Source organism: Microbacterium sp. F1-18 (genome assembly GCF_052921305.1).
Window position 1 is genome coordinate 56,088 of sequence record NZ_JBREVD010000003.1, and the last position, 55,302, is coordinate 111,389.

The window sequence follows — 55,302 nt, forward strand, 5'->3', positions numbered from 1 at the left end:
CACCCCCGCGTCGAACGTCGCCCCGAAGTCGACGCCGACGCGTGCCTGAAGCGTGAAGTCCCCCGCGGGCGGCACCGCGGTCAGGCTCACGGCGTTCATCATCGACTCGGCCGCCGTGCTACCGGCTCCGCTGGGGTCGACGAACAGGTCGCTGTGCGGCTTCGCGGTGACGGCGACACCGTCCTCGCGCACCTCCCACGGCCAGGCCTCGGACGGAACGAGAGGAACGGGGAACGTGGAAACGACGACGTCGGCGGTGCTCATGCTCCCCAGTATCCCGGGAACAGAGCACCGCCGACGTCGGTGACAGCGCCGTGGCCGTCACCGATCGGTTCGGGCCTCCTCCGCGGCCTCTTCGGCCTCGGCGCCCTCTTCGGGAGACTCCGAACCGGCGGATGCCGCGTCGTCGCTCTCGTGCTGGTGCTCGTCGTCTCGTCCGTGATGGTCCGCGCTCATGTCACTTCTCCGATCGGCTCGTGTGACTCCCCGCGCCTGCGGGACACCTCCACTGTGCACGCGAAGCGGATGCCGCGAACCGGGCTTGCCCCGAGAGCGGATGCGTGCGAGACGCGCTCAGCTCCCGGGGCGACGCCGCGATGTCAGTCGGCGGTCTCCGAGCGGTGGCGGGGCTTGCGCGCGGGACGGTCGTCGCGGTCGCGGTCACGCGGGCGGTCATCGCGATCGAATCGGCCGCGCGGGCTGCGGCTCGGGCCGCCCGTGTCGACGCGGATCTCGATCGCCTTGCCCGAGATGCGGGTGTCGGCGAGCCGATCGAGCGTCGACTGCGGCATGTCGGACGGCAGCTCGACGAGCGAGAAGTCGGGGCGGATCTGAATGGCGCCGAAGTCGCCGCGGCTGAGGCCGCCCTCGTTCGCGAGCGCGCCGACGATCTGGCGGGGCTCGACACGGTGCCGCTTCCCCACCGCGATGCGATAGGTGGTCATGTTGGGGTTGCTCGCGCGCGGACGGCGCTCGGGGCGACCGTCACGATCGTCGCGGTCGAACGAGCGCGGGGCGCGGTCCTCTCGCGGAGCTCGGGCACGCGGCTCGGGGTCGGGCTCGAGCAGCAACGGGGTCTCGCCCTGAGCGACGAGGGCGAGCGCGGCGGCGACGTCGACCTCGGGGACGTCATGGTGACGGACGTAGTGGGCGACGATGTCGCGGAAGCGCTCGAGCCGTTCCGTCTCCTCCAGCGCCGCGGTGATGCGGTCGTCGAAGCGCGACAGGCGGGTGACGTTGACCTCGTCGACGCTCGGCAGCTGCATCTGCGTCAGCGGCTGGCGGGTCGCACGCTCGATCGCGCCCACGAGCCCGCGCTCGCGCGGGGTCACGAAGCTGATCGCGTCTCCGGTGCGGCCCGCACGCCCGGTGCGGCCGATGCGGTGGACGTACGACTCGGTGTCGGTCGAGATGTCGAAGTTCACCACGTGCGAGATGCGCTCGACGTCGAGGCCTCGGGCAGCGACATCCGTGGCGACCAGGATGTCGAGCTTGCCCGACTTCAGCTGGTTGACGGTGCGCTCGCGCTGCACCTGGGCGACGTCGCCGTTGATGGCGGCTGCCGAGTAGCCGCGGGCGCGTAGCTTCTCGGCGACCTCCTCGGTCGCGCTCTTGGTGCGGGCGAAGACGATCATCGCCTCGAAGTTCTCGACCTCGAGGATGCGGGTGAGCGCGTCGATCTTCTGCTGGTACGACACGATCAGGTAGCGCTGGCTGATCGTCGAGGAGGTCGTCGTCTTCGAGGCGACGGTGATCTCTTCGGGATCGTTGAGGTACTGCTTCGACATCCGGCGGATCGCTGCCGGCATCGTCGCCGAGAACAGCGCGACCTGCTTGGTGTCGGGGGTGTCGGCGAGGATCGTCTCGACATCCTCGGCGAAGCCCATCTTCAGCATCTCGTCGGCCTCGTCGAGCACGAGGTACTTCAGCTCCGAGAGGTCGAGCGTGCCTTTGTCGAGGTGGTCCATGATGCGGCCGGGGGTTCCGACGATCACGTGGACTCCGCGGCGCAGCGCCGAAAGCTGCACGCCGTAGCCCTGACCGCCGTAGACGGGCAGCACGTGAACGCCCTTCGTGCGCGACGCGTACTTCTCGAACGCCTCGCAGACCTGCAGCGCGAGCTCGCGCGTGGGTGCCAGCACCAGGGCTTGCGGGGTCTTCTGCGTCAGGTCGAGCCGGTCGAGGATCGGCAGCGCGAAGGCCGCGGTCTTGCCGGTTCCGGTCTGAGCGAGCCCCACGACGTCGCGTCCCTCGAGGAGCGTCGGGATGGTCGCGGCCTGGATCGCCGACGGTGTCTCGTAGCCCACATCAGAGAGCGCCTTGAGCACCTGCTCCCCCAGCCCGAGGTCGCGGAAGGTGATGACGGGCGGCTCGTCGACGGACTCGGATACAGACTGTTCAGCAGAAGTGGACACGCTTCAGGGTAGTCCGCCTCCGCCGAGATCGCATGATCGGCCCGGCGTGGCAGAGCCCGGTGCCCTAGCCTCGAAGCAGGTCGACGGACTCGAGGGGGTACCGATGCCGGAGTGGCTGCTCTTCACCATCGCGGCGGTGGTCTTCTCCGTCGCCGCGACGTGGTTGGCCAAGCGAGCGCTCGAGGCCCGCGTCGGCTGGGTGCGCGGACCGCTCGTCTCGCTCGTGGTCTTCATCGTCTTCGGGCCGCTCGGCATCTGGGTGCTGCGCGGCGCCGGCGTGCTGCAGGAGAACGGCCTGCTCACCGACGCGCCCGTCGCCATCGGCTTCGTGTTCCTCGTGCTGGCCTGGCTGTTCGCGATCGTCCTCATCGCCCTCATCACGCTCGAGCTCATGTGGCCGGCGCGCCCTCCGGTCGGCCCCATCACCTACGTGCGCGAGGCACTGCACCGGCGCCGACGCGCGGTGCGGTACGCCCGCATCGTCGCGATCGCCTCGCGCCACGGTCTCGGTGGGATGCGCAGCGAATCCGCGCGGGCCGAGTTGCCCCGGGCACTCGCGGCCACCCTCGACGACGCGGGCGTCACCTTCGTCAAGCTCGGCCAGATCCTCTCCACGCGCAACGACCTGCTCCCCGCCGAGATCACCAGCGCGCTCGCCTCCCTGCAGATGGACACGACCCCCATCCCCTGGCACGAGGCGAAGGCGGCGATCGAGAAGCAGCTGGGCCGGCCGATCGAGCTCGTCTTCGCCGACATCGACGAGACGCCGCTGGCGGCGGCATCCGTCGGCCAGGTCCACAGCGCTCATCTGAAGGACGGCCGCCCCGTCGTGGTGAAGATCCAGCGCCCGAAGGCACGCGCGCAGGTCGCCACCGACCTCGACATCATCGAGCGGGCGGCCGCCGACCTCGAGCGGCGCACGACGTGGGCGAAGGATGTCGGGGCCTCGGCCCTCGCCGCGCAGTTCGCGGTCGCCCTGCGTGAAGAGCTCGACTACCGCGTCGAGGTGGGCAACATGCAGATGCTGCGCGACTCGATGACGGCCGCCGATGCCCGCGCGGTGCGGATACCCGACGTCTATCCCGACCTGTGCACGGAACAGCTCATCGTCATGGAGCACGTCCAGGGCATCCCGTTCAGCCGACTGCCCGAGCCGGGAAGCGACGCACCGGGGGCCGTGGATCCCGAGCAGGCCACGCGCATCGCCGACGCCGTGCTCGACGTCATCGTCGGGCAGATCGCCCTGCGGGGCGTCTTCCATGCCGACCTGCACCCGGGCAATCTCATCCTCCAGCCCGACGGCATCGTCGCCCTCATCGACTTCGGCTCGGTCGGCATCATCGAACGCAGCATGCGGCGGCTACTGCTGCCGATGCTCGTCGCGCTCCACAACGAGGACGACTCCGGCGCGACGGATGCCGTGCTGATGCTCGTGAAGCCCCGCGCCGACGCCGAGCTCGACGTCGGGGCGCTGCAGCACGACATCGGCGTCATCCTCACACGACTGCACAACTCCAACTCCGACCAGCACCTCTTCACCGCGCTGATCGAGGTGCTCCGGCGCCACCGACTCGCACTCCCGCCCGGTCTGCTGCTCGGGTTCCGCACGCTCGGCGCCATCGAGGGAACGCTGCGGCGACTCGATCCCGACTACGACATGATCAAGCGCGCCCTCTCGCGCGCGCCGCAGTACGCCCTGCACATGGGCGACCCGCGGTCGGCGGCGATGACCGCTCAGGTGCAGGTGCAGCTCGGGATCGAGCGTGCGCGAGAGCTGCCCCGCCGGGTCGACGGGATCCTGAACGATCTCGAGTCGGGCCGGCTCACGGTGCGATTGCGCGCGCTGGAATCGCCCGACGACCGGTCGTGGGTCGAGTCGCTGACGGGGCGCTTCACCACGACGCTCGTGGGGGCCACCCTCGTGATCGTCGGCGTCATGCTCGGTGTCGTCCAGCACGGCCCGCTGCTGACCGACTCGGTGTCGGTGTTCCCGTTCCTGGGTAGTGTGGTCGGGCTCGGCGGCCTGTTGCTGCTGCTGCGTTCGCTACGCTCGGCGCTCATCCGCCGCGATGGAAGGTGACCCTGTGAAGATCCGCGACCTCGTCCATTTCGTCGCCGTCGCCGATACCCTGCACTTCCCGCGGGCCGCCGAGCACCTGGGCGTCTCGCTCGCCGTGCTCTACTCGTCGATCGACCGGCTCGAAGAAGAGGTCGGGCAGCCGCTGTTCGTCAAGGACGGCGGTAAGCCGCGACTCACGCCCGCTGGCACCCTGCTGCTCGCCGACGCGCGAGCCGAGGTCGCGGCTGCACCCGCGCCGGCGGTCGCGCCCCGGCAGAAGGCAGCGGGCGGCGGCAAGGCGAAGGCCTCGAAGGGATCGGGTCGCGCACCCATCGTGAAGGGCCAGCCCAAGCCCTACAAGAAGCGCCAGGGGCGCTGACCCCTCAGGCGCGGGAGCCCTCGACCGTCACCGCACCCGGGGGTCGACGAGGAACTTCATCGTGTCGGGGTCGGAGTTGCGCGCGAAGAAGCCCGCGAGGTCGTCGAGCCCACCACGCGCCGTGACGAGGTCGTCGACCCGCACCGCACCCGAGGCGACCAGCTCGATGGCGAGCGGCCACGTGTCGACGTATCGGAAGAGCCCCTCGACCACGAGCTCACGGCTCTGCAGCAGGAACAGGTCGAGGTCGACGGTCGCGGACCCCATGCCGACGAGCACGGCACGCCCGGCGCCGCGGAGCGACCGGAGGCCCGCGGCGATCGCCGCTCGTGCACCCGAAGCGTCGACGAACGCGTCCATACGGCCGTCGAGCTCGGCCACCTCGGCGGGATCGACCGCGCGTGTGGCTCCGTGCGCGAGCGCGACATCCCGTCGAGCCGCCACCGGGTCGGCCACGACGACCTCCGCGGCACCGAAGGCTCGCGCCGCGGCACCGGTCAGGATGCCGATGGGTCCGGCCCCGGCGACCAGCACCCTCGAGCCCGGCACCACCCCGGCCTTGCGCACCGCCGCGATACCGACCGACAAGGGCTCGAGCAGCGCTCCCTCGTCGTCGCTCATCGTCTCGGGCAACGGGTGCGCCGCATCCGCGGGCACCGCCAGGTATCGCGCGAACGCGCCGTTCTCGGGCGGCGCCGAAGGGAACCGCATCCGCTCGCAGAGGTTCGAGCGCCCGGCCCGGCATGCCGGACACCACCGGCAGGGGCGCTGCGGATCGATCGCGACGCGCTCGCCGATCCGGTGCTCGTCGGCTGCCGAGGCGACCGCAGCGATGACTCCCGCGGCCTCGTGACCGAGGATGAGCGGGCTCTCCACCACGAGGTCACCCACCCGGCCGTGCTCGAAGAAGTGCACGTCCGAACCGCACAGCCCGACGGCGGTGAGCTCGACGAGCACGTCGCCCGGTTCCATCACCGGCAGGGCGACGTCGCGGACCTCGAGCCGGCCCGGCGAGACCAGCACGCTGGCCATCATGCGGTCGGGGATGCCGATCATGCGTTCACCGGCCGCTTCGCCGATCCGGTCGCCGGGCCGGCTGCGCGAGCCGCGGCGTGTTCCTCGTCGTAGCGAGCGAGGGCCGCCGCGAGCTCGTCCGCACGGCGCCGCGCCGCCTCGGCCGGATCGAGCGAGAAGAGCAGCGTCTCGGGCAGTGACGTCGCGAAGTAGTCGACGCGCGCGGGAGCCGAGCGCAGCTCGCTCACCCGTGCCGCGACGCGTGACCGCAGGTCAGCGGCAGCTTCCTCGTCTCCCCGGGCGCAGGCGGCCCGCGCGCCGTCGAGCGATTCCGCGTCGATCTCGGCGGTCGCCGCTTCCGTCGCCGCCGTGCGCCAGGCGTCGTCGGCCGCGGCCGCGTCACCCAGGCTCGCCCGGCAATGCCCGAGCCGCAGCCAGAGGGCCGCACGACTGTCGAGCAGATGCCATGCCTCGCCGAGCGAGCGCGGCGTGTCGAGCGCTCGTTCGAGCAGCGCCGCTGCGCGCGCGGCGTCGTGTCCGAGTTCGCCGGCGCGCGCGATCGATGCCCGGGCGAACGCGCGGATCGCGACGCCCTCGCCGCCTTCCCAGGGCTGGAGCGGCCTGCTCAGGAGCAGGTCGAGGGCCTCGGCGGCACGCCCGGTCGTCGTCAGCAGGTCGGCCACCGTGACGAGCAGGTCATCGCGCACGATGAGCCGGTCTCGATACGGCTCGAGTCTCGCCAACCGGGCCGCTGCCGAGATGCCGCGCCGCTGCGCGAGCTGGTCGAGCTCGAACCACAGGCGCGGGTCGTCGCTCACCTCGACGGCCCGGTCGTACAGGGCGGCGGCGGCGTCGAGATCGCCCTCGACCTCCGCCGTGGCCAGCGCGGCGTTGCGCAGCAGCACGCCATCGCGCGTCGCGTCGTCGAGGGCCGCACGCCACTGCACCAACGCATCCGTCCGGCGGCCGCGGTCGTAGAGCCACATGCCGAGCAGCGCCCGCGCCCGCGCGTCAGCCGGATCGGCTGCAACGGCAGCTTCAAGGGCGTCGTGGGCGTCGAGCCCCGCGGGAAACACCCAGTCAGCGGGTGCGCGCTGCGCGCGATGGCGAGCGTCGGCGGCGGCATCCGTCTCGCCTGCCTCGTCGAGCAGCCGCGCCCGCTCGTACTCGGCGACCGGAGCGATGCCGCCGGTGCCGGTGGCCGAGGCCCCGGCCGCCGCGGCGAGGACGGCGAGCGCGTCGTCTCGCTGCCCCGCGCGGGCGAGATCGCCCGCGAGATCGAGCAGCATGAGCCCGTCGTCCGGCAGGGCGCGGCGAGCGAGGTAGGCGGTGAACACGTCGAGCCGATCGCTCTGCTCAAGCGTCGCGAGTTCAGCGTCGGCTTCGGACTCGCGCCCGAGACGGCGCAGCACGATCACCCGGACGTTGCGCGCGAGCGGGTCATCCGACCCGTGACGCAGCGCGTCGTCGAGGCGGCCGAGTGCGGCGAGGTCGCGCCCCGCCCGCGCGTCGAGCAACCCCATCTGCACGCTGGCGGGGTGCGCCCACCGCACATCCCAGGCGGCCTTCGCGAACGCGTCGTAGGCACCAGCGTCGTGGCCCCGGCGCGTCTCGACGAGTCCGAGGCGGTAGTGCGCCTCGCCGTCCGCGGGGTTCGGGTTGCGGAACGTGAGGCGCTCGACGGCTGCGCGTAGGTATACGGCAGCCACGTCGTACTCGCCGCGAGCGTAGGCCGAGGCGCCGAGCGCGGTGTTCGAGCGTGCGTCGCCCGGGTCACGGCGAAGCGCCTCTTCCCAGTAGGGCTCGGGATGCCGTGTGGGATGGCGGTACTGCGCCAGGTGAACCCCCGTGAGGTAGAGCTCGTCGGCTGAGGCGATGTCTGCGGGCAGCGGCGGCTCGGTCGCGACGGCGGGCTCGGGCGCGCCGTCGTCATCCGAGCGCGGCCGCCACCGGATGAGTTCGCGATCGCCGTCGTGGACGATGACCTCGATCCGGGTGGCGTCGACCCCGTGGGGGCAGGGCATCGAGTCGATCCAGGGGCGGCCCGGCCCGAGGTCGACGACGCGCTCTTCCGTGTCGGCCCCGAGCGTCACGCGCACGCGGGCGCCAGGCGCATCCGAGGTGACGGCAACGCCGATGTGCACGTGACCCTCCTCGAGACGCACCGAGACGGCGGCATCCCTCGTGGCCTGATGCGCGGCGCCGATGCCGGTGATCGGGAACCAGAACTGCGAGAACGTCTTGACCTCGCCGGGCGCGAGGTACGAGAAGTCGGGCTGGTTGTCGGTGTACACACCGGCCATCAGCTCGACATAGGGGCCGTCGCCGTCGGTCAGCTGGTCGTCCCAGGCGTGGCCGAAGGGGGCGTTGCCCCACGTCCACTGCTTCTTGCCCGGCGCGATGCGGCGATCGGCCCAGTGCACGAAGCCCGCTCCGGCCGCGTGGTCGTAGCCGCCGAAGAAGTCGTCCCGCGTCTCGACCACCATGTACGACGTCGGCACGGGGATGTTGCCGTAGTAGTCGATGCGGTCGGCATCGGGGTGGGCCGCATCGACCCGAGCCGGGTAGTCGACGCCGTAGTAGGGGCGGTCGGCTCGTGGGAAGGCTGTGATGGCGCGACGCGCGTGATCGGCGACGTACCGGACGTCGGTCGGGAAGAACGACTGGTAATCCTCGTGCGCTCGCGCGGCGACGTTCGCCCACCAGAGGAACGTCTGCGGCACCTCGGTGCGGTTGTGCAGCCGGGCGCGCAGCTCGATCAGCGAGCTGTCGGGACGCAGGCGGATGCCGTGGGTGCCGCGCATGCGCGCGAAGGGATCGTGATCCGACATCCAGACCGTGACCGCCCCGTCGGGTTCGCGTTCGATCCAGCTCTCCATGGGCAGGAAGGTGGCGGGTCGGTGATGCTGCGGCCAGTTGAACTCGACGCCTCCCGACACCCACGGACCGGCGAGCCCGACGAGGGCGGGCTTGATCACGTTGTTGCGGTAGAAGAAGTCGTACTCGGCGGTCTTGTCGTAGCCGATGTGGATGCGGCCGCCGAGCTCGGGGAGGAGCACCAGCCGGATCCAGCGGTTCTCGAGGTGCACGGCACGCCAGTCGCGGTCGCGCGGCTCGGCGGCGATCCGCTCGGTGAAGGGCAGCGGGTACACCCGTCCGCTCGACCCCTGGTAGACCCGGCGGTCGAAGAACATCGGAAGCTTCTCCGGTGGCGCCGGCTCGTACGTGGGAATCGTGAGCGGCTGCTCCCAGACGGCCACGCCGCCGTCGTCGAGCGTCACCTGCTCGTCCGCGGGCGGCTCGGGAAGACGCAGCGAGGATGTCGAGGTCGAATGCATGCCTCCAGCGTCGCCGAGCGAACCCGGCCGCGACATGGCGGAAGCGGCCGTGCACCTGGACGATCCGCCGATGTGTCAGGATGACGATCATGGCCATCTCAGACGGTTTCGCGGGCGAACGCCTGTGCGTCGTGCCAGCACCGGCGATCACCGCCGCGCTGCAGCGCCCCGTGACCCGCCGCCTGGTCGTCACCGACGCCGGCTGGTTCCCGCATGCCGCCGATCATGGTCGCACCCGCGACCGCGGCATCCGCACGACGATCGTCATCGTCTGTACGGCGGGCTCCGGGTGGGTCGAGATCGGCGGCACGCGCCACCGCGTGCAGGCGGGCACCGCGGTGGTGATCCCGGCCCGCACGCCGCACGCCTACGGCGCGGATGCCGACGATCCCTGGACGATCTGGTGGTGCCATGTCGTCGGCTCCGACGTCGACGACCTCACCGCGGCGATCGGCACCACGGCCGCACGACCGCTCGTGCGCCTCCACAGCGTCGAGCGCGCGGTGTCGCTGCTCGACGAGATCGTGCGGGGGCTCGAACGCGACCAGTCGCCCGTGCGTCTGGTCGCCGTCACGGGTGCCGCGTTCAAGCTCATGACCCAGCTCGCGTCCGACCAGGCACTACCCGAGCGCGGCGACCCGCTCGAGCGCGCGATGACGTTCCTGTCCGAGCGGCTCGACAGCGCAGTGCCGGTCAGCGAGCTGGCGGCACTGGTCGGGGTGTCGGCATCCCATCTCACGTCGCTCTTCCGGCGCGCGACGGGCGGCGGCGTCCTGGCGTACCACACGGCGCTCCGGATGACGGCGGCGCGCACCCTCCTGGAGCGCACCGATCGCACCGTCGGCCAGATCGCGACAGACGTCGGCTACAGCGACCCGTTCTACTTCTCGCGGCACTTCCGACGCGTGCACGGGATGAGCCCGAGCCGCTACCGCGAGGAGCGTCGCGGATGACGCCGCTCAATCCCGGTCGTCGGCGGCCGTCGTCGGGGCAGCGAGGATCTCGGCGTTGAGGCGCCGCTGCCACGCGACATCCGACCACTGCGGATGATGGGGCGCCGCGTTCGAGCTGAGCACCATGCCCCACACGCCGTGCTCGAGCGCCGTGCGCACGCCGTGCTCGGCGAGCTCGGTGCCGACGGGGCCGTCTTCGAAGTCGGCCCGGAGCGGGGTGTAACCCACCCAGCCCTCCCCCACGACGGCGGGGATGCCGCGGCGCCGCGACCACGCGGCGAGCGCCGTCACTCGTGACCGGATCTCGCGCAGCATCTCTTCGCGGTAGAGCCCGTAGTGGTTGTAGAGCCACCGGTCCCACAGGTCGGGGTCGACCCAGTCGTAGCCGTAGATCTGCTGGTCGGTGATGACGGTGGCCTCGAACTTCCAGTCGGCGGCCCGGCCGTACTCGGCGAACGAGGGCGCGTCGTCGACCAGCAGCGCCCGCATGGCCTCACCCGGGAAGCCGTCGGTGCCTTCGGAACGGATGTCGATGCGTCGCTGCAGCGCATCGAGCACGCCGTACGCGTAGACGTGCAGCTGCGCCACCTGGAATCGGTCGGACAGCCCGACGAGATCGAGGAAGGGGGCCTTGCCGTAGCTCGCGGTGACGAGGTGGCCGGGATGCGCGGCACGCACTCGATCGAGGGCGGCGTCTCCGCCGTCGGCGAAGGCGGGGACGATCGAGAAGTCGACCTCGTTGTGGAGCTCGGTGAACGCGATCGTGTCGGCCAGCCCCGCGGACTCGATCTCGTCGAGCATCCGGATCGTCGCCGTCGCCAGGACGTCGTAGCGCTCGGCGAGCGGCACCGCATCGATCGCGCGGAACCAGCGCTCGTCAGCCGCGAACGCCGGCGACTGCTGGTACTCCCAACTTGCGAGGATGACGACGATGCCTCGTTCACGGGCACCGCGCAGCAGATCGAAGAAGCGCGAGCGCAGGTCGAGCCGGTAGCCGCCGGGCACGTCGTACCACCGCGTTCCGTTGCCGAACACCTCGCCGTGCGGCGAGCGCCCGAGCCCCTCGATCTCGAGGTCGCTCGCGAGGTCGTCGAGCCCGAGGCCGCCGAACAGCAGTAGCGGTGCCGCGCAGATGCGGACGGCGTTGTAGCCGCGATCGACGGCCTCATCGAGCGCGGCGCCGAGGTCGGCGTAGGGCTCGCCGTCGCCGGCACGCGTGTACCAGGAGAAGTCCCAGAGCGTGATCGTCAGGCGCGGCGGAAGGTGCGCGGGCACGACCCCCGTCAGCGCGCGGGTGTCGGGGGCTGGGTCGTGTCCGGAGCCGAGATAGCGGGTCATCGGGTCATCCCTTCGTCGCGCCGGCGGTGAGACCGGCTCGCCAGAATCGTTGCAGAGCGGCCATGACCACGATGAGCAGGACGGCCGAGACCGCGGCTCCCGTGACGACGAGCTCGTAGTACAGCGGCGCTCGCTGCGTCTGACCGTTCCAGAGCATGAGCCCGAGGGTGACCGGGAACGTGCGGGCGTCGTTGAGCATGACGAGCGGCAGCAGGTAGTTGTTCCAGATTCCCACGAACTGGAACAGGAACACCGTCACGAGGGCGGGCGCCATCATGCGGGTGGCCATCGTCGCGAAGATGCGCACGTCGCCGGCACCGTCGAGGCGCGCAGCCTCGATCACCTCGTCGGGCACGCCCGCGGTGGCATAGATGCGGCAGAGGTACACACCGAACGGACTGACGATGCTCGGCAGCAGGAACGACCAGTACGTCCCGGTCAGGCCCACCGCATTGAACATGAAGTAGGTCGGCAGCGCGATGACGGTCGCGGGCACGAGGACGCCGCCGAGGATCATCGCGAACACCGCTTCACGCCCGGCGAAGGCGTACTTGGCGAACGCGTACCCCGCGGCCCCGCTGAGGACGGTGGCGATGAGCGCGCCGAGCCCCGAGTAGAACAGGCTGTTGAGCAGCCACTGGGTGTAGATGCCGCGGTCGGTCGCGAAGAGGTTCTGAAGGTTGGTCAGCGGCTGCGGGGCGTCGCTGAACCAGAGCCCGAACGAGCCGAACAGGTCGGCGTTGCTCTTGGTCGCCGCGAACAGCACCCACACCACCGGCAGCGCGAAGTACACCAGGGCGGCGACGAGGACGGCAAGGGTCGGCAGCGACCCCCAGAAGCCGGCACCCGGTCCCCCGGCGCCGCCGCGGCGGGCAGCGCGGCGATCGGATGCCGCGCCGGTGGTGACCGAGCGGGTGGATTCGGTGACGGGTGCGATCACCATGCGCGGTTCCCCTTCCGATTGACCAGCCGCAGGAAGACGAACGAGAACACGAAGGCGATGACGGCGACGATGACGGCCATCGCGGCGGCGAGATTCGGGTTGCTCTGCGTGAACGCCTGGTTGTAGGCGGCGAGGTTCGGTGTGTAGTCGGTGTTGATGGCGGTCGTCAGCGGGCGGAGCACGAGAGGTTCGACGAACAGTTGCAGCGTGCCGATGATCGTGAACACCGTCGTCAGTACGAGCGAAGGCCTCAGCAGCGGCAGCTTGATCTCCCACACGATGCGCCATTCGCCCGCCCCGTCGATGCGCGCGGCCTCGTACAGGTCGGCGGGCACGGCCTGGAGCGCCGCGATGAGGACCAGCATGTTGTAGCCGGCGAACGTCCAGATGCCGATGTTCGCGATGGCGAACATGACGGTGCCCGATTCGAGCGGGGCGGCCGAGATGCCGAGGGCGGAGAGCCCCTGGAGGATCGGACTCGTGCTCGGCACGTAGAGGAAGCTCCACAGCAGCGAGGCGATGACGCCCGGCACGCCGTAGGGCATGAAGAACGCCACGCGGAAGAACTGCGGCCAGCGGGCCCGGGTCGACTCGAGCAGCAGGGCGAGCACCGCCGAGAGCACGACCATCAACGGCACCTGGATGAGTGCGAAGACGGCGATGCGTCCGAGGCTCGAGACGAACGCGGGGTTCGCGAGCGCCCGGACATAGTTGTCGAGGCCGACGAAGAGCGTTTCCGGCGCACCGAGCCCGAGCCCGCTCGCGCGGACCGAGAAGAGGCTCTGCACGATCGCCCAGACGATGGGGGCGACGTAGAAGACGGCGAAGGCGAGGAGGAACGGGCCGAGCAGCAGCAACAGCGGCAGTCGGCTTCGGGTGGTGTGCATGCGATTCCCTTCGGGGCGCGACCGGGAGGGGCGGGTGGCGTCGCTGCCACCCGCCCCGTTCGGATCAGTCGGCGACCGAGATCCCCTTCGCCGTCATCTCGGCCACCATCTGCTCCTGCACCTTGGCGTAGGCCTCGGTGAGGGGCGTGCCCGACTCGACAGCGGCAGCGACCTCGTCGAGGAGGCTCGCGTTGAGCGCGTCGACCAGCGGCGGCCACTGCCAGTCGCGTGCCACCTGCTCATTCGACTCGGCGAAGACATCCCAGATGTCCTGGCCGCCGAAGAACTCGAACACCTCGGGGGCCGATTGGATCGAGGGGATCGAGTCGACGTCGGCGATCGCGGGCCAACCGGCACCGTTCTCGGTGAGCAGGCTCACGCTGTCGAGGTTGCTGTTGAGCCACAGGGCGAACTCGGCCGCCTGCTCGGGGTGCGCCGAACCTTTCAGCACGACGTTGGCGGAACCGCCCGACCAGCTCGCCGAGCGGGGGTTCGCCTCGTCCCACTGCGGCATGAGTCCGACCGACCAGAGCCCCGAGGTCTCGGGGGCGTTGTTGCGGATGATCGCGTCGGCCCACGAGCCGCTCATCCACGACACGATGCGCCCGGCCTGCACGTCGGCGAACCACTCGCTCGACAGGTCGGCCTGCACCTTCACGAGGTCTTCGTCGATGAGGCGCTGCCAGTACTCGGCCATGCGCAAGGTGTCGGGGTTGTCGATCGCGACCTTCCAGGCGTCGCCCTCGACCTGGAACCAGGGTTCGCCCGCCTGTTCGGCGAGGCCCTCCATCCAGGCGGCCTGGTTCGGCGCGAACGCCGCGATGTAGCGGTCGGGCGCCGTCGCCCGCACCGCGACGGCGGCCGCGTAGAAGTCGTCCCACGTCGCGGGGGCCTCGGTGATGCCCGCCTCGGCGAACACGTCCGATCGGTAGTAGAGCCCCATCGGGCCCGCCGCCTGCGGGATGCCGTACACCCGGTCGCCGAACGTCGTCGCGCCGATCTGCCAGTCGGAGAAGACGTCGACGTCATCGCCCACGTAGTCGGTGATGTCTTCGAGGGCGCCGTTGAGCAGGAAGGTCGGCATCTGGTCGTAGCCGACCTGTGCGACATCCGCCGGGTTGCCGGCCTGGACATCCGAGAGCATCTTGGCGTAGCCGCCCTCGGCGCCCGAGACGATCGTCTGCAGCTCGACCTGGATGTCGTCGTGCTGCTCGTTGAAGAGGTCGACGGCCTGGTCGATGCCGGGCACCCAGGTCTGGAACGTGAGGGTGACCGGACCCTCGTCGGCGGGTGCGGAACAGGCCGCGAGCGGCGCGATGACGGCGACGGTGATCGCGAGCGGAAGAAGGCGACGGCCGCGGAGCCGCCGGGGTGGAGTAGACATCGATGCCCCTTTGCATGTGTGCGACGAGCTGCTCGGGTAGCAGCCGGATTTCACACGCTAGAACCGGTGATGCCAGGCGGACATAGCCGAATGAGCGTGTGCCCTGGACGATCCGCTGATCGGTCGTCGCGCATGACGGCCGCGCCGGGGGGATGCCGAGACGCCTCATAAGCGGCTCTCATACGGTGGAAGGAACGGAGGGAGCAGGGATGTCGCACGAAGCGGTCTCGAACGAGGCACGGGCCACCATCGGGCGGGGCGTGGTGCGGGGCACTCACGCGAACGGGATAGACCGCTACCTCGGCATCCCGTACGCGAAACCGCCGGTGGTCGAGCGCCGGTTCCGCGTCGCCGAACCGGTCGACCCGTGGGACGGCGAGCGCGACGCGACGCGGTTCGGTGCGACCGCGCCGCAGACCCCCTACCCCGGCGCCCTCGGCGAACTCCTCACCGTGCCGACGATCGAGGGCGACGACATCCTCACCGTCAACGTGTGGGCGCCCGCGGAGGCGGAGAATGCGCCCGTCGTTCTGTGGCTGCACGGCGGCGCGCTGGAGCGCGGCGCTGCCGCCCAGACGATGTACGACGGCACCACGTTCGCCCGGGACGGCATCGTCTTCGTCTCGGCGAACTACCGGCTCGGCGTCGAAGGCTTCAGCGTGCTCGATGGTGCACCCCTCAACCTCGGACTGCGGGATGCCGCGGCGGCGTTGCGCTGGGTCAGCGACGAGGTCGGCGCCTTCGGGGGCGATCCGGCGCGCATCACGCTCATGGGCGAGTCGGCGGGCGGTGCCCTCGTCGCCGCGCTCGTGAGCGAGCCCTCCTCTCGCGCTCTCGTCGCGGGCGCCATCATCCAGTCGGGACCGCTCGAGGCCGCCGAGCCTGACAGAGCACGCCGCGCGTCTGACGCGGTGGCCCGCGAGCTCGGCATCCCGACCACTCGTGACGCCTTCGCCGCGGCGCCGATCGCCGATCTGCTGAGTGCCCGTTCGCGAGCGTCGGCGGGGTCGAGCCCGCTGCGCGGCGCTCCCGGTTTTGTGCTCGCTCTCGACGAGGAGTCGCTGCCCGAGGCGCCCGAGATCGCGCTGCGGTCAGCGGATGTGCCGGTCCTGATCGGGACCAACACCGACGAGTACCGCCTGTGGCTCACGCCCGAGGCCATCGCCGGGATCGGGCATCTGAAGGCGTGGGTCGCGCGACGAGCTATCGGTGTGCCGGAGCGGGCGGCGCGGGCCGTCGCGCGCGCCTTGCCCGGCGCATCGCCCGGCGAGGTGCTCGGTCAGCTCCTCACCGACCGGATGCTGCGCGCCCCCGCCACGCGGATCGCCCGTGCCCGCACCGCGCCGACGTTCGTCTACGAGTTCAGCTGGCGCAGCCCCATCCGGGGTTTGGATGCCGCGCATGCCCTCGAGATCGGCTTCGCCTTCGATCGGCTCGGCGACCCCGAGGCGCTGCTGTTGGCGGGCCCCGACGCGCCCGCCGACCTCGCGCGCGACATGCACGCGGCGTGGGTCGCTTTCATCCGCGACGGCGACCCCGGGTGGCCGCGCTTCTCGACGTCGTGCATGACGCGCATCTGGGATGCCGCGAGCCGCGATCTCCCGCAGCGCCGAACCGAGGTCATCGACGCGCTCGGCTGAGGCCGGCATACGCGAAAACCCACGCCGCGGCTAGGGCCTCTCGGCAACTCGTCGGCGGTGCGACAGTTTCCTCGGGACCTCTCGCACCGACGAACGGAGCCGTCATGACCGACGCCAACACCTCACCTGCCACGGCCGATGATGACGCCACGCCTGCTGCCGCCGCCGCCGACACGGCCGACCACGCGTCCACGCCCGACCAGCCCGAGCGCCCGAAGGGCGTGACGGGCGCGGCTTCGCGGGTCGTGCACGGCGTCGGGGATGCCGGCAAGGGCGCCATCCACAAGGTTCGGGATGCCGCGAAGGAGGCACTGCCCGACGCCGTACCCGACGTGGCGGACAGAATCGTCGACGCGGCCGCCGGGTTCGCCACCGCCCGGATCGATCAGAACGTCGCGATCGCCGACGGCGCGCTGAGCCTCACCCGTCGCACCGGCAAGGCCGCGCGCATCGCGGCGGTCATCGGTGTCGTCGCCGTCATCGCCGTACTCATCGCCCGCCGCTCGTAGGCGGCGTCACGCGCCGGCGGAGTCGAATCGCGCTCCGCCGCGCTCGCCCCGGATCGAGAGCATGATCGCGAGAGCGATCCATCCGATCAGGGGCAGGACGATCAAGAAGAACCACATGCCGCTGCGGTCGGTATCGTGCAGCCGGCGCCACGTTACCGCCAGCATCGGCAGCAGGGTGACCAGCGAGAACACCAGCACGATAACGTCGGGTAGATCCTGCACGACCCGGGTGTCGATCGGTCGCCAGTCCCCGGTGACGAGGCCGTTGATGATCTGCACGACGATCGGGAACAGCACGACAACGAGCATCGGCCACCAGAACTCGGACCGACTCGCACGCCCGCGGAAGTTCGCGTAGTTCTGGACGAACCGCCGCAATGCGACGAGCGCAGGCGCGCCGACGTAGGGCCGGGTGAGAGGGGGCTCGGTGAGACGGTTCGGTCGGGGTGTCGCTTCACTCGTCATCCCCCGACCCTACGCGGGGCGCCTCACCCGGCGTTCACCGGAACGCGCGACCGATCGACGCGCCGATCTGTGAGATCTGCAGCCAGATCGCGGCGTTGTACAGCGGCCGCATCACTCGACGCAGCAGGGGAAGAGCCCGTCGCTTCGCGGTGCGCTCCCACCCCTGCTGGATCAGCAGCCGGGTGCCGCCGGCAGCGGGTTCCAGCACGATCCGCATGCGGCGCCGGTTCGACTTCGGCGAATCGGGCCAGGTCGTCACCCACTCGATCGCGCTCGTCGGCTCGCTCTCGACGAGCTCGATGCGGGCACGGCGACGCTCGGGATTCACCCGCTGCGGCTTGCCGTTCGGCGCGGTCTCGAGCGCGTAGGCGGTCCAGCTCGCCCCCGGCTCGATCTCGTCGGGCAGATCATCGACCCGGCCGAAACCGGGATCCCACTCCGGCATCCGTGCGGGATCGCTCAGGAGCGCCCAGACCTCCGCGACCGGGGCGGAGACATGGGCTTCGCCGGCGCCCGAGATCGACGCGCCGTCATCCATGGCCCGGCTCGGTACGGCGGGGTACCGCTCCGCCTGATCGAGAACCTCATGCACCTGCTGGGGAGTCGTCTCGAGGCGCTCGAGAATCGCTGCGATCAGCCCGCTGCCCTCGGCGAGCAGTTCGCGCAGCACCGCAGCGGCGTCGCCGCGCTTTCCGCCCTTGGCCGCGCGCCGCAGCACCTCGAGGGCGCGGTCGTTCCACTCGAAGTCACCGCGCTCGTGGTAGGTGATGCGACCGGGGCCGGGGGCCGCCGCTTGCACCCCGAGCGAGGCGAGTTGATCGGCGTGCTGCTGCTCGACCGCCGCACGTGTGCGTTCGAGGTCGACGCTCAGGGCGCGCAAAACCTGCCCGGCGACCTGCTCGTTGATCGTCAGCGCCAGCAGCAGGTGGTCGATGTCGCCGCTCTGCTCGCCGAGCCGGGAGGCTTCCTCCGCACCGGCGAGTGACAGTTCGTACATCGTCGCGGTCGCGACCGTCAGCTTGCTCATCGGGTTCTCCTCGGGATGTCGATGGTCGGGTCGATCCGTTTGGCGTACTTCTTGTGCACGGCCTGACGCGAGACGCCGAGCGCATCGGCGATCTCCTGCCAGCTCATGCCCGCGCGCAGGCCGGCCTCGACCTGCGCGAGCTCGAGGCGTTCCGTGAGGGAACGCAGCGACGCGATGGCACGCAGCCCCGCGCGCGGATCACGCGTGTCTGCGGCGACGCCGGCGATTCGAGTGGATTCCATGTAAGCAACCTAGGTTGCTCGGAGCGCGCTTGTCAACCTTAGTTGCTCACGAGCTGCGGGGCGCCTTGTGCCATCAACCTGATACATTTTGTTTCACCATCGGGGTACAAGCGAAAGGCGTCACGCATGCTCATCCCTTCTCTCGCGACCTTCGGGCCCCTCGAACTCACCGGCGCCATCGCGACATGGCCGCCAGTGTCATTCGTGCTCGGACTCGTCGCCGCGGCGACCGTCGTCGCGATCCGCGCGAACACGAGCGGTGGCGCCGAGCGCGGATCCGGGCTCATCGGAGAGCGCGGATCCGCGCTTCGGCGCCGGTACGCCGGGGAGCATGTCGCCCTGGCCGTCGCGGGCGTCGCCGTGGCTCTGGGCTTCTTCCTCGAGTTCTTCTTCCGCGGCTACGTCTGGGACGGCTCCGGGGCGTCGTGGTGGCGTGTAGCGGCGCCGCTCGCCGTCGCACTGACCGGCATCATCGCCGCGCTCGCCATCGTTCGCACGCGCGGATCGGGCGCGCCCGAGCGTCCCGTATCGCCGCCGGTGCGGAGGTCGTGGGTCTCGTTCAGCTCGCCCATGACCCTCGTCGCTCTGACGATCACAGCGCTCGGGCTCGTCGCGACGACCGTCGCGGCCTGCCTCGCCTCGTCGCCGAACGATGACGGCGATTGGCTGTGGCTCGTCATCCCGATCCCGAATGCAGCGGATGTCGATCCCCTCCGCGTCGTGTTCTATGGCTGGGCCTACGGCGTTCCCGCCCTCGTCGGCCTGACGCTGCTGGTGATCGTCGTCTGGCGGGCCCTCGACCGCAACGCCGCGCGGTCGTTCCTCCGGCCCGAGACCGTCGCACTCGAGCGCGCAGCCCGCCGCCGCACCGCCGGCGGCATCGTGTGGCTGGCGACGGGCGCGTGCCTGCTCGCGTTGGGGGCAGCGTGGCGTCTCATCGGCAACGCGGCCTCGACGACGACCCTGATGATCGACGGCCCGGGCACCACCACCTCGTACGACGTCGCATGGCGATACGCGGAGCTTGCATCTCTCGCCGGCGCGGCCGCGCCGATCGTCGAGATCGTGGCCGTCGGCATGCTCCTCGTCGTCGGCGGTTCGCTCGTCCCGCGCGCCGATCGCGACTCGGTCGCCGCCGCGATCGCCCCCGCGCCCGGAGCGCCGGGGACGGATGTCGGGTACGCCCGATGACCATCACCCGGCCGCTTTCCAGCGCCGACGAGAGCACGCCGTCGCGCGAGATCTATCTCCAGCTGCGTGGGCTCATCGTGTCGGGCATGCTTGCCGCGAATGAGCGCCTGCCCACCGTCCGTCAGACCGCCGCCGACCTCGGCGTCGCGCCCGGCACCGTCGCGAAGGCCTACAAGCTGCTCGAGCAGGAGGGGCTCGTCGTCAGCCGCACCGCCGCCGGAACCCGCGTCGCCGAATCGGCGGCGGTGCTCCCCCACGCCGTGCTCAAGCGCATCCGCGAGCTGACCGACGAGGCGCTGCGCACCGGAGCGGGGCTCGACGATGTCATCAGCGTGCTGCGTGCGCAGTGGAGCGCTCAGACCGAGCAGCCGCCGGCCGATTGAGGCAGGGGTCGGGCTACAGCCCACCCCGGATGACGACGACGCTGTCACTGATCTGTTCACGGCCCGGGCGGTTCTCGGCATCCGGCAGGTAGCGGAAGTCGCCGACCTCGACGGCGGGCCCTCCCGTGATGATCGTCCCGAGTCCGCCGCCGGAGGAGCATGCGGTGCTCTCGAAGTTGCCATCGCGGAGCTGAATGAGGCAGATCTCGTCGTCCTGGCTCTTCGCGAGGAACAGCTCGACGCCGTCCACCTCGCCGACGAAGCGCGTCGTGTCAGACGCGATGCCGTCGGCTGCCCGCGCGTCAGCGACGACGTCGCGGTCGGTCTGCTCGGTCGCAAACTCGGGCAGATCGCCTGCCGAGCAGCCGGCGAGCAACAGGATTGGTGCGGCCAGGAGCAGTGATTTCATCAGCGATCGCATGCCTGCACCCTATCGACCGGATTGTCGGGGAGTCGGGCTCCACTGACGCGGCCACCCCCGATGACCTGACTTCACGCACTCATCGCGGGGTCTGTTCACGATCAGCGAGTTCGAAAAGACGCCCGGGTTCGACCTGGAGTGCATCGCAGATCGCGGTGAGCGTCGTGAATCGGATCGCTTTACCGCGATTGTTTTTCAGGGCCGACAGGTTCGCGATCGTGATGCCAGTCCTTCGAGCCAGCTCGGTCAGTGTGACGCCACGCTCCTGCAGCACGTCATCCAGCAGAATGCGCACCCGATGAGGCGCCCCGGGCGAATGGTCAGATGACACCGTCCGCCTCTTCCGAATATCGCGCTCCCGCGTCGAGTGCCACGCGTATGGCGATCGCTACGAGGCCGGCGATAACGAGTGGCAGCGGCCACTGTGGCAGTCCGATCACGAGGTCCGAGTATCGAGCTCCCAGAATTTCTGCCCTAGTGTCACTGTCGACCGGCCCTGCATTCGCCACCAGGTAGACATTCGATGCTGAACTCATCAGCCCAGCCGCGATTCCCCCCCACAAGAAAGTGAGAGACATCATGCGAAAGACACCCAGGTTTCGCTGCTCGAACGAACGACCAGCAGCGACCTGGCGGAGGACCGCCAAGAGCATCGCGGTGCCCGCGACGATCGTGGCTGCCTCGATCAACAGCGGCAGTGACGCGAACGCACGAAGGACGGGATCCGCATCCCGGAGATCACCCTGCTGTCCGGGCGCGAGGATTGCGACCTCAACACCGGGCAGCACCGTGAGCGGTAGGCCACCATCGGCCCCCTGCCCGACGATGAGTGCGTGCCCCGCGACGATCACTGCCGCCTCGATAAGGAGCTTCAGCGACGCCAGCGCCGCCACAACCGCGATGGCAAATCTGATCCACATGACATCCCTGCGGGAACGAGCTCCGACCACTGCGCCCTGCTGATACTTCTTCACTATGAGCACCCTTGTTGCCGTTAATCGATGTTATCGAAAAACGGCAACAAGGTCCAGGGTGACCTATCCGAAGAGCGCGGTGCGGCCAAGGCACGAGATGCGTATCGGCGGTATCGCATCCTCGGCAACCGAGCACCGCATACTCGAACTGATAATTGACTCATTCGGTTGACGCGGCGTCGAATTATCCCCAGACCCGCTCGGGCCAGCGCGGTACTTCGGGCGCGCCGAAGATTCGACATGCTGGCCGCACGTCGATGAGGTCCACTGCCCCCTCGTCACTCCGGTCTGAGGGCCGGGCATCCGACGAGCCTCATAGTCTGCCCATATATCGCTCTGAGGTTCTCGCGCCGGCCGAAGCCATGCCTTGTCTCGCGGCCTATCTGTGCCGCTTTTCGCGATCGCCTTTGGCTCCCGGGCGGACGCAGTACTCTCAGGCCTCGGTGACGCGGCCGCCCTCGACCTGCCAGCGACGGTTGGTGCTCACGGCATCCAGCATCCGCCGGTCGTGGGTGACGAGCAGGAGCGTGCCGTCGTACGACTCGATCGCCTGTTCGAGCTGTTCGATCGCGGGCAGGTCGAGGTGGTTGGTCGGCTCGTCGAGCACCAGGACGTTCACGCCGCGCGCCTGCAGCAGCGCCAGACCGGCGCGCGTGCGCTCCCCCGGCGACAGCTCGTCGACCGGGCGCAGCACGTGGTCGGCCTTGAGACCGAACTTCGCGAGCAGCGTGCGGACCTCGCCGGATGCCATCTCGGGCAAGAGCGCTTCGAAGGCGTCGGCCAGCGGTCGCGAGCCCACGAGCAACGAGCGGGCCTGGTCGATCTCGCCGATGCTCACGCTCGACCCGAGGCCGGCCGATCCCTCGTCGGGAGCCTGGCGACCGAGGATCGTGCGCAGCAGCGTCGACTTGCCGGCACCGTTCGGCCCGGTGATGCCGATTCGGTCGCCCGCGTTCACCTGCAACGACACCGGCCCGAGCGTGAACGGGCCCTGCCGGACGACGGCGCCGTTGAGCGTCGAGACGACGGAGCTCGACCGCGGCGCGGCGCCGATCGTGAACTCGAGCTGCCACTCCTTACGGGGCTCGTCGACCTCTTCGAGCCGCGCGATGCGACTCTCCATCTGGCGCACCTTCTGCGCCTGCTTCTCGCTCGACTCGGTCGCGGCCTTGCGCCGGATCTTGTCGTTGTCGGGGTTCTTCTTCATCGCGTTGCGGACGCCCTGGCTCGACCACTCCCGCTGCACGCGGGCACGCGCGACGAGGTCGGCCTTCCTGCCCGCGAACTCGTCGTACTTCTCGCGCGCGTGACGCCGCACCGTCGCCCGCTCTTCGAGGTAGGCGTCGTAGCCGCCGCCATAGATGCGGTGAGAGTTCTGCGCGAGGTCGAGCTCGAGCACGCGGGTGACGCTGCGTGCGAGGAACTCGCGGTCGTGGCTGACCAGCACGGCTCCCCCGCGCAGGCCGCGCACGAACGCTTCGAGGCGCTCGAGCCCGTCGAGGTCGAGGTCGTTCGTCGGTTCGTCGAGCAGCACGATGTCGAAGCGCGAGAGCAGCAGGGCCGCGAGTCCGACGCGTGCCGCCTGCCCGCCCGAGAGGGAGGTCATGTGGATGCCGTCGGCGTCGAGCTCGAGCCCGAGATCGGCGAGCACGATCGGCAGGCGCTCGTCGAGGTCGGCCGCGCCGCTCGCGAGCCAGCGCTCGAGAGCGGTGGCGTACCGGTCGTCGGCTCCGGAGATCGAGGGATCACCGAGGTCGGATGCCGCGGCATCCATCTCCGCCGTCGCCTCCGCGCATCCGGTACGCCGGGCGATGCACGCGGCGACGGTCTCGCCCTCGACGCGCTCGTGCTCCTGCGGCAGCCAGCCGACGAACGCGTCGGCGGGAGCGAGGCTGACGGTGCCCGACTGGGGGGTGTCGCGTCCGGCGAGGATGCGGAGGAGCGTCGACTTGCCGGCGCCGTTGGCCCCGACCACGCCGACGACGTCACCCGGGCTGACGGTGAGATCGACGCCGTCGAAGAGTGTGCGGTGGCCGTATCCGCCGGCGAGGCCCTGAGCGACGAGAGTTGCGGTCACCCCACGATTCTTCCATCTGCGCCGGAGACCTTTAGCGGGCGATCAACTCACGGTTGCCGCTCTTCGCGGCTGATCGACCTGAGCACGAGGCCCTGGGAGACGGCCAGGAGGACCATCGCCACGACGGTGAACCACAGCCCAGGTGCCAGAACACCCGCGATGAGGAGAAGCGCGACGATCACGCCGTAGATGACACCGAACCAGAGTCCGACCCACGCCCACTTACGCCTGCTCTCGGTGCTTCTCATCCGGACACCCTTCCAGGCCGGTGAGGATCTGTCGAGCACCCGGTGTCGCTTCGCGACGGGTGGGCGTCTGGCTCTCGCCGAGCGCAGCGTCGCGTTCTGTGCGCCAGGTGACGAGGTACGGGTAGGCGGTGTTCACGTCGTGGGCGTGGCGAGCGGCACGGACCGCGGGCGCGAGCAGAGCCGCGTCGCTGCGCTGGTACGAGTGACCGAAGGGCAGGGGGAAGCGCGACCGGAAATGGTCCATCCACAGCAGCACGAGGTCGCCGTCGTGGGTGAGAACCCCGTTCGAGAACGATCCGCGCTCATGGCGGACGATGTCCCAGCCGCCGCCCTCGCGGGGAACCGCGGAGAAGTCGGGATCACCCATCCACCGCCACGCGTCTCGGTGGCGGACGGGCGCGCCGCTACGGCCGGCGAGTGCTTCGGCGAGGGCGTCGGGAGTCCAGGGCGCGGGGAAGAACGATGAGAGGCTCGCGGTCAGCGCGAGGGGGCTGAGAGGTCCGGCATCCGCGCTCCGACGCTCGGCGGCGAGAGCTTCGTTGAGGATGACCGTGTTCGTCGCGGGGGCTCCCGGATCGAGCATCGCGAGGTACAGCTGCAGCATGTCGAGGTAGCGCTGGTGGTCGGCGGCTGTCGCGAACGGCGGAAGCGGGATGCCGGCGACCGCCGCACGCCCCGCGGGAACGTCGGCGTCGAGGAACTGTTCCATGTCGACAGTTTGGCGCAGGTGGGCGTGAGGGCTGGCGAGGTGGGGCTCAGGTGCGCCCGTCCGAAAGACGGATACGAGTCGATAGCATCGGGGTCAATCGTGGAGGGCTCGTGAAAAAGCGCTGGACCATATGGTCGGTATCCGTACTGGCTCTGCTGACCCTGATCGCGGTTCTGGGAAACGTGCTCCCTCCTGACTCCCCCGTCGTGACTTTCGTCACCTTCGCGACCATCGCCTTTTCGAGCGGTGGGCTGTACTGGCTCCATCGGAAACGGCGCGAAAAGGACCGCCGCCGAAACTGATGTCCGCGCCCAGTGAGTTCCGCAGCCCCGGTTTCGTCGCTGGAACCGTCGCGGTCGTTGCCGTCATTGCTGGCGCTACGGGCGGACGCGAGCCCCGCGGCCGTCGAAGACGACGACGTCGTCGCGCTGCAGCTGACGTCCGCGGCGTCGGTCGACCTCTCCGTTGACCGTGACGAAGCCATCGATGATGACCTCCTTCACATCGCCGCCCGAGTCGAGCAGGCCAGCGAACTTCATGAACTGGCCGAGGCGGATGCCGTCGCTCCCGATCGAGACGTCGATGATCCGGAGAGTTTCAGCCATGCCGAAATGCTAACCGGAGGCGGGAATGCGCCGGCGAGCACTGCGCAGCGGTCCAAGCTGCCTGCCGCCACGGCTGACGTGCGATCGCTCGGGTTGGCGGCGATCCTGCCGGGGCGTTTTGGGGCCGCTCCGTGCAAGACCGCCGCCGGTACGGGGTCTGCTGGATCTGCACACCGTACGTGAAAACCCGTGCGCCCGATACCCTCTTTTCGCTGGACGCCAGTTGCCGAGAACAAGCAGCTGAGACCGTCTGTTTCGCGTGCACTCGTTTCAACACGGGGTTGTGGTCGCAGGCGGCGACGAGTACGGTCATCCCAGGTTGCCCCAGACCCCGGCCGACCCCGTCGACACTGAACGAGCGGACGCACGGGACTGGAGCGATTTTGGGGATCGAAGAGCACCGTTCCCCGCAGCGTGTCGACAGTGTTGGCCGGGGCGGGGCAACTGGGAGGCCGGCTCAGAGACGCTTACACAGGGTCGGCCGAGAAGAGCAACCCATTCGATCGTTCTGTGATCCGGTCGCTGAGATGCATGAGGGCCTTGCGGGGCGATGAGCGTTCCGGCTGTTATGTTGAGCACACGACACCAGGACCTAGCGCCTAGTTTTGCGACAAGGACGGTAGGAGGGATCCATGGGCACGTCCCTCCCGGGCGACGACCGACATGCGTTCGCTGAGGCCCTCACGCGCTTGGTCACCGCCGACACGGCCGACAACCTGTGCGATCCGTTCGTCACAGCGACGGGAGTGACCGGCGCTGCGATCTCTACCCTGGGAAAACCGCTCGGAAGCCAGACAGTGTGCGCGAGCAGCAGCATCGCTGCTCGCATCGACGAGATTCAAATCGACCTGGGAGAAGGGCCGTGCTGGGACGCGGTGCGGACACGCCGACCGATCCTCGAGAACGATCTGCAACGCAGCTCCAGCGGTTGGCCGGCGACGATGACTTCCTTACGAGCGCTTCACATCGGCTCGTTATACGCGTTTCCACTGTTCGTCGGTCAGCTGAATGTCGGGGCCGTCGACCTGTACAACGAGGAACCGGGCCGACTGCCGTCGCAAACCGTCCAAGACGTGAAGGTACTCGCCGAGGTCGCGTCACGACACCTGTTGAGGCGGGCACTCGAGAACCTCGACCGTGTCGAGGACGGCATCCTCGACGGCCCCCATTCCCGACGTGAAGTGCATCAAGCAACCGGTATGGTCGCTGCGCAGCTATCGATCGGGGTTGATGACGCGCTCCTCGTTCTTCGGGGTCGTGCGTTTTCCAGCGGCCGCACCTTGAGCGAGGTATCGTCCGACGTCGTCGAGCGACGGCTCACCTTCGACGCCTGACGTCCGCGTCCTAGACTGAACTATGAGCACTCGCGAAGATCAGCTCTTGCAGACGGTGGGAACGCTGGCTGACTCCCTCGTCGACGATTTCGATATCGTCGACCTCCTCCAATTGCTGGTAGACGAATGCACGAGGATCTTCGACGCCGCCGCCGCCGGGATTCTCCTGCTCAGCCCTGCCGGCGACCTCGAGGTCATCGTCTCCACGAGCGAGCGCAGCGAACTCGTCGGGCTCATGCAGGTCGAGGCCGGTGAGGGGCCCTGCGTCGAAGCGGTGGCCACAGGGCAAGTTGTCTCGGTAGAGGATCTCCGTGAGGTCGGCGGCCGTTGGCCGAAGTTCGCCGACGATGCTCGCAGATCGGGGTTCGCCTCTCTGCACGCCATCCCGATGCGATTGCGCAACTCGATCCTCGGCTCGTTGAATCTGTTCCGGGACCGCCCCGGCGTCCTGAACGAGCCTGACGCCGCTGCCGCGCGAACCCTCACCGATATCGCGACCATCAGCATCCTGCAACAGCGCATCGTCGAAGAGTCGCTCACCACGCAGAGCAAGCTGCAACATGCGCTGGATAGCCGCGTCGTCATCGAGCAGGCCAAGGGATACATCGCGCAGAGTCATGGCCTCGACATGGACGGCGCTTTCCGCCTCATCCGCGCCCACGCCAGATCGACGCAAACTCGCCTCAGCGTCGTCGCTGAAGCGATTATCAGCGGCAGCCTCCGCTTGTAGACCGCCCCACGACTCGGCCGCGGAGGCGAGCAGTGCCGCGTCGCTGCGCGCGCAGGCCCGGCCAGAGGGCAGCGCATGCCGCGACCGGACGTGGTCCATCACAAAAGGACGAGGTCGCCGTCGTGAGCGAGAACCCCGTTCGAGAACGATCCGCGCTCGTGGCGGACGGCGTCCCAGCCGCTGCCCGTGCGTGGCATCGAACCCGACCGTTACCGGGACGCTCCAGCCATGAGAGCGACTCGTGAGGGCGGTGTTGAGAGCCTCGGCGCTACGGACGAACCCGAGCCCGGCGTCCATCGAAGACGACAACGTCGTCGTGCTGCAGCTGACGTCCGCGGCGTCGGTCGACCTCGCCGTTGACCGTGACGAAGCCGTCGATGATAGCTTCCTTCACGTCACCGCCCGAGTCGAGCAGGCCAGCGAACTTCATGAACTGACCGAGGCGGATGCCGTCGCTCCCGATCGAGACGTCGATGATCCGGAGAGTTTCAGCCATGCCGAAATGCTAGCCGAGCGCTACGGCCGCAGGATCAGGATGTCGCCGGGCTGAATCTCCGGCGCGGGCATGAACTTGCCGTTGTAGGCCAGCACAGTGATGTAGTCGATGCACAGGCGATCCCCGATGCCGTATGCCGTGTCGCCGGACGCCACCGTGTACGTCGAGATCTCGCCCTCATCGTTCAGCCCGACCTCGCCAGATGCGTAGGTGGTCGGACCGAGGTCGGTGATCGTGCCACCCAGCCGCGCCGTGGAATTCCACGCATCGTAGGGATTGATCATCGCCCACGTCGGGCAGTCGCCCGGCCCCTTGGCACGGATACTGACTCCGCCGTCGATGTCCTGGTACCCGGCCACGCCGCCCTGGCCGTCCAGCGGTGTGCTGATCTCTGCCACGGCACCCGACGGTGGACTCTCCGACGACGACGGCGGGGCTGTCGGCCCACCGTTCGCCGCAGTTTGCGTGGTCACCGAACCGGCGAGCGATGAAATGACCGGCATAGCCAACGCGAAAAGACCGACGACCGCTAAACCGGCGGCGCCCAGCAGAATCCCTTCGCGCTTGTTCATTGTTGAGGAGGCTATCGAACACTTCGCCGGGAGCGCACGGCCCGCGAACTGCACGACGACCTCGGCCATCGCCTCACTGCGGTCGGGCTCTCGCTGGACTACGCGAGCCGCGTCGCCGATCCGGCTGCAGCTCGCGATGAGGTCGTCCACGCCCGAGCGGTCGTCGGCGAGAGCCTGGAAGCGATGCGGCGGCTCGTCCGCGCGATGCACCCGATCGAGCTCGGAGAGCTCGGCGACATCGAAGCGTTCGGCACGCTGGCCGAGAGCTTCCGCGGCACGGGGCTGACCGTCACGGTCGAGATCGACGGCGAGCGATCTCTGCCTCGGCAGCACGCGCTGCTTCTCCTCCGCTTCGTTCAGGAAGGTCTGACGAACGTCATCCGACATGCGGATGCCGCGACGGCCAGCCTGCGCATTGAGGTCGGCCCCTCGTCGATCCAGGCGACGCTCGACGACGACGGCACTGCGTCCCAGGGTGGGACACCGCCGGCAGAAGGCTTCGGCCTGCGCTCGCTGCGTGCTCGGGCCGAGGAGCTGGGTGGCTCGCTGGCGGTTGAGGGAGGAGCGTCGGGTTTCCGCCTCTCGATGCTGCTGCCCGTCCGGGCGGCCGGCGAGACTGCGGGAGTCCCGGAAGATGCGAGCGTGCCGGCGGGAATCGCGTGAACGCCATCCGCGTGCTCGTCGTCGACGATCAAGAGCTGCTCCGTCGCGGCCTGCGAATGATCCTCGAGACCGACAGCGGCGTCGAGGTGGTCGGCGAAGCGGAGGACGGTTCGCGGGCGCTTGCGCTCATCCCGAGCCTTCGCCCCGACATCGTCCTCGCAGATGCGCGCATGCCGGTCCTCGATGGATTAGGGCTCGTCCGAGAGTGCGCGGTGCATCATCCGGGTCTGCCGGTGCTCGCCCTCACGACGTTCGACGACGCGGAACTCGTTCGATCGCTGCTCGAAGCGGGAGTCGCGGGCTTCCTTCTGAAGGATGTCTCAGCCGACCGCCTGCTCGACTCGATCAGGCAGGTCGTGGATGGCGGCTTGGTCATCGACCCGCGTGTCGCTCGCGTCGCGCTCAACCGTGAGAGCGGTGCCGCTCCCCCGCTCTCCCCCGAGCTGACGCCTACGGAACAGGCCGTAGCTGCCCTGCTCGCGCTCGGGCTGCAGAACGCGGACATCGCGGCGCGTTTGCACTTCGCCCACGGCACCGTGAAGAACGCGGTCTCGGCGCTGCTGAGGAAGTTTGGGCACACGGACCGCACGTCGCTGGCGTTGGAGTTAGCGCGCGGGAGGTGAGCCGAACCGGGACTCCGCTAGAGAACCGTTCACGTGCACTCACACTCGGATCAGGCTCAGCCTCCTCGCGGGCCGCCATCGACGACTGATCTCATGTAGTCGCGGAGACCGGGGTCGCATACGTACACGTACGTCCCTAAGATCCCGCGCGTCAGCAGGACACCGTAGATGTTCTGGACCAACGCAAGGAGATCTGCATCCGTCGTAGGCCGACCGAGCTGACCGAGGTTCTCCTTGCCCTTCCTATCGCGGTACGAATCGCGATCCACAGCGACTCGTCCGTCATAGCGCAAGTCGTTGCCGATGATCACGCCGGTGTAGTTGAGGTCGTATCCCTGAACCGTATGGATGGATCCCACCTCGTCCAGCGACCCGGGAGAGTTGATCCAGTCCTTGTCAGTGCGATTCCACGTGAACGGGATACCTTCCAGCTCGAAGTCGGATCCGGGTTTGTTCCCTCGTGTCCTCCAATCCCAGGCGTAACCGGCCACGAGACGGGCGAGCCCAACCTCGCGGTCGCGCTTGCGGATCGCAGCTTGCATGGCCGCGACGCTGTCGAAGAACCTCAGATCGTATTCGCCGAAGTCAGGGCGGTCTCCCGCCCGCGCCTCGCCCCGCAGCAGCTGACGAGTGAATCCGACATAGTCGGCGTCCGCCCTCACGCGCATCTGTCTCGCTAGGGGGAACCACCGCTTGTTTCGCTGCGCGTCCCTGATCTCGGTGTCAAGCACGTCACTCGGGAGGTCTGCTGGCCGTACGCCCTGCCGCTCGTCGATGAGCAAGATCTGGTGACGGCTCTGCGCACGGATCCAGTCGAGCTGAGTCTTGGTCGTGTCGTCCCATCCGAAGAGCCGTGCGTTGATCTCAGCGAAGTCCCGGTTTCGGATGCCCGAGGACTGATTCGCGCGGCGATTGAGCCGGTGCGTTTCGTCCACGATCAGCAGGTCGAACGGCACCGTCGATTTGCCCACATCGAAGGGGTTGAGAACAAGGTCTTCGCTGACCTTGGGGGTCTTCCGAAAGACCTTCTTGATCGAGTCGCGAAGCGACTGCTGCGGGACGACGAGCCCGATACGGACGCCCTTCAGCAACTCCCGGTTCTCGGGGACGAAGAACTCCGCGAACAGAGAGTCTTGTTCGACCTCGTCGGCGTCGTCATAGTCGCGGATGTCACCCAACAGCTTCATGAGGAAGATCGCGACGATGGTCTTGCCGGTGCCTGGGTGCCCCTGGATGACGCTGGTCGATCGAGTGCCCGCCGCCAAATCCTGGAGAAGCGCCTCGACGATCTGCTCGACGGCAACAGCTTGATCGTGCGTGAGGACCTTGAACGGCGAGAGCTTGAACAAATCGGTGTTCTCGATCTCGGGGATGCTCCGCTGGAATACTCCCTCGGCGCGCAGCTGCTCGAAGACCTCACGGAAGCTCTCCCGGTACCGTTCCCGCTCGTAGTAGCGCGCATCGATGATGCCCTCGTTACCGTTGAGCACGGTGAAGTGCCCGTCACCTGCAAGCCAACGGATGAGGTGCGACTCGAGATCGAGGCAAGCTGACTTGTTGAATGCTTCGTCGATCACCACCCGTGACCGGCGCAACGCTGCCTTGGCCGGATTCCGGAGGTGCTGCTCCATCCGCGAGGCGGCGTTGATGGTCTCGCCGACATAGACGAGTGGAGGGCCCGGGGCGCCGGCACTGTCAAGGACATACACGACCGGCCAATTTGTCCGCCGCTCATCTTCAGATGCCCATGCCCGGACGTCCGACACGGTGAGGTCGAGCTCCTCAATCTCAGAGGGCGTCATACTTGGCGCTCCGTCCCCTTGACTTGTCCACGGGGTACTTCGTGCGAGTCTCAGCCAGCTTGTCGAGAACGATCTGGTCGAGGTCGAGACCAAGCCGCTCCGCGAGAAGCGTGCAGTAGGTTACGACATCAGCCAGCTCTTCTCGGACCCGAGTCTCGTCAGCATCGTCGCTCCATTGGAAGCACTCGAGCAGCTCCGCAGCTTCTATGGAGATGCTCTTGGCGAGATTGCTCGGCGTGTGGAACTGACCCCAGTCACGCTCTTCGACAAACTGCGACAACGCTTCTTTCACCGGCTCACTCGTCACGGTGTGACCGTACCGCAGACTGCCCCTGCTCGCGGATGTGACGGTCTCGCGTAGGCCAGCCGGCGAAAACGGTGCCCCTGGAGGGATTCGAACCCCCGACCCGCTCCTTAGGACGGAGTGGCTCTTCCACTGAGCTACAGAGGCAAGGCACCCCAAGTCTAGACGGCCGCGGGCCGCGGCATCCCGTCCCTCCTCAACCCCAGCGCGCCCCAGCCCTATGCTGACCAACGTGACCCGAGACGCCCCAGCCACCGCGCCAGCGCGCCGGCCGCTGCGAACGGCGCTCGGGATAATCGCTGCGTTCGTCCTCTTCGTCGCCACGATGGCCGCTTGGATCGGCGGACTCATCGCGTTCAATGCGCTCGGCATCCCGATGACGGGCGACGAGTGGCTCGGCTGGGTGATCGCGGGACTCATCGCGGCAGCGGTGTGGCCCCTCGCGGGACGGCGAGCGCACCGCGAGTTCTGGGCTCGCCAGCACCACGGCGCAACGCCGCCGAGAGCCCCCGCGACAACACCGGATCGCGTCCTGCGCATCCTTGTCATGATCATCGGCGCCGCGGGTCTCGTCGCGCTGTGCGGGCCGCGCAACATCACTCTCGCGCTGGCCGAGGCGTGGCAGATCATCGCTCCCGGCGGACGCTCATCGAGCGCGCTCCTGCAACTGATCGGTCTGTTGCTGTGCTTCGCGCTGATGGTTCCGCCGATGCTCATCACCCAGCGGAGCCTCCGCCGCACCCCGCGCGACCACCCGGATCGCCTCGGTCTCGAGCTCCGGCAGAACTGGTACGTGTCGGCGGCGACCGCGTGGGTCTGCTGCCTGCTCCTCGGGCTGATCGTGAGCTTCGTTCTCGTCAAAACCCTTTGACGCGGTAGTCGCCCGCCGACCTTCAGAATTCCCTGAGAGTCGGCGCTCACGTTTGCGTTCGACTCGGATTCTCGGAATCGTGGCCGGCTCCGCAGCAATCCACGGAAGGAGAGCTTCATGCTCACGCTCACCGAGAACGCCGCCACCGCGGTGAAGAACCTCACCGCCCAGATCCCCGCCGAGACCGGCGGTATCCGTATCAGCGACTCCGGCTCGCCCGAGACCGGCTTCGCCCTCTCCCTCGCCGAGGCCCCGCAGAGCGAGGATGCCGTCGTCGAAGCCGACGGTGCCCGCATCTTCGTCGACCCGGCCGCAGCCCTTGCGCTGGATGACCGCGTGCTCGACGCACAGGTCGACGGCGAGGGCGCGATCAGCTTCGCGCTCGGCGTCCGGGGCTGACACCCCGACAGACTTCGAGAGCCCCGGCATCCGTATCCTCAGTGCGGAAGTCGGGGCTCTCGTCTGTATAGAGGACCTGTGCGAGGCGGTCCAGGATGCGACGGGACTTTCCTCGATCGAGGGGCTCAAATTTGACCATGGCCGACCATCCGGCATATTAGAGAGGTCTCATCTGAAAGGCCCAAAGAAGTGACCGATCTCACAACTCCCCCGCCCGCGTCGTGGTACCCCGACCCGAGCGGGAAATTCGAGAGTCGTTATTGGGACGGTGCTGCCTGGACCGACCACGTCGTGATCGAAGGCGTGCAGACACGCGAGCAGCTCGGGGACACAGCCGAGAAGGCGGCCGAGGCGTCACCCCTGCCCGCGACGCGGCGAGCAGCGCGCGAGTCGGTAGCCGGCGAGCATGCACGTAACGAGACGGCTCCTGCGACTGAGCTGGTCGGCACACCACTCCCAAACGCCTCCCCGCCCCTCGCGTCCCAGCCGACCGCGCCCCCGTTTTCGCATGAGCGGTTGGTAGCTCGGTCGACGCCTCCGCAGAAGGTACCCTTCTTCGGTGCCCGCAAGTTCGCGCAGGACCTCCAGGCCGAGAATGCACGCCTGGAGGAACTGATCTCTCGTTACGGCCTCCGCGAGCTCGCCGACCTGGATGCCGCAAAGGTGAGGATCCAGGCGGAGACCGCACGCGCAGAAGCCGACCTCGATCGCGCGCGCTCTGGTGCTTTTGCAGCCCACCAGGAGAAGGCGACGGTGGCTAGCCAGCTCATCGACCTTCGTAACCAGATCGAACTGCAGGAGTTCGGGCTGTTCGATTTCGAGCACCCCGCGGAAAGCTCAGTAGCGCTGGCGACAGACCTCGAGTCCGTGCGCAGCGAGATCAAGAGCCAGGTCAGAGCTGGTAGAGCCACTCAGGCGACGCAGAGCTTCACGTTCAACAACAGCGCCGCCAAGGGCCGAAAGTTCGTCGCTGACATGTCTAAGCTGCTTCTTCGCGCCTATAACGCCGAGGCCGAGAACTGTGTGAAGACGGTGCGAGCTGGGAATCTCGAGGCAGCGCGCAAGCGTCTCTCGACCGTCGTGGACCAGGTCGAGCGCCTCGGAAAGATGATCGACCTCCGGATCACTCCCAAATACCATCGCCTGCGACTGCGCGAGCTCGAACTCGCCAGCCGCCACCTCCAGGCCGTCCAGGCTGAGAAGGAACTCGAGCGCGCTCGCCGTGAGGAACTGCGGGAACAGAAGAAGGCAGAGCAGGAACTCACGCGAGAGAAGGAGCGACTGCAGAAGGAGCGCTCACACTACGCGAACGCCCTCGCGTCTCTGGAAGCGAAGGGTGACCTCGAAGGGGCACAACGCCTTCGAGAGAAGCTCAACGACGTCGAGAACGCCATCGAGAACGTCGACTACCGTGCCGCGAACATCCGCGCCGGTTACGTCTATGTGATCAGCAACATTGGAGCGTTCGGGCCCGACGTCGTGAAGATCGTACTCACCCGCCGACTCGACCCGATGGACCGGGTCAACGAACTCGGCGACGCGTCGGTGCCTTTCCGGTTCGATGTTCACGCACTGTTCTTCGCGGACGATGCCGTGGCGATCGAGACGATGCTGCATCAGCAGTTCGCTGCGCAGCGAATTAACAAGGTGAACCTGCGTCGCGAGTACTTCCGCGTGACTCCCGAAGACGTACTCAAGGCGCTGAACGAACATCACGTCGAAGTCCTCGAGTACACCCTCGATCCGGTCGCGGCTGAGTATCGGAGTTCGATCGCGGCTGCCTGACCACCATCGTTAGGGTCGAAGGGATGGAAGCCGAGATCATCCCCCGCATCGTCCTGTTCGTCACGATGGCCGGCTCGGGTGCTCTGCTGATCTGGATGGCTCGGGCCGCGGCATCCGGAAAGCTGAAGCGGAACTCGCTCGCCGGCATCCGCACACCCAGCACCATGTCCAGCGACGCAGCCTGGCTCGCCGCTCACGTGCGCTCGAAAGGCGCGACACTCGTCACGGGCTACGTGTCCGTCGCGATCGGCGTGGTCTCGCTCGTGCCGATGCCGCCGGCGGCGCTCGGGATCATGGTGCTCGTAGGCGCCGCGCTCATGGTCATCGTGATGATGTGGGGAACTCGCGTCGGCATCAAGGCCGCTCTGGCGGCGACAGCGGCGACGGAGGCAGCACGATGACTGCATCTCCCGTCGAGATCGACCTGCACGACGACGTCGTCTTGCGTTCGCTCCGCGCAGAGGATGCCGCCGCCCTCGCCGAGGCGTACCGCGTGAACAGCGAGCACCTCGCGCCGTTCGAGCCGATCCGTTCCAACGACTTCCGCACTGAAGCAGGTCAGCGCACCGAAATCGCCGCGCTCATCGCGAGCCACGAAGCGGGCACCGCCCTCCCCCTCGTCCTCGCCCACGCATCGCGGATCATCGGGCGGATCACCCTCTCGGGCATCACCCGTGGGGCGTTCCAGAGCGGCAACCTCGGCTACTGGATCGACCAGCGCTACGCGGGTCGCGGCCTCATGACCGCCGCGGTGAACGAGATCTCGCGCCTCGCGACGGACGACCTGCAGCTGCACCGCATCCAGGCCGGCACGCTCGTCGACAACGTCTCGTCGCAGGCCGTGCTCAGAAAATGCGGCTTCGTCGAGTTCGGGCTCGCTCCCGAGTATCTGCTCATCGCCGGACGCTGGCAGGACCACCGGCTGTTCCAGCGGATCCTCGGGGCCTGAGAGCTGACACGACGCCTCAGCTGGCACTTCGCGCCCTGTCCCGGCGCCGGTAGCGGCAACAGGTGCCAGGTGAATCCCATCGCGGTCCCACGCGCCCATCAAGACGAGGCCCGACCCGACCCGCCCATGTAGACCCAGGTACTGGTCGCCGGAGTAAGTCCGAACCGCAGTCCGATGTGGCATCTCGCGCCCCTTCGTAGCGTCGATGGGGACGAAAGGTGACACATGATTCGTGTTCAATCGCTCTCGAAACGGTACGGGCAGAAGGTCGCGGTCGACGGCATCGACTTCGCCGTCGAGCCGGGCCGGGTGACGGGATTCCTCGGCCCGAACGGCGCCGGCAAGTCGACCACCATGCGCATGATCGTGGGGCTCGACAAGCCGACATCCGGCACGGCCGAGGTCAACGGCCGCGCCTACCGCGACCTGCCCGCACCGCTGCGCGAGGTCGGGGTGCTGCTCGACGCGCGCGCCGCGCACAAGCGCCGCACCGCCTACAAGCACCTCCTCGCGATCGCCGCGACCCATCAAATCCGCGCGCCGCGCGTGCGCGAGGTCATGGAGCGCACCGGTATCGACTCGGTAGCGAACAAGCGCGTCGGCGGCTTCTCGCTCGGCATGGGCCAGCGGCTGGGCATCGCCGCAGCGCTCCTCGGCGACCCGCAGACGATCATCCTCGACGAGCCCATCAACGGCCTCGACCCCGACGGCATCCTGTGGATCCGCCGCCTGCTGCGCGAACTCGCCGCCGAGGGCCGCACGGTGCTGCTCTCCTCGCACGTCATGAGCGAGATGGCCCAGACCGCCGACCACCTGATCGTCATCGGTCGCGGCGCGATCATCGCCGACGGGCCGATGCGGGACGTCATCGCAGGAGTCACGCAGCCGGTCGTCCGGGTACGCACGCATGACACCGAACGGCTCGTGGCGGCGGTCGCGCGCCCGGGAGTCACCGTCATGACGCGCGACGACGGCGCACTCGACATCACCGACCTGCCCGCCGAGGACGTCGCGCGCATCGCCGGTGCCGCGGGAGTCGTGCTCTACGAAGTGGCCTCGGTGTCGGGCTCGCTCGAAGACGCCTATCTCGCCCTCACCGCGCAGGCGACCGAATACCCGTCGGCTCCCAGCCACCACGAGAAGGACAAGTAATGGCCATCACCACCAAGCCGCACCGCGCCGACGCCCGCACCCAGCGCCCGCCGTTCACCGCGGTAGTGCACTCCGAATGGATCAAGGTCGTGAGCCTGCCGTCATCCGTCCTCGCGCTGGTCGGCATCCTGGCCGTGGGAATCGGCGGCAGCCTCTTCCTCGGCCTGACCCTCGAATCATCCGGCGTGCCCTCGGTTCCATCCATCGAGCGCACGATCGCTGACGTCACCGTGCCGATGGTCGTGCTCGGGCAGATCATCGCCGGTATCTTCGGCGTCATGACGATCGGCGCCGAGTACTCCTCCGGCGCCATGCAGACGACGCTGGTGGCGGTGCCGCAGAGGGTGCGGATGCTGGCGGCCAAGACGCTCGTCACCTTCACCACCGTCACCGCAGCGTCGCTCGTCACTGTGTTCGGTGCGTGGGCGGTGACGAACCCGATCTACGAGGGCTTCGGCCTGGGCGCGCCCCTCACCGCACCGGGCGTGATGCTCGCCCTCGTAGGATCGGCCGTCTATCTCGGGCTCTGCGCGGTGTTCGGTCTCGGCGCGACGACGCTCTTCCGCTCGACGACCACAGGATCGATCATCGTGTTCGCCGCGACGCTGCTGCTTCCCGTGCTCAGCTCGCTGCTGCCGTTCGGGCTCCTCTCGCGTGTCATCCGTCTCGGCCTGCTCGGCAACGCCGGCGACGCCATGGGCCGAGTCGGGATCGAGGGCGGACCGTTCCTCGACCTGTGGGGCGGACACATGAGTGTCGGAGCGGGCTGGCTGATCGCGGCGGTCTGGGCTGCGGGGGCGCTCGTGATCGGCGCGGTGGCGCTGCGGACGAAGGACGCGTGAGCCCGTCCCAACGACGACGAGACGTGGCGGATGCCGTCATCCTCGTCTCGTATTCGATCATCGCGGCGTTCTTCGGGTACCTGTCCGTCGAATCGACGATCACCACTCCCCTGTGGCCGATCGTGCTGCTGGGCCTCGCCGGGGTGGCCGCGATCGTGATCTCGCGGCGGCGTGCGGCTATCAGCTTCGGCGCTGCCGTCGCGCTGATGCTGATGTCGTTCGCCGTCGGCACCGGAGCCGAGATGCTCCTCGTGGTCGTCGCGCTCTACCGCGCCGGCCTCGACGAGGCCCGCCGCGCCTGGTTCTGGTTCGGGTGGGCCACCGCGGGTGCGATAGTGGCGTCGCTCGCGCTCGCGTTTCGGGTCCGTTTCGGCGTGCCGCTGCTCGGTCTGGCCCAACGGGAGGATGCCGCAGCCTGGCCGACCGACTGGGCGAGCGTCGCCGTCGTGCTCGTCGCCGCGTTCCTCATCGCCACGCTGCTCGGCATCAACGCCGGGCACGGCCGACGACAGGCCGCAGCGCTCGCCGAGCGGGCCGAGCACCTGCGGCGCGAACGCGACCAAGAGGCGAGCATCGCGGCCGCGACCGAGCGCGAACGCATCGCCCGCGAGATGCACGACGTCATCGCGCACAGCCTCGCGGTCATGGTGGCGCTCGCCGACGGCGCGCAGGCCTCGGTCGACCAGCGGCCCGACGAGGCCCATCGCGCCATCGGCCGGGTGAGCGAAACCGGACGGCGGACGCTCGGCGAGGTACGGCGACTCCTGACCGCGGTGCGCGACGAGCGCGACGCATCGCCGGCGACGGATGTGCCGCGGGTGGAACGGATCCCGGCGCTCGTCGAGGAGTTCCGGTCGGCCGGCATCCCGGTGCGCCTGGAACAGACCGGAGCGGTAACGGAGGGCGCTGCCGTGAGCCTGACGATCTACCGGATCGTGCAGGAAGCGCTGACGAACGTCCTGCGGCATGGCCGCGACGTGCGCGACGTGCTCGTGCGGCTGGTGTTCGAGCGCTCCGAGGTGACGATCCTGGTGAAGGACGTGTCGTCGCCGGCTATGCCTTCGGCGACCCCGGGGCGCGGGCTCGTCGGCATCCGCGAACGTGCGGCCTTCTACGATGGCTCGGTGGAGGCGGGACCGGTCGCCGGCGGTGGCTGGCGGGTTCTCGTCCGCCTCTCGACGGAGGAACGATGACTCAGCCCGGCGCAGCCGACGCGCGTACCGCAGTGCTGCTCGTCGACGATCAGGAGCTCATCCGGTACGGCTTGCGGCTCGTGCTCGAGGCTCAGTCCGACCTGGTTGTGGTGGGTGAGGCATCAGATGGCGCCGAAGCGGTACACGCCGCGCAGCGGCTGCGGCCCGATGTCGTGCTGATGGACGTGCGGATGCCGGGACTCGACGGTATCGAGGCCACGCGACAGCTGACCGCGGCGCTGCCGGACACGCGAATCATCGTGCTGACGACGTACGACCTCGACGAGTTCGCGTTCGGCGCGCTGCGCGCGGGCGCGGCCGGATTCCTGTTGAAGAACACCCGCCCCGACGAACTCGTCGCCGCGGTGAGGGCCGTGACGGCGGGCGATGCCGTCGTGTCGCCCCGGATCACCGCGAAGCTCATCGACGCAGCGATGCCGCATCTCTCGCCGACAGGCCGACCGGCATCCCCCGAGGCTCTCTCAGCGCTGTCACCGCGCGAGCGCGACGTGTTCCGCCACGTCGGACAGGGCCTGACCAATGCGGAGATCGCCGCGGCGCTGCACCTGAGCGAATCGACGGTGAAGGCGCACTTCGGCCGCATCCTCGTGAAGCTCGATCTCGCGAACCGTGTACAGGCTGTGATCCTCGCCTACGAGCTCGGAGTGGTCAGCGTCGACCGCTGAGCCTGTCGGCGGCACACCACGACGGCCGCTCGCCGGATGCAGCGGAACTCGATGCGACCCGCGAGAGGCCGCGGCTCAGCCCGAGCCTCCACGTCACCTGCCACGACACGCCGCTTCACGACGTGCATAGGGGCGACAGGTGACAGGCGAACGCAGACGAGCTCGCCTCGGTCGAGCATTCGCCCGGTAACCCGCGCATCCGCGAAGGGCGGGGTCGGTCAGGAGTGCGAGATCCACCCTCGAGTCTCGTTCGAGTCTCGTTCGAGGCTTCCGGCCCCGTCATACTGACCTCGTGAGAATCGCGATCGCCGGGAGCACCGGCACCGTCGGCCGGCACGTCCATCGCATCGCGACCGACCGGGGTCACGAGGTCGTCGCGCTCGCGCGCAGCGAGGGGCACGACCTCGAACACGGCCCGCTGCCCGCCGCGGTGCTGGAAGGCGTCGACACGATCGTCGACGTCAGCGGCATCCAGACTCTCTCGCGACACCGATCGCGCCGGTTCTTCGAGAGGGTGTCGGCGAACCTGCAGCGGGCGGGAATCGAGGCCGGGGTGGGGCACCTCGTCGCCTTGTCGATCGTCGGCATCGACGGCGTGGATGCCGCTTACTACGGCGGCAAGCTCGCGCACGAGCGGGCCGTGCAACGTGGGGCGCTCCCTCACACGCTGCTGCGCGCGGCGCAGTTCCACGAGTTCGCCGAACAGACCCTCGTCCGCGGGAAGATCGGGCCGATCACGGTGGTGCCCGCGGCCCGGGTCCGCCCCGTCGCCGCTCAGGAGGTCGCCGAGCACCTCGTCACCCTCGCAGAAGGCGCGCCGGCCGGCCGGGCACGCGACCTGACCGGACCGCGTGACGAGCTGCTGATCGACATGGTCCGGGCGCTGCTCGATGCCCGCGGCATCCGCAGGGTCACGCTCGAGATGCGCCTGCCCGGATCATTCGGCCGCGCGATGTCATCGGGGCGCCTGCGCGGACACGCCAACGCCGAACGCGGCACCGTCACCTTCGCGGAGTGGCTCGCCGCGCAGAGCTGAGCCAGCGCGGGCCAGGCGGAGCCGCCGACCGCCCACCCAGATGAACAACAGATGTTGCGCAATGGTTCTTGTGCATCTAGCGTTGCGGGTATGCCTTCAGCAGACCGATCGACGTCACGCCTCGAGACCGCTGCCGCGATGCGCGTACTCGCGCATCGCACGCGACTGCGCCTGCTCGGCATCCTGCGCGAGAACGGACCGCAGACGGCCGCGCAGCTCGGCGACGTCGTCGACGAGGCGCCCGGCACGATCAGCTACCACCTGAGCAAACTCGCTTCGATCGACCTCATCGAGCCCGCCGAGCCGCGCAGCGCCGACCAGCGCGAGCGCTGGTGGCAGGCGGCGAGCGCCCTGACGACGTGGGAGCCGGCCGCGCACCTCGACGATCCGTCGCAGCTTGCCGCATCGTCGGCTCTGGAGAAGTCGATCGCGCAGATCTATGCCGCGCGCTACAGCGAGTACGTCGACGCGATGCCGACGCTCCCCGCCGAATGGGTCGCCGCCGGTGCGACCGGCGACCGCACGCTGCGCCTCACGCTCGATGAGCTCACCGCGATGCGCGCCGAGCTCGAATCCCTGATGCACCGGTGGGAGGAAGCGAGCGCGCGGCACGACGATGACGACGACACCGCCGCACCGGTCGCCCTCGTCTATCAGGCCTACCGCCGGCCATGACGACGACCGACTCCCGGGCGCGCGCCGCTGACGAGGCTCCGCGGCGCGCGGCATCCCGAGCGCTGTACGCGCTGCTCTCGGCCCACGCGATCTCGCAGACCGGCAATGTCATCACGGCCTTTGCGATCCCGTTCTACGTCTTGGCCACGGGCGGCTCCGGGGTCGAGGTGGGTCTCGCCGCGTTCGCCGCGACCGCGCCCGTCATCTTCGGCGGGGTCTTCGGCGGCGTGGTGATCGACCGGGTCGGCGGCCGCCGCACCGCGATCATCGCCGACGTCGTGAGCGGAGCGACCGTGCTGGCGATCCCCGCGCTGGCCCTCACCGTGGGATTGCCGTTCTGGGCCCTGCTGCTGATCGTGTTCGCGAGCGGCATTCTCGATACACCCGGGCAGATCGCGCGCCGGGTCATGCTGCCCGAGCTCACTGAGGCCGCTCGCATCCGGCTCGAGCGGAGCGTGGGACTCCTCGACGGCTCGGAGCGCCTCTCGAAGCTCATCGGCGCATCCGTCGCCGGCGCCCTCGTCGCTCTCCTCGGGCCGATGGCAGCGCTCATCACGAACGCCGCCGCGTTCTTCGTCTCGGCCGCGGTCACCCGCCTGATGGTCCCCGCCACGACCGTCCGGATCGCCGCTGACGACAACGCCGACGGCGACGCGGATGCCGAAACGGATGCCGAAACCCCGCGTTCGTACTGGCGCGAGCTGCGCGACGGGTTCCGGTTCGTGGTCCGCGATCCGCTCATGCGACTCATCGTGGGCATGGTGCTGATCACGAACCTGCTCGACGCCGCGCGCAGCTCGACCCTCCTGCCGCTGTACGCGAACGCCGAGCTCGGCGGCGCCGGCGCGCTCGCGGTGATCGTCGCTGTCATGGGCGGGTGCGCGCTCGTCGGCAACATCGCTTTCGGCTTCGTCGCGCACCGGGTGCCTCGGCGGCTGACGTTCGCGATCTGCTTCCTCATCGCGGGCGGTCCGTCGAGCGCCGTCTTCGCGTTCGGTGCGCCCTTCGCGGTGCTGATCGCCGTCGTCGCCATATCCGGACTCGCGGCCGGAGCACTCAACCCGATCCTCGGTGCCGTGCAGCTCGAGCGCGTGCCCGCGCGCATGCGGGGGCGGGTCTTCGGCCTGCTCAACGCCGGCACGTGGGCGGGCGTTCCGCTGGGTGCACTCGTCGGCGGATTCATGGCCGACGGCGTGGGACTCTTCGTCGCGTTCGGGGTGATCGCCGTCGTGTACACCGTCGTGACGCTCACGCCGCTGACAGGCGGATCGTGGCGATTGATGGACCGCCGTCCCGCGCCCGGCGCCGCACCCTAAGCCTCCGCGCGGCTTCTCGCACGTCGTTCCCGGAGGGGTGCCCGCTCGTGTTGACTGCGGGGATGAGCAATTGGGCCGAGACCGTCATGTGGTGGCACGTGTACCCGCTGGGATTCACGGGAGCGCCGATCCGGCCCGACCAGCACGACGCTCTAGCGGATGCCGCCGGCGCGGACCAGCCCGTCGAGCACCGGCTCGGTCGCATCGAGGCCTGGCTCGATCACGCGGTCGAGCTGGGGCTCAACGGGTTGCTGCTCGGCCCGGTGTTCGCCTCGAGCACGCACGGTTACGACACGACCGACTACTTCCGCCTCGACGCGCGCCTCGGTGACGGGCACGACCTCGACCGCCTCATCGCGGCTGCTCACGACCGCGGCATCCGTGTGCTGTTCGACGGCGTCTTCAATCACGTGGGTCGTGAGCACCCCGCGTTCCACGAGCTCGAGGAGCGGGGCCCCGACGCCGCCACCGCCGACCTCTTCCGCGTGCGATGGGACGGATGGCAGCAGGGCGAGCCGGTCGACGCCGACGTCTTCGAGGGGCACGACGCCCTGGTGTCGTTGAACCACGACTCCCCCGCCGTCGCCGACCTCGTCGTCGAGGTGATGACCCACTGGCTGGACCGCGGCATCGACGGATGGCGACTGGATGCCGCCTACGCCGTGCCGCCCGCCTTCTGGGCTCAGGTGCTGCCGCGGGTTCGGGCCGGGTACCCCGAGGCGTGGTTCCTCGGCGAGGTCATCCACGGCGACGCCGCCCGCATCGTCGAGGAGTCGACGATCGACTCGCTGACGCAGTACGAGCTGTGGCAGGGCATCTGGCACAGCATCGCCGACGGCAACCTGTTCGAGCTCAAGCACGCGATCGAGCGCAACAACGAGCTGCTGCCGGTGTTCGCACCGCAGACCTTCGTCGGCAACCACGACGTCACACGCATCGCCTCGGCAGTCGGCCTCGACCTGGTGCCGCATGCGCTGGCTGCGCTCTTCACCGTCGCGGGTGTGCCGTCGGTCTACGCAGGCGACGAATACGGCTACGAGGCGGTGAAGGAGGAACGCCTCGGCGGCGACGATGCGGTGCGCCCCGAGTTCGCAGAAACGCCGCCCGCGCCCGATTCGCTGCCCGAGAGTGCGCAGCACATCCTCCGCACGCATCAGCAGCTCATCGCCGTGCGGCGACAGCATCCCTGGCTGCATCGCGCGCACACCGACGTCATCCACATCGACAACACCGCGATGGTGCTGCGGACCGCGACCGGAACGGATGCCGTCATCACCGCCCTCAATATCGGCGACGCCCCCGTGACGGTGCCGGTCGCCGATGCGACGCGATTGCTCGCCGGAGCACTGTCCGGCGACATCGACCGGCGCGCCGGCGAGGCATCCCTCCCCTCGCGCGGCTGGGCGGTGCTGTCGGCTCTCCCCGCCTGACCCGCGTCGCGTCGAACCGAACCGACCCGCCCCGACCCGGATGGCTGCTCTCCCCCGCGCGTGGCAACCATTCGCGTCGGGTCGGCGCGCGCTGCGGTGGGCCGGGGCGCGTCGCGGCGCGGCTCACCGGAAGTCTCGTGACTGGTGCCTCACCCCCACCCGCAGGTCTTCGAAGGCATCGGCGAGGATGTTCACGACGCCCTCGTTCGACCGCTCGAGGATGCCGCGCACGATGAGCGCCGGGCTGTCGCGCACGACTCTCCGATAGCGGTGCCACATCCCCGTCGAGCAGATGACGTTCATCAGCCCGTGCTCGTCTTCGATGTTGAGGAAGGTGATGCCGGATGCCGTCGCCGGACGCTGCCGGTGGGTGACGAGTCCGGCGATCTCGACGCGGCGTCCGGTCTCGTGCGCGCGCAGATCGTTCGCCGTCAGCACCCCTCGGGCGTCGAGCTGCGAGCGGTAGTGGGTCATCGGATGGTCGTCGGGTGAGATGCCGGTGGCCCAGAGGTCGGAGGCGAGCACGTCGTAGCTCGACTGATCGGTGAACAGCGGCGGCTGCACGGCGATGAGCGAATCGGGCAAGTACTCGATGCGGTCCTGCGCGGCTGCCCCCGCCAGCCAGATCGCCTCGCGGCGGGTGTGCCCGAAGCACTCCAGCGCTCCCGCGGTCGCGAGCGCTTCGAGCCGCGTCGTGTCGGCGCCGGTGCGGCGCACCAGGTCGCGCATGTCGCGATAGGGGCCGGATGCCTCGCGCTCGGCGACGATCCGCTCGGCGAACCTCTTGCCGATACCGGTGACCGCGGCGAGCCCGAGCCGCACCGCGAAGCCGCCGTCACGGCGATGCGCCGCCGACTCGTCGGGAGCGTTGATGTCGAAAACCGGCACCGGCGGCTGCTCGCCCAGGCAGCTGTCGAGTCCCGTCGGACCCGGCCGTCCCGCCGCGCCCGACACGTGTTCGAGCACGGCTTCGGCCCCCGAGAGCTGCAGGTCGGGGCGTCGCACCTCGACCCCGTGACGGCGGGCGTCGGCCGCAAGCGTCGCCGGTGAGTAGAAGCCCATCGGCTGAGCCCGCAGCAGCCCCGCGAGGAACGCCGCCGGGTAGTGCAGCTTGATCCACGAGCTCGCGTAGACGAGCAGCCCGAACGAGAGCGAATGGCTCTCGGCGAAGCCGAAGTTCGCGAACGCCTGGATCTTGGCGTAGATGTCGTCGGCGGCATCTCCGACGAGGCCGTTCTCGGCCATGCCGTCGTAGAGCTTCTGTCTGAGCGAGTCGATGCGCTCGATGCCGCGCTTGGACCCCATCGCGCGGCGCAGCAGGTCGGCGTCCTCGCCGGAGAGTCCGCCGATGACCATGCCCATCTGCATGAGCTGCTCTTGGAAGACCGGCACCCCGAGCGTGCGCTCGAGCACGGGCTTGAGCTTCTCGTGCGGGTACGTCGTGGTCTCGTACCCGAGCTTGCGCCGCACGTACGGATGCACCGCACCGCCCTGGATGGGGCCGGGCCGGATGAGCGCGATCTCGATCACGAGGTCGTAGAACCGGCGCGGCTGCAGCCGCGGCAGCAGCCCCATCTGGGCGCGGGACTCGACCTGGAACACCCCGATCGAGTCGGCCCGGCACAGCATGTCGTAGACGGCGGCCTCTTCTTTCGGCAGGGTCGACAGCTCGAACTTCTCGCCCGTCGCCCCCTCGATGAGGTCGAAGCAGTACTGCAGCGCGGCGAGCATCCCGAGGCCGAGCAGGTCGAACTTCACCAGCCCCATCCAGGCGGCGTCGTCTTTGTCCCACTGGATGACCGTGCGGTCTTGCATGCGGGCGTGCTCGATCGGCACGACCTCGCCGACGGGCCGGTCGGTCAGCACCATGCCGCCCGAGTGGATACCCAGGTGCCGGGGAGCCTTGAGCAGCTCGGCGGCGTAGACGAGCACCCGTTCGGGGATGTCGTGGTCGGGACCGGTGTCGAGGGTGGCGCCCCAGCGCTCGACCTGCTTCGACCAGGCATCCTGCTGCCCCGGGGAATGGCCGAGCGCCTTGGCCATGTCGCGAACGGCGTTCTTCGGCCGATACTGGATGACGTTCGCCACCTGCGCCGCACGCTCACGCCCGTAGGTGGCATAGACCCACTGGATGATCTCCTCGCGCCGGTCGGAGTCGAAGTCGACGTCGATGTCGGGCTCTTCCTCGCGAAGCGCGGAGAGAAAGCGCTCGAACGGCAGCCGGTAGTAGATCGAGTCGATCGCGGTGATGTCGAGCAGATAGCAGACGGCGCTGTTCGCGGCGGAACCGCGCCCCTGGCACAGGATGCCGCGCCGCCGCGCTTCTTGCACGATGCCGTGGACGATGAGGAAGTAACCCGGGAAGTCCTTCTGCTCGATGACGGCGAGCTCTCGCTCGATGCGGTCGCGGTCTTCGGCCGGCAGGTTCGGGTACTTGCGCGGCACGGCTTCCCACACGAGGTGCCGCAGCCACGACATCGGCGTGTGCCCCTCGGGAACGGGGAGCTTGGGCAGCGCGGGCTTGGCCCGCCGCAACGGGAAGGCGAGCTCGTCGGCGAGTTCGACGGTGCGGGCCACCGCTCCGGGGTACCGGCGGAAACGACGGGTCATCTCGGCCCCTGATCGCAGGTGCGCCCCCGCGTGGGAGGGCAGCCACCCGTCGAGCTCGTCGAGGCCGCGGTTGGCCCGCACCGCCGCGATCGCCGCGGCGAGATGGGCGCGCTCGGGCACGGCGTAGTGCACATTGTTCGTCGCGACGAGCGACAGACCTCGCTCGCGCGCCAGGCCCGCCAGGATGTCGTTGTGCCGCGAGTCGAGCGGCTCGCCGTGGTCCATCAGCTCGACCTCGATGGCGTCTCGCCCGAACCGGTCGACCAGGACGTCGAGCTCGGCGGCTGCGGCATCCGGTCCTCGTTCGATGAGCGCCCGGCGCACGGCGCCCTTGCGGCATCCGGTGAGGATGCTCCACTGGCCTCCGGCGATGTCGGCCAGATCGTCGAGGCGGTACCGGGGCTTGCCCTTCTCGGCTCCCGCGAGCTGTCCCTGTGTGAGCGCACGGGCGAGCCGGTGGTATCCCTCTTCGCCGCGGGCCAGGACGAGCAGGTGCTCGCCCGGCGGGTCGGCCTCGTTGCGCGCCGCGCCGACGCGCTGCGGCAGATCGAGCGAGAGCTCCGCCCCGAACACCGTCTTCACCGCCAGCTGCTCGGCGGCCTCGGCGAAGCGGACGATGCCGTAGAAGCCGTCGTGGTCGGTGACGGCGAGAGCGTGCAACCCCAGCCGTTCGGCCTCTTCGGCCAGCTCTTCGGGCGATGAGGCTCCGTCGAGGAACGAGTACGACGTGTGCGCGTGCAACTCGGCGTACGGCACCGCGTCGTCGGGACGCTCGATTCTCGGCGCGGAGTACTTTCCGCGCTTGCGCGACCACGCGGGGCTGTCGCCGCCGTCGGCGCCCGCCGGCGCGCTCGGCGCACGGTTGCCGCTGAGCAGTCGTTCGATCTCGGACCACGGCACCGAGGGGTTGTTGAAGCCCATCAGTCGTACCGCCCCTCGACCGACCATTCGCCGCCGTCGCACACCAGCAACCACGCGGTCTGGGTCGCATCGACCATCTGGAAGCGGTGGGCACGGCGTGCTCGCACGGCGTCCCATTCCCGTTCGATCACCGGCCAAGGCCCCGCCCATGAGCGGATGCCGCGCGACCCGGTCGATGACACGAGCGCCGCGGGGATCGCCGTCAGCTCGCCCCGTCCGTCGACGGCGACCATGTCGCCCTCGCGGTCGACGACCGCCAGCGGCAGCGCACGTTCGAAGACCGTCGCCGGCAGCGGATCGGGCAGGCTGCCCGGCCACGGCCGCTCGCGCGAGCTCGTCACCGGCCGGTCGCCCCACGGCACGAGCACCTGCCGCTCGGCGAGCCAGCGTCCACCGCCGACGACCGGCGTCACGACGCCCGTGTGACCGAGCATCGCCTGAACGCGCGACAACGCGTGATGCACCTTCTGTTCGGGACCCGAGCCGAACAGCGAGACGGCGTGATGGGATGCCGCATCCACCGCTTCGGGCTCGATCTTGACCCGCGCGACACCGCTGGTGAGCTTGCCGCTCTCGGCCAGCTGCCACCGCACCCGGTCGACGACGGCGGCGGGGTCGAAGGTGCCGGGGTGGAGCCAGACCCGGTTGCTCGTCTCGCCGCGGTCGCCGGTGAGGATGACGCGCAGCTCGGTGCAGACGAGATCGACCGCGCCGAGTCCGGCGATGAACTCCTCGGCCGCGACCCTCATACCGAACGCGACCTGATCGGCCAGGTCGAGCGGAGGCTCGAACGAGACCTCGCGGTGCAGTTCGGGCGGCGGGGTGCGCGGGGTCACCGGGCGCGAGTCGGCACCCGAGGCGAGGGCGTGCAGTCGGGCGCCGCGGGGGCCGAAACGTTCGACCAGCCGTTCGGGTTCGATCGCGGCGAGGTCGCCGAGGGTCTGCACGCCGAGCCGGGCGAAGAGGTCGACGGAGTCGTCGTCGAGCACGGCGATCGTCAACGGCGCGAGGAACTCCGCCGAGCGCCCGGCTTCGATCACCCGGATGGGCCGGTCGGGACGGGTGCTCATCCGAGCCGCCTGCTGCGCCGTGAAGGGACCGTCAGCGACACCGGCCCGCACATCGAGATCGCCTTCGGCCACCGCTGCCAGCAGCGCGCCGGCGGCCTCGGTCTCGCCGCCGTAGAAACGGGCCGGACCGCGCACCCGCAGTGCGCAGAGCCCCGCCTCGAGCACCTGCACGCCCGGAGCCATTTCTTCGAGGCGCGCGACGATCGGCGCGAACTCCCGATGATCGCGCACCGCGTCGGCGTCGACCACCTGCAGCGCGGGACATCGCGCCTGCGCGTCGCGGCGACGCTGCCCCGGGGCGACGCCGTCGGCGCGGGCCGACGCCGAGCACGCGACGACCATCCCCTTCTCGAACACCGCGATCGGTGCGTTCGAGTCGACGCCGCTCTCACGCACGAACGCCACGACCGGCCAGTCGGGCACCCACACCACGAGGCTGCGTAACGGTGTCACAGCCTCCTGCTCCCCCACGTCAGACCGCCCGTCGCATCGGGATCGGCTCGGCCACGGGGCCGCCTGCGAGAGCCCGCTCCTGCGGAGCGGCCGAGATCGCACCGTCGGGCGCCGGCAGCAGCATCCGCGCCGACCGGGGCACCGGGAACCGCCGGCTCGACACGGTGACCGTCAGCTCGCGGTCGCTGAGGTAACCATCGCCGTCGCCCAACCCCGACCACCGCGGATCGGCGACGTCGAGCATCGCCTCGGTCTGCGGCCACGGCCCCTGCACGAGCAGCACCGTTCCGCGGTCGCGCAGCCGGCCGGCGAGCTTGGCGATGTCGGAGTCCTTCGCCCGTTCGGGCGGACGCACGGCGACGACGGGCAGCACATCGGCGATCGTCGCGGTGACGGCGAGCCAGCGTGCGCCCGGGTCGGGGATCAGCACCACGCGCGACAGATCGACCCCGGCGTGCTCCGCCGCCTCGGCGCCGAAGCCCGGCATCCCGACCACGCCGCACCACGAGCCGGTCTGCGACGGCTGTGCGAGCAGCGCGAACAGCAGCGAGGACGACGAGCCGAGCGAATAGGCGGCGCCGGGCCGCAGCCCCCGCCCGGGCAGCAGTCCGGCCAGAGCAGGATGAGTCGGCAGCACAGGAGCGTCGAGGCGGCGCCCCTGCATCCGCTCCATCTGCGCGCGCAGTCGCTGCACGTCCTCGGCGGCAGCAGGATTGCGCATGATCGACCTCACTCAGCAAGGGTAGAACATATGTTCTAGACCATCAATGTCGATATCGAAGATACGACCGACTTCCGACATCCGCTCCGCGTCGGTGTGAGGCCTGCTGCCGCTGCTACCCGTATCCCCCGCGGCTGGCGAGGCGTATGGTCACAAGCATGTGGACAGTACTCGTGATCTTGATCATCGTGTGGGTGGTGCTGTCGATCGTGGGGTTCGCGTTCGAGGGGCTGCTCTGGCTAGGAATCATCGGCGTCGTGTTGACCATCGGGACCCTCGTGTTCGGGATCATCCGACAGCGTGCGGGGCGCCGCCCCTGACACCGGAGCGGTTTCAGGGTCCCGTTTGCACACACGGATCAGGAGCGCGCCAGGACGGACGGTGATGCGCGCAGCACTGACGTGACCGAAGCTGTCACCGTCGAGCTGCACCACACGCGGAACCTCGAACGTGGCCTCGAATACCCGACCCCGTGCATAGGCGAGCGAGTGGAGCTCCGGAGCCCGAGCAAGGATACGGCGGGTGAAGCGCGATCGCCGCGCGGCTCCTTGCAGCGTCAGACGGGAACCGATCCCGGCCCATCCGAGCCGGCCACGTGGTCGCATCGTCACCACATCCAAGAACCCGTCATCGATGCTCGCCCGCGGAATGAGCAGCATGTTTCCGGCGAGCGTTCCGCAATTGCCGACGATGACGGTGTGCGCCCGCGCGGTGCGCGACCGACTCCCGTCGATCCGGTAGTCGATGCGGAACAGCCGGTTGGCAAGGACGGATCGCGCGATCGGCGAGACGTACGCGAGCCACCCGAGATGCTTCTTCGCACGAGCATTCGTGTTGGCAGCCATGTCCGCATCGAGCCCGATCCCCGCCATCACGACGAAAGCGTGCGAGGTCCACTCGCCGTCGGAGTCGCTGAGATCGGCGACAGCCACATCGATGCGCCGCTCGCACCCGGAGAAGGCCGCCGACACCGCCGTATCGAGATCAGCGAGAGCGACGCCCAGTTCGCGGGCGAGGAGGTTCCCCGTCCCGGCGGGGATGAGCGCGATGGGCACGCCGGTGCCCTGCAGGACCCCCGCCGCGGCACGGACCGTCCCATCGCCGCCCGCGACCAGCACCACGGCCGGCTTGTCGTCCACGGCATCCTGAGCGGCTCCACGCCCGGAGTCCTCCGGTTGGGTCGGATACCACCGTGTCGGTGCCCAACCCGCCGCGCGCTCATGAGCCATAACGATCTGGCGAAGCCGTTCGACGTCTGCTTTACCGGGATGGAAGACCACCGCCGCGTGGGGTGCGCTCCTCCCCGAATCCTGACTCACCGAGAGACGCCGCCCCCGACGGCGGACCACCCCTCGATCTGCGCGCGGTACGCCTCGGCACGCTGCCGAGCCGCGTCACCCTCGACCCTCGGCGCGGTGAAAACCACCGTCTCCGCCAGGGTCGCAACCGCCGCAGCCCGCTCCAGCTCCCGTGCCGCGAACGTGCGTGCGCTGTCGTCCGATGCCTCCTTCTCGCTTCGGATCCGTTCGCTGATCTCCGCCAGTCTCAACGCGATCAGCTCCGCGAGGCCGTCGCGTAGCTCCTCCAGCGTCGTGTTGTGGATCTCCAGACGCCGGTCCGAGACAGTCAGCTCGACATCGGGATAACCGGAATGCGCCAGGAGCTCGCGCGTGGACTCGCCGAGAACGTCTCGGACCTCCTCTTTACCCGGACGCCGGGTGAACACCGCCTCCACGGTGTACCGCGCGGGCGGGTCGTCGGTCATCAAGCCGGCGGGAAGCGACCCCACCAACACGGAATCGAGGCCGAGATTGTGGGTGGAAGGAGCTTCGTGGTGTGAATATGCGCTCATGACCGGACGTTACGCCTCCCAGATGTGAGGCTCACAGGTTGCCGACCGCATCTCCGGCCTTCGCGAGCACGGCGGCGAGCCCCTGCCGCAGATCGGTGACGAAGGCGCCGGGCATCTCGAGCGACGGGAAGTGCCCGCCGCGCTCCGCTTCTCGCCACCGGACGATGTCTCGGAAGCGCTGCGCCGCCCACGGACGGGGGTGCTTCTCGATGTCGTGGGGATACGTCGTGAGAGCGGCCGGCACGTCGACACGGAGGTGGGGGTCGAGCGACTGGTGGCTCTCGAAGTAGATGCGCGCCGCTGACGCACCTGTGCGCGTCAGCCAGTAGAGCGTCACGTTGTCGAGCAGCCGGTCGCGCGTGATGCTCTCGAAAGGGGTGTCGACCGTGTCGGTCCACTCGGAGAACTTCTCGAGTATCCACGCGAGCAAGCCCACCGGAGAGTCGACCAGCGCGTAGCCGATGGTCTGCGGCGACGTCGCCATGACCTTCGCGTAGGCGAGTCGGTTCTCTTCGAATGCGTGCGTCTCGGCGACCCACCGCCGCTCGGTCGCGTCGAGACCATCGATGCTGAGGCCCGGCAGACTTTGCGGTGTGGTCGTGTGCATCCCGATCACGTGGCTCGGAAACCGTCCGGCGAGCGCGATCGTGATGGGGCCGCCCCAGTCGCCGCCGTGCGCCAAGAACCGGTCGTAGCCCAGGCGAGCCATGAGTTGCACCCATGCTGCGGCGATCCGTTCGGTGCCCCATCCGGGTTCGTCGGGCTTGTCGGAGTGGCCGTAGCCCGGCAGAGACGGCGCCACGACATGGAAGGCCGGCAGCGTCGGATCGTTCGGCTCTGCGAGGCCATCGATCACGTCGACGAACTCGGCGACACTGCCCGGCCAGCCGTGCGTCATGATCAGCGGTACCGCATCGGGGCGCGATGACCGTCGGTGCAGGAAGTGGATGCCGAGACCATCGACGACCGTGCGGAACTGACCGATCTCGGCAAGACGCCGCTCGAACGGGCGCCAGTCGTAGGCTGTCCGCCAGTACTCGACGAGGGCGGCGACATCGGCCAGTGGCGGGCCCTGGGCCCAGCGATCCTGCCCGCGGGCGTCGGCGCGAGTGGTCTCGCGCTCGGGCAGGCGGGTCGCGCCCAGCCGCGCACGCAGGTCGTCGAGCTCGGCATTCGTCACCTGAGGAGTGAACGGCGATACCGACTCTGACGGGTGGGAAGCGGTCATGTTCACTCCATTCGTCGCAGCACGCAGGTGCGAACCGCCATAGCCGGTTCTACCAGAGACGCGGAATCAATGGAACCAGCTATGGTGGTGCCATGTCGGACGACTTTCCCGAATTCCGGATCGGCTCGGTGCTGGCGACGAGCTTCACGGGCACGCTGACCGAGCGGCATGGCGCCAGAGTCGAGCGCATTCCGACACCAGCTCGACTGCAGGCCTGGTTCGACGAGTTCGATCTGGCGGTCGCGCGATGCTCGGCGTCGGACCTCGACCGGGCATACGTCCTGCGCGAGGCGATCCATGCGGCCGCGACAGCGCGCGCTCAGGATGCGACGTTGCCGCCCGACGCGGTGGCACTGATCAACGAGTTCAGTGCACGAGGCACGGCGAACCCGGTGCTGACCGGGGCCGGCGAACGGCGCTGGCACCTCGGTTCCCGCGCGACGGTCGACGCCGCGCTGGGGGTCATCGCCGCGGATGCGGTGGACATCATCTCCGGCGCACGGCCCGGCGCGCTCGCTCTGTGCGCCTCACCGACCTGTCGTGCGGCATTCTTCGACGCCAGCAGGAGCCGCACTCGGCGGTGGTGCGACATGAACACGTGCGGAAACCACGCGAAGAAAGCCCGCTTACGCGCGAAGCACGCATAAGCGGGACGACGTCCGTACCGACGTCACACGTCACGCGCTCTGAGGACGACGAGAGCGGCGAGTGTCGTCCACAGGGTGAAGATCGCCATGATCCCGAGTCCCGCCAGCGGCGGCATCCCGCTCGTCGTCGACACCTCATAAGAGGCCTGCCCGGCCGTCGTGGGCCAATAAGTACCCGCGAACTCGCCGATGACCCCGGGCATCCCCGGGGCGAGGGCGGGCACGAGAAGCGCGACGGTCACGATGATCGCGAGCGCACCGGAAGAGCTTCGGGTGATGATGCCGAACCCGAGGCCGAGGACGGCCGTCAGGACGAGGTAAACGATCGCACAGACGATGGCCCGAACGGTGTCAGGGTCATCGAGCGCCGACACGGGCAGACCGGCCGCCGCGAGCGCGGCCTGCGTGGCACCGAAGCTGCCTGCCACCGCCGCGACGGCCACGACCACGCCGATGAGCGCCGAGACTCCGAGCTTCGAAGCCAGGAGGGCTCCGCGCCGGGGCACGATGGCGAGGCTCGTAATGATCTGGCCCGAGCCGTATTCACTGGTGATGGCCTGCGATCCGATGGTCGCGAGGAGGATCTGACCGACCAGGATTCCCTTGAAGCTGATACCGGTGGGGTCGAAATCGGAAGGGAGCGCGGCCTGCCAATCGGCCATGAGCCCGCTTACCCCCAGCAGGCTGACCATCACCGTCACGACGACCGCCGAGGCAGCGAGAATCCAGGTGCTGTGGACACTGCGGGCTTTGATCCATTCGGAAGCGAAGAGGTTCATGTCAGGCGGCCTTCTGCTCGGTCGTGGTCATGGCGAGAAACGCATCTTCGAGCGAATCCCGAACGAGGGTGAGCTCGAACACCTCGGCGTCGGAAGCGGCGGCGATGCGGCCGACGCTCTCCGTCGTCACCCCCGCGACGATGAGGACGTCGGTGCGATCGGCGTCTGCCCGCACCAGAAAGCCGGCTCGCATGAGCGCATCACGCAGGACCGCGACATCCGGGGTGCGCACGCGAACATGCTCGTTCGTGTGCGAGGCGATGAAGTCGTCCAGGGCCTGGTCTGCGAGCAGGCGACCGCGGTTGATGACGATGAGGCGGTCCGCGGTGAGTTGCATCTCACCCATCAGGTGGCTCGAGAACAGCACCAATCGGCCTTCCGCAGCAAGCTCGCGCATCAGGGATCGAGCCCAGCGGATGCCTTCGGGGTCGAGGCCGTTGAGGGGTTCGTCGAAGATGACGATGCCGGGGTCGCCGATCAACGCGGTAGCGATCCCCAGCCGTTGCTTCATCCCCAGGGAGAAGTCGCCGGCCGGCCGGCCGCCCGCGTCGGCCAGGCCCACCAACTCCAAGACCTCCCCGATCCGCCCCCGCGGCACGCCCCCGGCGCGCGCGACGGACGCCAGATGATCCACGGCCGTACGCCGCGGGTGGACGGCACGTGCATCGAGCATGGCGCCGATCACCCGCGTCGGATGGGGTAACTCGTGCATGCGACGCCCGTTCACGGTCGCGGCGCCGCTCGTGGGTTTGTCCAAGCCGAGGAACATGCGGAGGGTGGTGGACTTGCCCGCTCCGTTCGGTCCGAGAAAGCCCGTCACCAGCCCGGGGCGCACCTGGAACGAGAGACCGTCGACAGCGGTGACGGTTCCGTATCGCTTGACGAGATCGTGAGCTTGGAGAGATAACTCGGTTGTCTTCTGCACGGCAGGTACACTACACCGTGTGGTGTACTACTGCACCG

General features: G+C 69.0%; 54 protein-coding genes, 1 tRNA gene and 2 pseudogenes (1 of these 57 cut by a window edge). 25 read left to right on the forward strand and 32 right to left on the reverse strand.

The genetic code is table 11. The features are described 5' to 3' along the window. The 3 genes from ACU6RU_RS08915 to ACU6RU_RS08925 form a co-directional block, all read right to left on the reverse strand. Positions 1–264: the 5' end (the start) of a DUF1349 domain-containing protein gene (locus ACU6RU_RS08915; RefSeq protein ID WP_446726346.1), read on the reverse strand. The gene continues 363 nt to the left of window position 1, outside the view; only the first 264 of its 627 coding nucleotides appear in the window; the start codon lies at positions 262–264; its stop codon lies off the left edge, out of view. A 57-nt stretch (positions 265–321) separates the two neighbouring features. Continuing rightward, the gene (locus ACU6RU_RS08920; protein ID WP_446726347.1) at positions 322–456 is read right to left on the reverse strand and encodes a hypothetical protein; all 135 of its coding nucleotides are present in this window, start codon (positions 454–456) and stop codon (positions 322–324) included. 143 nt (positions 457–599) lie between these two features. Then, on the reverse strand, positions 600–2,414 hold the full coding sequence (locus tag ACU6RU_RS08925) for a DEAD/DEAH box helicase (RefSeq protein WP_289329766.1): 1,815 nt from the start codon (positions 2,412–2,414) through the stop codon (positions 600–602). Between the two features lie 103 nt (positions 2,415–2,517). Here ACU6RU_RS08925 and ACU6RU_RS08930 point away from each other — a divergent pair, with 103 nt between their 5' ends. Together ACU6RU_RS08930 and ACU6RU_RS08935 are read left to right on the forward strand one after the other, a co-directional pair. Further along, positions 2,518–4,494, forward strand: a complete 1,977-nt coding sequence (locus ACU6RU_RS08930) for an ABC1 kinase family protein (RefSeq protein WP_147374444.1) — start codon at positions 2,518–2,520, stop codon at positions 4,492–4,494. Positions 4,495–4,498: 4 nt separating this feature from the next. Beyond that, positions 4,499–4,852, forward strand: a complete 354-nt coding sequence (locus tag ACU6RU_RS08935) for a helix-turn-helix domain-containing protein (RefSeq protein ID WP_259455396.1) — start codon at positions 4,499–4,501, stop codon at positions 4,850–4,852. Between the two features lie 27 nt (positions 4,853–4,879). On the opposite strand, the gene ACU6RU_RS08940 is transcribed toward ACU6RU_RS08935, so the two are convergent. Together ACU6RU_RS08940 and ACU6RU_RS08945 are read right to left on the reverse strand one after the other, a co-directional pair. Beyond that, positions 4,880–5,908, reverse strand: coding sequence for an alcohol dehydrogenase catalytic domain-containing protein (locus tag ACU6RU_RS08940; protein WP_289329768.1), 1,029 nt, complete (start codon positions 5,906–5,908; stop codon positions 4,880–4,882). Continuing rightward, positions 5,905–9,204 (reverse strand): DUF5107 domain-containing protein, encoded by a 3,300-nt coding sequence (locus tag ACU6RU_RS08945; protein ID WP_446726348.1) that lies wholly within the window; start codon positions 9,202–9,204, stop codon positions 5,905–5,907. The genes ACU6RU_RS08940 and ACU6RU_RS08945 overlap by 4 nt, the downstream gene beginning before the upstream one ends. Before the next feature lie 89 nt (positions 9,205–9,293). Here ACU6RU_RS08945 and ACU6RU_RS08950 point away from each other — a divergent pair, with 89 nt between their 5' ends. Further along, the gene (locus ACU6RU_RS08950) at positions 9,294–10,157 is read left to right on the forward strand and encodes an AraC family transcriptional regulator (RefSeq protein ID WP_446726349.1); all 864 of its coding nucleotides are present in this window, start codon (positions 9,294–9,296) and stop codon (positions 10,155–10,157) included. Positions 10,158–10,163: 6 nt separating this feature from the next. On the opposite strand, the gene ACU6RU_RS08955 is transcribed toward ACU6RU_RS08950, so the two are convergent. From ACU6RU_RS08955 to ACU6RU_RS08970, 4 genes are all read right to left on the reverse strand, one after another. After that, entirely contained in the window at positions 10,164–11,495 is a 1,332-nt protein-coding gene (locus ACU6RU_RS08955) for a cellulase-like family protein (RefSeq protein WP_446726350.1), read from the reverse strand. Positions 11,496–11,499: 4 nt separating this feature from the next. Continuing rightward, a complete protein-coding gene (locus ACU6RU_RS08960; RefSeq protein ID WP_446726351.1) occupies positions 11,500–12,438 on the reverse strand; it encodes a carbohydrate ABC transporter permease in 939 nt (312 codons plus the stop codon). Further along, positions 12,432–13,325, reverse strand: a complete 894-nt coding sequence (locus ACU6RU_RS08965; protein ID WP_183045425.1) for a carbohydrate ABC transporter permease — start codon at positions 13,323–13,325, stop codon at positions 12,432–12,434. Before ACU6RU_RS08965 ends, ACU6RU_RS08960 begins: the two co-directional genes overlap by 7 nt. A 64-nt stretch (positions 13,326–13,389) precedes the next feature. Continuing rightward, the gene (locus ACU6RU_RS08970; RefSeq protein WP_446726352.1) at positions 13,390–14,709 is read right to left on the reverse strand and encodes an ABC transporter substrate-binding protein; all 1,320 of its coding nucleotides are present in this window, start codon (positions 14,707–14,709) and stop codon (positions 13,390–13,392) included. A 209-nt stretch (positions 14,710–14,918) separates the two neighbouring features. Here ACU6RU_RS08970 and ACU6RU_RS08975 point away from each other — a divergent pair, with 209 nt between their 5' ends. Together ACU6RU_RS08975 and ACU6RU_RS08980 are read left to right on the forward strand one after the other, a co-directional pair. Continuing rightward, complete coding sequence (locus ACU6RU_RS08975) at positions 14,919–16,349, forward strand: carboxylesterase/lipase family protein (protein ID WP_446726353.1); 1,431 nt, start codon at positions 14,919–14,921, stop codon at positions 16,347–16,349. A gap of 104 nt (positions 16,350–16,453) precedes the next feature. Then, positions 16,454–16,858 carry a hypothetical protein gene (locus ACU6RU_RS08980; protein ID WP_289329774.1) on the forward strand — a complete coding sequence of 135 codons (405 nt, stop codon included), beginning with the start codon at positions 16,454–16,456 and terminating at the stop codon, positions 16,856–16,858. A gap of 6 nt (positions 16,859–16,864) precedes the next feature. Here ACU6RU_RS08980 and ACU6RU_RS08985 read toward each other — a convergent pair whose 3' ends face one another. The 3 genes from ACU6RU_RS08985 to ACU6RU_RS08995 are packed head-to-tail and all read right to left on the reverse strand — an operon-like array spanning position 16,865 to position 18,592. Then, positions 16,865–17,323 carry a DUF805 domain-containing protein gene (locus tag ACU6RU_RS08985; RefSeq protein WP_289329775.1) on the reverse strand — a complete coding sequence of 153 codons (459 nt, stop codon included), beginning with the start codon at positions 17,321–17,323 and terminating at the stop codon, positions 16,865–16,867. A gap of 34 nt (positions 17,324–17,357) precedes the next feature. Next, the gene (locus tag ACU6RU_RS08990; protein ID WP_289329776.1) at positions 17,358–18,350 is read right to left on the reverse strand and encodes an SRPBCC family protein; all 993 of its coding nucleotides are present in this window, start codon (positions 18,348–18,350) and stop codon (positions 17,358–17,360) included. Then, complete coding sequence (locus tag ACU6RU_RS08995) at positions 18,347–18,592, reverse strand: helix-turn-helix domain-containing protein (protein ID WP_120265088.1); 246 nt, start codon at positions 18,590–18,592, stop codon at positions 18,347–18,349. The genes ACU6RU_RS08990 and ACU6RU_RS08995 overlap by 4 nt, the downstream gene beginning before the upstream one ends. A 126-nt stretch (positions 18,593–18,718) precedes the next feature. Here ACU6RU_RS08995 and ACU6RU_RS09000 point away from each other — a divergent pair, with 126 nt between their 5' ends. Then, a complete protein-coding gene (locus ACU6RU_RS09000; protein WP_446726354.1) occupies positions 18,719–19,783 on the forward strand; it encodes a hypothetical protein in 1,065 nt (354 codons plus the stop codon). Next, entirely contained in the window at positions 19,780–20,166 is a 387-nt protein-coding gene (locus ACU6RU_RS09005) for a GntR family transcriptional regulator (protein ID WP_446726355.1), read from the forward strand. The genes ACU6RU_RS09000 and ACU6RU_RS09005 overlap by 4 nt, the downstream gene beginning before the upstream one ends. A 13-nt stretch (positions 20,167–20,179) precedes the next feature. Here the strand turns inward: ACU6RU_RS09005 and ACU6RU_RS09010 are convergent, their stop codons facing one another. The 7 genes from ACU6RU_RS09010 to ACU6RU_RS09040 all read right to left on the reverse strand — a co-directional run bounded on the left by ACU6RU_RS09010 (position 20,180) and on the right by ACU6RU_RS09040 (position 25,200). After that, positions 20,180–20,587: a hypothetical protein gene (locus ACU6RU_RS09010; RefSeq protein WP_446726356.1), complete on the reverse strand. Its 408-nt coding sequence runs from the start codon at positions 20,585–20,587 to the stop codon at positions 20,180–20,182. Between the two features lie 79 nt (positions 20,588–20,666). Beyond that, entirely contained in the window at positions 20,667–20,882 is a 216-nt protein-coding gene (locus ACU6RU_RS09015; protein ID WP_434543636.1) for a helix-turn-helix domain-containing protein, read from the reverse strand. A gap of 25 nt (positions 20,883–20,907) precedes the next feature. Continuing rightward, positions 20,908–21,561 carry a hypothetical protein gene (locus ACU6RU_RS09020; RefSeq protein WP_446726357.1) on the reverse strand — a complete coding sequence of 218 codons (654 nt, stop codon included), beginning with the start codon at positions 21,559–21,561 and terminating at the stop codon, positions 20,908–20,910. A 433-nt stretch (positions 21,562–21,994) separates the two neighbouring features. Further along, complete coding sequence (locus tag ACU6RU_RS09025; protein WP_446726358.1) at positions 21,995–23,638, reverse strand: ABC-F family ATP-binding cassette domain-containing protein; 1,644 nt, start codon at positions 23,636–23,638, stop codon at positions 21,995–21,997. Positions 23,639–23,685: 47 nt separating this feature from the next. Beyond that, a complete protein-coding gene (locus tag ACU6RU_RS09030; protein ID WP_446726359.1) occupies positions 23,686–23,886 on the reverse strand; it encodes a hypothetical protein in 201 nt (66 codons plus the stop codon). Further along, positions 23,861–24,595: a hypothetical protein gene (locus tag ACU6RU_RS09035; RefSeq protein ID WP_446726360.1), complete on the reverse strand. Its 735-nt coding sequence runs from the start codon at positions 24,593–24,595 to the stop codon at positions 23,861–23,863. The genes ACU6RU_RS09030 and ACU6RU_RS09035 overlap by 26 nt, the downstream gene beginning before the upstream one ends. 377 nt (positions 24,596–24,972) lie before the next feature. Continuing rightward, complete coding sequence (locus ACU6RU_RS09040) at positions 24,973–25,200, reverse strand: RNA-binding S4 domain-containing protein (RefSeq protein ID WP_289329786.1); 228 nt, start codon at positions 25,198–25,200, stop codon at positions 24,973–24,975. Between the two features lie 632 nt (positions 25,201–25,832). Between ACU6RU_RS09040 and ACU6RU_RS09045 the strand changes: the two genes are divergently transcribed. Both ACU6RU_RS09045 and ACU6RU_RS09050 read left to right on the forward strand, forming a co-directional pair. Beyond that, positions 25,833–26,534 carry a GAF and ANTAR domain-containing protein gene (locus ACU6RU_RS09045; protein WP_120265080.1) on the forward strand — a complete coding sequence of 234 codons (702 nt, stop codon included), beginning with the start codon at positions 25,833–25,835 and terminating at the stop codon, positions 26,532–26,534. Between the two features lie 22 nt (positions 26,535–26,556). After that, entirely contained in the window at positions 26,557–27,264 is a 708-nt protein-coding gene (locus tag ACU6RU_RS09050) for a GAF and ANTAR domain-containing protein (RefSeq protein ID WP_289329787.1), read from the forward strand. Between the two features lie 268 nt (positions 27,265–27,532). Here ACU6RU_RS09050 and ACU6RU_RS09055 read toward each other — a convergent pair whose 3' ends face one another. Then, entirely contained in the window at positions 27,533–27,760 is a 228-nt protein-coding gene (locus tag ACU6RU_RS09055) for an RNA-binding S4 domain-containing protein (protein ID WP_446726361.1), read from the reverse strand. Positions 27,761–27,780: 20 nt separating this feature from the next. Continuing rightward, positions 27,781–28,332, reverse strand: coding sequence for a LysM peptidoglycan-binding domain-containing protein (locus ACU6RU_RS09060; RefSeq protein WP_446726362.1), 552 nt, complete (start codon positions 28,330–28,332; stop codon positions 27,781–27,783). Between the two features lie 39 nt (positions 28,333–28,371). Between ACU6RU_RS09060 and ACU6RU_RS09065 the strand changes: the two are divergent. Both ACU6RU_RS09065 and ACU6RU_RS09070 read left to right on the forward strand, forming a co-directional pair. Then, positions 28,372–28,995, forward strand: a pseudogene (locus ACU6RU_RS09065) (sensor histidine kinase); the annotation flags it as partial. Further along, positions 28,992–29,618 carry a response regulator transcription factor gene (locus tag ACU6RU_RS09070; RefSeq protein ID WP_289329792.1) on the forward strand — a complete coding sequence of 209 codons (627 nt, stop codon included), beginning with the start codon at positions 28,992–28,994 and terminating at the stop codon, positions 29,616–29,618. The pseudogene ACU6RU_RS09065 and the gene ACU6RU_RS09070, both read left to right, overlap by 4 nt. Before the next feature lie 56 nt (positions 29,619–29,674). Here ACU6RU_RS09070 and ACU6RU_RS09075 read toward each other — a convergent pair whose 3' ends face one another. From ACU6RU_RS09075 to ACU6RU_RS09085, 3 genes are all read right to left on the reverse strand, one after another. Then, entirely contained in the window at positions 29,675–31,420 is a 1,746-nt protein-coding gene (locus tag ACU6RU_RS09075) for a DNA/RNA helicase domain-containing protein (RefSeq protein ID WP_446726363.1), read from the reverse strand. Next, entirely contained in the window at positions 31,407–31,727 is a 321-nt protein-coding gene (locus ACU6RU_RS09080; RefSeq protein ID WP_120265072.1) for a nucleotide pyrophosphohydrolase, read from the reverse strand. Before ACU6RU_RS09080 ends, ACU6RU_RS09075 begins: the two co-directional genes overlap by 14 nt. Positions 31,728–31,799: 72 nt before the next feature. Continuing rightward, positions 31,800–31,871 (reverse strand) — tRNA-Arg (locus ACU6RU_RS09085). Positions 31,872–31,956: 85 nt separating this feature from the next. On the opposite strand from ACU6RU_RS09085, the gene ACU6RU_RS09090 reads away from it, so the two are divergent. The 13 genes from ACU6RU_RS09090 to ACU6RU_RS09150 all read left to right on the forward strand — a co-directional run bounded on the left by ACU6RU_RS09090 (position 31,957) and on the right by ACU6RU_RS09150 (position 44,058). Then, the gene (locus ACU6RU_RS09090) at positions 31,957–32,595 is read left to right on the forward strand and encodes a hypothetical protein (RefSeq protein ID WP_446726364.1); all 639 of its coding nucleotides are present in this window, start codon (positions 31,957–31,959) and stop codon (positions 32,593–32,595) included. A gap of 117 nt (positions 32,596–32,712) precedes the next feature. Beyond that, entirely contained in the window at positions 32,713–32,994 is a 282-nt protein-coding gene (locus tag ACU6RU_RS09095; RefSeq protein ID WP_071917931.1) for a HesB/IscA family protein, read from the forward strand. Positions 32,995–33,183: 189 nt separating this feature from the next. After that, positions 33,184–34,779 (forward strand): DUF4041 domain-containing protein, encoded by a 1,596-nt coding sequence (locus ACU6RU_RS09100; RefSeq protein WP_446726365.1) that lies wholly within the window; start codon positions 33,184–33,186, stop codon positions 34,777–34,779. A gap of 23 nt (positions 34,780–34,802) precedes the next feature. Next, positions 34,803–35,180: an SdpI family protein gene (locus ACU6RU_RS09105; protein WP_183045423.1), complete on the forward strand. Its 378-nt coding sequence runs from the start codon at positions 34,803–34,805 to the stop codon at positions 35,178–35,180. Continuing rightward, entirely contained in the window at positions 35,177–35,728 is a 552-nt protein-coding gene (locus ACU6RU_RS09110; protein ID WP_446726366.1) for a GNAT family N-acetyltransferase, read from the forward strand. The genes ACU6RU_RS09105 and ACU6RU_RS09110 overlap by 4 nt, the downstream gene beginning before the upstream one ends. Positions 35,729–35,953: 225 nt before the next feature. Beyond that, entirely contained in the window at positions 35,954–36,880 is a 927-nt protein-coding gene (locus ACU6RU_RS09115) for an ABC transporter ATP-binding protein (protein WP_289329797.1), read from the forward strand. Then, the gene (locus ACU6RU_RS09120; protein WP_446726367.1) at positions 36,880–37,722 is read left to right on the forward strand and encodes a hypothetical protein; all 843 of its coding nucleotides are present in this window, start codon (positions 36,880–36,882) and stop codon (positions 37,720–37,722) included. Before ACU6RU_RS09115 ends, ACU6RU_RS09120 begins: the two co-directional genes overlap by 1 nt. Continuing rightward, a complete protein-coding gene (locus ACU6RU_RS09125; RefSeq protein WP_446726368.1) occupies positions 37,719–38,915 on the forward strand; it encodes a sensor histidine kinase in 1,197 nt (398 codons plus the stop codon). Before ACU6RU_RS09120 ends, ACU6RU_RS09125 begins: the two co-directional genes overlap by 4 nt. After that, the gene (locus tag ACU6RU_RS09130) at positions 38,912–39,601 is read left to right on the forward strand and encodes a response regulator (protein ID WP_289329800.1); all 690 of its coding nucleotides are present in this window, start codon (positions 38,912–38,914) and stop codon (positions 39,599–39,601) included. Before ACU6RU_RS09125 ends, ACU6RU_RS09130 begins: the two co-directional genes overlap by 4 nt. A gap of 292 nt (positions 39,602–39,893) precedes the next feature. Beyond that, positions 39,894–40,637, forward strand: a complete 744-nt coding sequence (locus ACU6RU_RS09135) for an SDR family oxidoreductase (RefSeq protein ID WP_446726369.1) — start codon at positions 39,894–39,896, stop codon at positions 40,635–40,637. Between the two features lie 90 nt (positions 40,638–40,727). After that, positions 40,728–41,312, forward strand: coding sequence for a helix-turn-helix domain-containing protein (locus tag ACU6RU_RS09140; RefSeq protein ID WP_446726370.1), 585 nt, complete (start codon positions 40,728–40,730; stop codon positions 41,310–41,312). Further along, the gene (locus ACU6RU_RS09145) at positions 41,309–42,628 is read left to right on the forward strand and encodes an MFS transporter (protein WP_289329802.1); all 1,320 of its coding nucleotides are present in this window, start codon (positions 41,309–41,311) and stop codon (positions 42,626–42,628) included. Before ACU6RU_RS09140 ends, ACU6RU_RS09145 begins: the two co-directional genes overlap by 4 nt. A 62-nt stretch (positions 42,629–42,690) precedes the next feature. Next, entirely contained in the window at positions 42,691–44,058 is a 1,368-nt protein-coding gene (locus ACU6RU_RS09150) for an alpha-amylase family glycosyl hydrolase (RefSeq protein ID WP_446726371.1), read from the forward strand. Between the two features lie 123 nt (positions 44,059–44,181). Here ACU6RU_RS09150 and ACU6RU_RS09155 read toward each other — a convergent pair whose 3' ends face one another. The 6 genes and pseudogenes from ACU6RU_RS09155 to ACU6RU_RS09180 all read right to left on the reverse strand — a co-directional run bounded on the left by ACU6RU_RS09155 (position 44,182) and on the right by ACU6RU_RS09180 (position 52,913). Next, positions 44,182–47,589 (reverse strand): error-prone DNA polymerase, encoded by a 3,408-nt coding sequence (locus ACU6RU_RS09155; RefSeq protein ID WP_446726372.1) that lies wholly within the window; start codon positions 47,587–47,589, stop codon positions 44,182–44,184. Next, entirely contained in the window at positions 47,589–49,112 is a 1,524-nt protein-coding gene (locus ACU6RU_RS09160; protein WP_446726373.1) for a DNA polymerase Y family protein, read from the reverse strand. Before ACU6RU_RS09160 ends, ACU6RU_RS09155 begins: the two co-directional genes overlap by 1 nt. Before the next feature lie 19 nt (positions 49,113–49,131). Next, positions 49,132–49,833: a hypothetical protein gene (locus tag ACU6RU_RS09165; RefSeq protein WP_446726632.1), complete on the reverse strand. Its 702-nt coding sequence runs from the start codon at positions 49,831–49,833 to the stop codon at positions 49,132–49,134. Between the two features lie 581 nt (positions 49,834–50,414). Continuing rightward, positions 50,415–51,182: pseudogene (locus ACU6RU_RS09170) on the reverse strand (diacylglycerol/lipid kinase family protein); the annotation flags it as partial. Beyond that, positions 51,149–51,685, reverse strand: coding sequence for a hypothetical protein (locus ACU6RU_RS09175; RefSeq protein ID WP_289329806.1), 537 nt, complete (start codon positions 51,683–51,685; stop codon positions 51,149–51,151). The pseudogene ACU6RU_RS09170 and the gene ACU6RU_RS09175, both read right to left, overlap by 34 nt. 31 nt (positions 51,686–51,716) lie before the next feature. Then, positions 51,717–52,913, reverse strand: coding sequence for an epoxide hydrolase family protein (locus tag ACU6RU_RS09180; protein ID WP_446726374.1), 1,197 nt, complete (start codon positions 52,911–52,913; stop codon positions 51,717–51,719). Between the two features lie 92 nt (positions 52,914–53,005). Here ACU6RU_RS09180 and ACU6RU_RS09185 point away from each other — a divergent pair, with 92 nt between their 5' ends. Next, positions 53,006–53,560, forward strand: coding sequence for a CGNR zinc finger domain-containing protein (locus ACU6RU_RS09185; protein WP_120265056.1), 555 nt, complete (start codon positions 53,006–53,008; stop codon positions 53,558–53,560). A 23-nt stretch (positions 53,561–53,583) separates the two neighbouring features. Here the strand turns inward: ACU6RU_RS09185 and ACU6RU_RS09190 are convergent, their stop codons facing one another. Together ACU6RU_RS09190 and ACU6RU_RS09195 are read right to left on the reverse strand one after the other, a co-directional pair. Then, a complete protein-coding gene (locus tag ACU6RU_RS09190; RefSeq protein WP_446726375.1) occupies positions 53,584–54,339 on the reverse strand; it encodes an ABC transporter permease in 756 nt (251 codons plus the stop codon). 1 nt (position 54,340) lies between these two features. Next, positions 54,341–55,264 carry an ABC transporter ATP-binding protein gene (locus ACU6RU_RS09195; RefSeq protein ID WP_446726376.1) on the reverse strand — a complete coding sequence of 308 codons (924 nt, stop codon included), beginning with the start codon at positions 55,262–55,264 and terminating at the stop codon, positions 54,341–54,343. Positions 55,265–55,302 lie beyond the last annotated feature (38 nt).

Excerpts from the sequence above, each read along its gene's own strand:
- ACU6RU_RS08990 (WP_289329776.1), bottom strand. The coding sequence starts at position 18,350 with ATGAGCAAGCTGACGGTCGCGACCGCGACGATGTACGAACTGTCACTC.
- ACU6RU_RS09010 (WP_446726356.1), bottom strand. The coding sequence starts at position 20,587 with ATGCGATCGCTGATGAAATCACTGCTCCTGGCCGCACCAATCCTGTTG.
- ACU6RU_RS09120 (WP_446726367.1), top strand. The coding sequence starts at position 36,880 with ATGGCCATCACCACCAAGCCGCACCGCGCCGACGCCCGCACCCAGCGC.
- ACU6RU_RS09115 (WP_289329797.1), top strand. The coding sequence starts at position 35,954 with ATGATTCGTGTTCAATCGCTCTCGAAACGGTACGGGCAGAAGGTCGCG.
- ACU6RU_RS08955 (WP_446726350.1), bottom strand. The coding sequence starts at position 11,495 with ATGACCCGCTATCTCGGCTCCGGACACGACCCAGCCCCCGACACCCGC.
- ACU6RU_RS09150 (WP_446726371.1), top strand. The coding sequence starts at position 42,691 with ATGAGCAATTGGGCCGAGACCGTCATGTGGTGGCACGTGTACCCGCTG.
- ACU6RU_RS09175 (WP_289329806.1), bottom strand. The coding sequence starts at position 51,685 with ATGAGCGCATATTCACACCACGAAGCTCCTTCCACCCACAATCTCGGC.
- ACU6RU_RS08970 (WP_446726352.1), bottom strand. The coding sequence starts at position 14,709 with ATGTCTACTCCACCCCGGCGGCTCCGCGGCCGTCGCCTTCTTCCGCTC.
- ACU6RU_RS08995 (WP_120265088.1), bottom strand. The coding sequence starts at position 18,592 with ATGGAATCCACTCGAATCGCCGGCGTCGCCGCAGACACGCGTGATCCG.
- ACU6RU_RS09155 (WP_446726372.1), bottom strand. The coding sequence starts at position 47,589 with ATGGGCTTCAACAACCCCTCGGTGCCGTGGTCCGAGATCGAACGACTG.
- ACU6RU_RS09040 (WP_289329786.1), bottom strand. The coding sequence starts at position 25,200 with ATGGCTGAAACTCTCCGGATCATCGACGTCTCGATCGGGAGCGACGGC.
- ACU6RU_RS09030 (WP_446726359.1), bottom strand. The coding sequence starts at position 23,886 with ATGAGAAGCACCGAGAGCAGGCGTAAGTGGGCGTGGGTCGGACTCTGG.
- ACU6RU_RS08930 (WP_147374444.1), top strand. The coding sequence starts at position 2,518 with ATGCCGGAGTGGCTGCTCTTCACCATCGCGGCGGTGGTCTTCTCCGTC.
- ACU6RU_RS09190 (WP_446726375.1), bottom strand. The coding sequence starts at position 54,339 with ATGAACCTCTTCGCTTCCGAATGGATCAAAGCCCGCAGTGTCCACAGC.
- ACU6RU_RS09075 (WP_446726363.1), bottom strand. The coding sequence starts at position 31,420 with ATGACGCCCTCTGAGATTGAGGAGCTCGACCTCACCGTGTCGGACGTC.
- ACU6RU_RS09110 (WP_446726366.1), top strand. The coding sequence starts at position 35,177 with ATGACTGCATCTCCCGTCGAGATCGACCTGCACGACGACGTCGTCTTG.
- ACU6RU_RS09005 (WP_446726355.1), top strand. The coding sequence starts at position 19,780 with ATGACCATCACCCGGCCGCTTTCCAGCGCCGACGAGAGCACGCCGTCG.
- ACU6RU_RS09050 (WP_289329787.1), top strand. The coding sequence starts at position 26,557 with ATGAGCACTCGCGAAGATCAGCTCTTGCAGACGGTGGGAACGCTGGCT.
- ACU6RU_RS08965 (WP_183045425.1), bottom strand. The coding sequence starts at position 13,325 with ATGCACACCACCCGAAGCCGACTGCCGCTGTTGCTGCTGCTCGGCCCG.
- ACU6RU_RS09165 (WP_446726632.1), bottom strand. The coding sequence starts at position 49,833 with ATGCGCAATCCTGCTGCCGCCGAGGACGTGCAGCGACTGCGCGCGCAG.
- ACU6RU_RS09130 (WP_289329800.1), top strand. The coding sequence starts at position 38,912 with ATGACTCAGCCCGGCGCAGCCGACGCGCGTACCGCAGTGCTGCTCGTC.
- ACU6RU_RS08975 (WP_446726353.1), top strand. The coding sequence starts at position 14,919 with ATGTCGCACGAAGCGGTCTCGAACGAGGCACGGGCCACCATCGGGCGG.
- ACU6RU_RS09185 (WP_120265056.1), top strand. The coding sequence starts at position 53,006 with ATGTCGGACGACTTTCCCGAATTCCGGATCGGCTCGGTGCTGGCGACG.
- ACU6RU_RS09000 (WP_446726354.1), top strand. The coding sequence starts at position 18,719 with ATGCTCATCCCTTCTCTCGCGACCTTCGGGCCCCTCGAACTCACCGGC.
- ACU6RU_RS08960 (WP_446726351.1), bottom strand. The coding sequence starts at position 12,438 with ATGGTGATCGCACCCGTCACCGAATCCACCCGCTCGGTCACCACCGGC.
- ACU6RU_RS09140 (WP_446726370.1), top strand. The coding sequence starts at position 40,728 with ATGCCTTCAGCAGACCGATCGACGTCACGCCTCGAGACCGCTGCCGCG.
- ACU6RU_RS09055 (WP_446726361.1), bottom strand. The coding sequence starts at position 27,760 with ATGGCTGAAACTCTCCGGATCATCGACGTCTCGATCGGGAGCGACGGC.
- ACU6RU_RS08945 (WP_446726348.1), bottom strand. The coding sequence starts at position 9,204 with ATGCATTCGACCTCGACATCCTCGCTGCGTCTTCCCGAGCCGCCCGCG.
- ACU6RU_RS09145 (WP_289329802.1), top strand. The coding sequence starts at position 41,309 with ATGACGACGACCGACTCCCGGGCGCGCGCCGCTGACGAGGCTCCGCGG.
- ACU6RU_RS08980 (WP_289329774.1), top strand. The coding sequence starts at position 16,454 with ATGACCGACGCCAACACCTCACCTGCCACGGCCGATGATGACGCCACG.
- ACU6RU_RS09060 (WP_446726362.1), bottom strand. The coding sequence starts at position 28,332 with ATGAACAAGCGCGAAGGGATTCTGCTGGGCGCCGCCGGTTTAGCGGTC.
- ACU6RU_RS08940 (WP_289329768.1), bottom strand. The coding sequence starts at position 5,908 with ATGATCGGCATCCCCGACCGCATGATGGCCAGCGTGCTGGTCTCGCCG.
- ACU6RU_RS09035 (WP_446726360.1), bottom strand. The coding sequence starts at position 24,595 with ATGGAACAGTTCCTCGACGCCGACGTTCCCGCGGGGCGTGCGGCGGTC.
- ACU6RU_RS08950 (WP_446726349.1), top strand. The coding sequence starts at position 9,294 with ATGGCCATCTCAGACGGTTTCGCGGGCGAACGCCTGTGCGTCGTGCCA.
- ACU6RU_RS08920 (WP_446726347.1), bottom strand. The coding sequence starts at position 456 with ATGAGCGCGGACCATCACGGACGAGACGACGAGCACCAGCACGAGAGC.
- ACU6RU_RS09180 (WP_446726374.1), bottom strand. The coding sequence starts at position 52,913 with ATGACCGCTTCCCACCCGTCAGAGTCGGTATCGCCGTTCACTCCTCAG.
- ACU6RU_RS08985 (WP_289329775.1), bottom strand. The coding sequence starts at position 17,323 with ATGACGAGTGAAGCGACACCCCGACCGAACCGTCTCACCGAGCCCCCT.
- ACU6RU_RS09045 (WP_120265080.1), top strand. The coding sequence starts at position 25,833 with ATGGGCACGTCCCTCCCGGGCGACGACCGACATGCGTTCGCTGAGGCC.
- ACU6RU_RS09095 (WP_071917931.1), top strand. The coding sequence starts at position 32,713 with ATGCTCACGCTCACCGAGAACGCCGCCACCGCGGTGAAGAACCTCACC.
- ACU6RU_RS09105 (WP_183045423.1), top strand. The coding sequence starts at position 34,803 with ATGGAAGCCGAGATCATCCCCCGCATCGTCCTGTTCGTCACGATGGCC.